39 protein-coding genes and 1 rRNA gene (1 of these 40 running past the window's edge) are annotated in these 57671 nt (G+C 71.8%); 22 read left to right on the top strand and 18 right to left on the bottom strand.

Annotated features, from left to right (window positions below; translation table 11 throughout):
• On the bottom strand, positions 1–657 hold the beginning of the coding sequence (locus tag ACFYXC_RS00200) for a serine/threonine-protein kinase (RefSeq protein ID WP_388922136.1). 1053 nt of this gene lie to the left of the window's left edge; only the first 657 of its 1710 coding nucleotides appear in the window; its start codon is at positions 655–657; the stop codon falls past the left edge of the window.
• A gap of 449 nt (positions 658–1106) precedes the next feature.
• Between ACFYXC_RS00200 and ACFYXC_RS00195 the strand changes: the two genes are divergently transcribed.
• The 9 genes from ACFYXC_RS00195 to ACFYXC_RS00155 all read left to right on the top strand — a co-directional run bounded on the left by ACFYXC_RS00195 (position 1107) and on the right by ACFYXC_RS00155 (position 18328).
• Complete coding sequence (locus ACFYXC_RS00195; protein ID WP_389545051.1) at positions 1107–4958, top strand: FHA domain-containing protein; 3852 nt, start codon at positions 1107–1109, stop codon at positions 4956–4958.
• A 467-nt stretch (positions 4959–5425) separates the two neighbouring features.
• Positions 5426–6736, top strand: a complete 1311-nt coding sequence (locus ACFYXC_RS00190; protein WP_389546682.1) for an ABC transporter substrate-binding protein — start codon at positions 5426–5428, stop codon at positions 6734–6736.
• A 9-nt stretch (positions 6737–6745) separates the two neighbouring features.
• Positions 6746–8098: a carbohydrate ABC transporter permease gene (locus tag ACFYXC_RS00185; RefSeq protein WP_389545047.1), complete on the top strand. Its 1353-nt coding sequence runs from the start codon at positions 6746–6748 to the stop codon at positions 8096–8098.
• 125 nt (positions 8099–8223) lie between these two features.
• Complete coding sequence (locus ACFYXC_RS00180) at positions 8224–9027, top strand: carbohydrate ABC transporter permease (RefSeq protein WP_388922264.1); 804 nt, start codon at positions 8224–8226, stop codon at positions 9025–9027.
• 149 nt (positions 9028–9176) lie between these two features.
• On the top strand, positions 9177–11441 hold the full coding sequence (locus ACFYXC_RS00175) for a CDP-glycerol glycerophosphotransferase family protein (RefSeq protein WP_389545044.1): 2265 nt from the start codon (positions 9177–9179) through the stop codon (positions 11439–11441).
• Between the two features lie 59 nt (positions 11442–11500).
• The gene (locus ACFYXC_RS00170) at positions 11501–12487 is read left to right on the top strand and encodes a class I SAM-dependent methyltransferase (RefSeq protein WP_389545041.1); all 987 of its coding nucleotides are present in this window, start codon (positions 11501–11503) and stop codon (positions 12485–12487) included.
• 143 nt (positions 12488–12630) lie between these two features.
• Positions 12631–14784: a CDP-glycerol glycerophosphotransferase family protein gene (locus ACFYXC_RS00165; protein WP_389545038.1), complete on the top strand. Its 2154-nt coding sequence runs from the start codon at positions 12631–12633 to the stop codon at positions 14782–14784.
• A gap of 50 nt (positions 14785–14834) precedes the next feature.
• Positions 14835–17057, top strand: a complete 2223-nt coding sequence (locus ACFYXC_RS00160; RefSeq protein WP_389545035.1) for a CDP-glycerol glycerophosphotransferase family protein — start codon at positions 14835–14837, stop codon at positions 17055–17057.
• Positions 17054–18328, top strand: a complete 1275-nt coding sequence (locus ACFYXC_RS00155; RefSeq protein WP_389545032.1) for a hypothetical protein — start codon at positions 17054–17056, stop codon at positions 18326–18328. The genes ACFYXC_RS00160 and ACFYXC_RS00155 overlap by 4 nt, the downstream gene beginning before the upstream one ends.
• A gap of 84 nt (positions 18329–18412) precedes the next feature.
• On the opposite strand, the gene ACFYXC_RS00150 is transcribed toward ACFYXC_RS00155, so the two are convergent.
• Positions 18413–18826, bottom strand: a complete 414-nt coding sequence (locus ACFYXC_RS00150; protein WP_388922165.1) for an organic hydroperoxide resistance protein — start codon at positions 18824–18826, stop codon at positions 18413–18415.
• 139 nt (positions 18827–18965) lie between these two features.
• Between ACFYXC_RS00150 and ACFYXC_RS00145 the strand changes: the two genes are divergently transcribed.
• The 3 genes from ACFYXC_RS00145 (at position 18966) to galE (ending at position 22422) form a co-directional block, all read left to right on the top strand.
• Positions 18966–19496, top strand: a complete 531-nt coding sequence (locus tag ACFYXC_RS00145) for a MarR family winged helix-turn-helix transcriptional regulator (RefSeq protein WP_389545028.1) — start codon at positions 18966–18968, stop codon at positions 19494–19496.
• Between the two features lie 152 nt (positions 19497–19648).
• Positions 19649–21406, top strand: coding sequence for a glycosyltransferase (locus ACFYXC_RS00140; protein ID WP_389546680.1), 1758 nt, complete (start codon positions 19649–19651; stop codon positions 21404–21406).
• Between the two features lie 35 nt (positions 21407–21441).
• The gene (galE, locus tag ACFYXC_RS00135; RefSeq protein WP_389545025.1) at positions 21442–22422 is read left to right on the top strand and encodes a UDP-glucose 4-epimerase GalE; all 981 of its coding nucleotides are present in this window, start codon (positions 21442–21444) and stop codon (positions 22420–22422) included.
• Positions 22423–22556: 134 nt separating this feature from the next.
• Here the strand turns inward: galE and ACFYXC_RS00130 are convergent, their stop codons facing one another.
• A complete protein-coding gene (locus ACFYXC_RS00130) occupies positions 22557–22778 on the bottom strand; it encodes a hypothetical protein (RefSeq protein WP_055517933.1) in 222 nt (73 codons plus the stop codon).
• A gap of 152 nt (positions 22779–22930) precedes the next feature.
• Positions 22931–23566, bottom strand: coding sequence for a TetR/AcrR family transcriptional regulator (locus ACFYXC_RS00125; RefSeq protein ID WP_389545021.1), 636 nt, complete (start codon positions 23564–23566; stop codon positions 22931–22933).
• A 160-nt stretch (positions 23567–23726) separates the two neighbouring features.
• Here ACFYXC_RS00125 and ACFYXC_RS00120 point away from each other — a divergent pair, with 160 nt between their 5' ends.
• Both ACFYXC_RS00120 and ACFYXC_RS00115 read left to right on the top strand, forming a co-directional pair.
• A complete protein-coding gene (locus ACFYXC_RS00120) occupies positions 23727–24614 on the top strand; it encodes an ABC transporter permease (RefSeq protein WP_389545018.1) in 888 nt (295 codons plus the stop codon).
• Positions 24607–25428, top strand: a complete 822-nt coding sequence (locus ACFYXC_RS00115) for an ABC transporter ATP-binding protein (protein WP_389545015.1) — start codon at positions 24607–24609, stop codon at positions 25426–25428. Before ACFYXC_RS00120 ends, ACFYXC_RS00115 begins: the two co-directional genes overlap by 8 nt.
• A 147-nt stretch (positions 25429–25575) precedes the next feature.
• Here the strand turns inward: ACFYXC_RS00115 and ACFYXC_RS00110 are convergent, their stop codons facing one another.
• The 5 genes from ACFYXC_RS00110 to ACFYXC_RS00090 all read right to left on the bottom strand — a co-directional run bounded on the left by ACFYXC_RS00110 (position 25576) and on the right by ACFYXC_RS00090 (position 36585).
• A complete protein-coding gene (locus ACFYXC_RS00110; RefSeq protein WP_389545012.1) occupies positions 25576–26733 on the bottom strand; it encodes a glycosyltransferase in 1158 nt (385 codons plus the stop codon).
• Entirely contained in the window at positions 26730–29606 is a 2877-nt protein-coding gene (locus ACFYXC_RS00105; RefSeq protein ID WP_389545009.1) for a CDP-glycerol glycerophosphotransferase family protein, read from the bottom strand. The genes ACFYXC_RS00110 and ACFYXC_RS00105 overlap by 4 nt, the downstream gene beginning before the upstream one ends.
• Positions 29607–29945: 339 nt before the next feature.
• Positions 29946–34877, bottom strand: coding sequence for an NAD-glutamate dehydrogenase (locus ACFYXC_RS00100; protein WP_389545006.1), 4932 nt, complete (start codon positions 34875–34877; stop codon positions 29946–29948).
• A 449-nt stretch (positions 34878–35326) separates the two neighbouring features.
• The gene (locus ACFYXC_RS00095) at positions 35327–35992 is read right to left on the bottom strand and encodes an HAD family hydrolase (RefSeq protein ID WP_388922194.1); all 666 of its coding nucleotides are present in this window, start codon (positions 35990–35992) and stop codon (positions 35327–35329) included.
• 77 nt (positions 35993–36069) lie between these two features.
• Positions 36070–36585 carry a DUF6912 family protein gene (locus ACFYXC_RS00090; protein WP_389546677.1) on the bottom strand — a complete coding sequence of 172 codons (516 nt, stop codon included), beginning with the start codon at positions 36583–36585 and terminating at the stop codon, positions 36070–36072.
• A gap of 319 nt (positions 36586–36904) precedes the next feature.
• Here ACFYXC_RS00090 and ACFYXC_RS00085 point away from each other — a divergent pair, with 319 nt between their 5' ends.
• Positions 36905–37348, top strand: a complete 444-nt coding sequence (locus ACFYXC_RS00085; RefSeq protein WP_389545001.1) for an Rv3235 family protein — start codon at positions 36905–36907, stop codon at positions 37346–37348.
• Between the two features lie 271 nt (positions 37349–37619).
• Here the strand turns inward: ACFYXC_RS00085 and secA are convergent, their stop codons facing one another.
• Complete coding sequence (gene secA, locus ACFYXC_RS00080; protein ID WP_388922200.1) at positions 37620–40481, bottom strand: preprotein translocase subunit SecA; 2862 nt, start codon at positions 40479–40481, stop codon at positions 37620–37622.
• Between the two features lie 245 nt (positions 40482–40726).
• Between secA and ACFYXC_RS00075 the strand changes: the two genes are divergently transcribed.
• Positions 40727–41305, top strand: a complete 579-nt coding sequence (locus tag ACFYXC_RS00075; protein ID WP_388922203.1) for a GNAT family N-acetyltransferase — start codon at positions 40727–40729, stop codon at positions 41303–41305.
• 76 nt (positions 41306–41381) lie between these two features.
• A complete protein-coding gene (locus tag ACFYXC_RS00070) occupies positions 41382–42581 on the top strand; it encodes a winged helix-turn-helix domain-containing protein (RefSeq protein WP_389544996.1) in 1200 nt (399 codons plus the stop codon).
• Positions 42582–42764: 183 nt separating this feature from the next.
• On the opposite strand, the gene ACFYXC_RS00065 is transcribed toward ACFYXC_RS00070, so the two are convergent.
• From ACFYXC_RS00065 to mtnA, 7 genes are all read right to left on the bottom strand, one after another.
• Positions 42765–43511 (bottom strand): response regulator, encoded by a 747-nt coding sequence (locus ACFYXC_RS00065; RefSeq protein ID WP_388922209.1) that lies wholly within the window; start codon positions 43509–43511, stop codon positions 42765–42767.
• A gap of 229 nt (positions 43512–43740) precedes the next feature.
• Positions 43741–44433: a ribosome hibernation-promoting factor, HPF/YfiA family gene (hpf, locus tag ACFYXC_RS00060; protein WP_388922269.1), complete on the bottom strand. Its 693-nt coding sequence runs from the start codon at positions 44431–44433 to the stop codon at positions 43741–43743.
• Positions 44434–44748: 315 nt separating this feature from the next.
• On the bottom strand, positions 44749–45660 hold the full coding sequence (locus ACFYXC_RS00055) for a ComF family protein (RefSeq protein WP_389544992.1): 912 nt from the start codon (positions 45658–45660) through the stop codon (positions 44749–44751).
• 126 nt (positions 45661–45786) lie between these two features.
• Positions 45787–47640: an LpqB family beta-propeller domain-containing protein gene (locus ACFYXC_RS00050; protein WP_389544989.1), complete on the bottom strand. Its 1854-nt coding sequence runs from the start codon at positions 47638–47640 to the stop codon at positions 45787–45789.
• Positions 47630–49690: an MtrAB system histidine kinase MtrB gene (mtrB, locus tag ACFYXC_RS00045; protein WP_389544985.1), complete on the bottom strand. Its 2061-nt coding sequence runs from the start codon at positions 49688–49690 to the stop codon at positions 47630–47632. The genes ACFYXC_RS00050 and mtrB overlap by 11 nt, the downstream gene beginning before the upstream one ends.
• Before the next feature lies 1 nt (position 49691).
• Positions 49692–50381 carry a two-component system response regulator MtrA gene (gene mtrA / locus ACFYXC_RS00040; protein ID WP_188114266.1) on the bottom strand — a complete coding sequence of 230 codons (690 nt, stop codon included), beginning with the start codon at positions 50379–50381 and terminating at the stop codon, positions 49692–49694.
• An 8-nt stretch (positions 50382–50389) separates the two neighbouring features.
• The gene (gene mtnA / locus ACFYXC_RS00035) at positions 50390–51535 is read right to left on the bottom strand and encodes an S-methyl-5-thioribose-1-phosphate isomerase (RefSeq protein WP_389544980.1); all 1146 of its coding nucleotides are present in this window, start codon (positions 51533–51535) and stop codon (positions 50390–50392) included.
• A 140-nt stretch (positions 51536–51675) separates the two neighbouring features.
• On the opposite strand from mtnA, the gene ACFYXC_RS00030 reads away from it, so the two are divergent.
• The 5 genes from ACFYXC_RS00030 to ACFYXC_RS00010 are packed head-to-tail and all read left to right on the top strand — an operon-like array spanning position 51676 to position 57295.
• Entirely contained in the window at positions 51676–53064 is a 1389-nt protein-coding gene (locus tag ACFYXC_RS00030) for a hypothetical protein (protein ID WP_389544977.1), read from the top strand.
• A gap of 4 nt (positions 53065–53068) precedes the next feature.
• Entirely contained in the window at positions 53069–53785 is a 717-nt protein-coding gene (locus ACFYXC_RS00025) for a DUF4129 domain-containing protein (protein WP_389544974.1), read from the top strand.
• Entirely contained in the window at positions 53782–54996 is a 1215-nt protein-coding gene (locus tag ACFYXC_RS00020; protein WP_389544971.1) for a DUF4350 domain-containing protein, read from the top strand. Before ACFYXC_RS00025 ends, ACFYXC_RS00020 begins: the two co-directional genes overlap by 4 nt.
• Positions 54993–55985, top strand: a complete 993-nt coding sequence (locus ACFYXC_RS00015) for an AAA family ATPase (protein WP_388922234.1) — start codon at positions 54993–54995, stop codon at positions 55983–55985. Before ACFYXC_RS00020 ends, ACFYXC_RS00015 begins: the two co-directional genes overlap by 4 nt.
• Positions 55985–57295, top strand: coding sequence for a DUF58 domain-containing protein (locus ACFYXC_RS00010; RefSeq protein WP_389544966.1), 1311 nt, complete (start codon positions 55985–55987; stop codon positions 57293–57295). Before ACFYXC_RS00015 ends, ACFYXC_RS00010 begins: the two co-directional genes overlap by 1 nt.
• Before the next feature lie 99 nt (positions 57296–57394).
• Here ACFYXC_RS00010 and rrf read toward each other — a convergent pair.
• A 5S ribosomal RNA gene (gene rrf, locus ACFYXC_RS00005) occupies positions 57395–57511 on the bottom strand.
• Between the last annotated feature and the right edge of the window lie 160 nt (positions 57512–57671).

Genomic DNA, 57671 nt, shown 5'->3' with positions numbered 1-57671 from the left:
CGGACGGCCCGTGACCAGTTCGTACAGCATGATCCCGGCGCCGTAGATGTCGACGGCGGAGGTCTGCGGGCGGCCCTCGGCGGACTCGGGCGCCACGTACGCGGGCGTGCCGACGAACTCGTGGGTGCGGGTCAGGCCCGGGGAGTCGGCGAGGCGGGCGATGCCGAAGTCCGTCAGCATCGGGTGCATCTGGCCGCCCTGCTGCTGGAGCAGGACGTTCGCCGGTTTCAGGTCGCGGTGCACGACGCCGTCGGCGTGGCTGGCGGCGAGCGCGTCGGCGACCTGGGCGGTGAGGAGGGCGGCGGCCACCGGCGAGAGCGGGCCGTTCTCGCGCAGGTAGCGGTGCAGGTCGGGCCCGTCGATCAGGTCCATGACGAGCGCCAGCAGATCGCCCTCGACCACGAGGTCCCGTACACGCACGATGTTCGGGTGGGTCAGGCGGAGCAGCACGGAGCGCTCCCGCAGGAACCGCATCACGATGTCCGGATCGTTTGCGAGCTCCTCCTTGAGGACCTTGATCGCCACGGTCTCGCCGGGCTGACCGGGCACGGCCGCCTCGGCACCCGCGGCCTCACGCTGGCTGGCCCGCCAGACGGTGCCCGTGGCGCCGCGCCCCAGCGGCTCTTCCAGGAGGTACTTGCTGCCCACCGGCCGCACGTCATGCGCTCCCTGCTGCTTGCTTGCCTGGTCCGTCCACCGTGGTACGGGTGGTTCCGACCCACTGTAGTGCCGCCGTGCACGGCACCGGGCTGTCGTCGCGCCGCGGTTTCGCCCTCCCCGGCCACCCGTGCGTCACGTGGGGTCTGCCCGTACCGGTTCCCTCGTCCGTTCCGTCGCTGTTCGGTGGAAAGACGCTCACTCCGGGTGCTTTGGTTGCCGGATCTTGACGGGACCGGTCCCAAGCAGGCCCCGGTCAGGCACTTTTGCGGGCAGAGCCGACCAATCAAGATCACTTGATGGCGGAAGACGGGCGTGTTGTCAGTCGCAGGTGCGAGGATGCTGTCCGTACTGGCCGACGTGCCCGTGCGCGGTGGGGGAATCTGCGGTGGGGGACCGCGGAACAGCCCCGTCGCGGGCGCCCGCGACAGAAGGGACCGCTGACGGCGATGCAGATCCGGCTGACCGTCGTAGACCCGCTGGGCACGCGCCCCGACGGACGCCCCGCGTCCTGCGACGTGCTGGTCACAGCACCCGCCGGGACCGCGCTCGCGGCGGTGGCCTCCGGCCTCGCCTCGGCGGTCGGGGGCGAGGGTCCCGGCGTGCTGTACGCGGAGGCGGAGCGGCTCGACGCGCAGCGCTGCACGCTGGGTGAGCCACCCCTGACGGACGGCGCCGTCCTGTCCCTGGGCGCCCCCGCACAGCCGGGTCCGGACCTGGATCCCGCCGCCGCGCAGCTCCGGGTGGTCGCCGGGCCCGACGCCGGGGGCGTGCATCTGCTGCACGGCGGCCGGATCGACGTCGGCCGCTCCGCCGACGCCGACGTACCTCTGGACGACCCCGACGTCTCCCGGCTGCACTGCGCCGTGACGGTCGCGGCGGACGGCCACGTCTCGGTCGCGGACCTCGGCTCCACGAACGGCACGGTGCTGGACGGCAGGCGCGTGGGCGAGCGCCCGGTGCGGTTCGCGCCGGGGGCGCTGCTGCGGGTGGGCGAGTCGGCCCTACGGCTCGCCCCGGCGGGCGAGCCGGCCGACGTCCGGGAGACCGCACCCGACGGTGAGGGGCATGTACGGCTGGTGGCGGGACCGGAGGCCCCCGGGCGGGGGCTGCGGCGCCCCGCTCCCGACCGTTCGGGACAGACACAGACACAGACACAGACGCAGACACGGGCACGGACACAGACGCAGGCAGAGGTACAGGGGCAAGGACTTCAGCACGGCCGGACATCGACGCAGGGACCGGCGCAGGGGCAGGAGCAGGGGCAGGGTGGGAAGCCTGCCGCGTCCGGTGGAGCGGAGGGCGCGGCCTCAGAAGCCTTCCGGGCCGCCACCGGAGCCGACGCCGGGGCGGACCCCGCCGGCGCGAGGGTGCCCCGCGCGCGTGACGGGAAGTCCCCCGAGGGCTCCCCGGGCGGCTCCCGGGTCGCGCCACCGACCGCCGAGACCCATCACGGTTACGGGACGGCCGGGTGGGGCGCCGCCGAGGGCGGGATCCCGGACGAGGCCCAGGGGCATCGGCCGGCCGGGCCGCACGTGGTGCCCGCGCAGGGCGGGGCGCCCCGGATGGAGCGCGCGGACCTCGGGGGTGCGGCCGAGGAGAGTCCGGACGACGTCCAGGGACCGGGTGAGGGCAAGCGGAAGGGCACTCCCCTGCGGGGGACGCCCGTGCCGCGCGGTGCGCGCAGGCGCGGCCTCTCCGCGTGGGCCCGCCGGCTGGCGGGCACCCGGAGCGAGGACCCGTACGACTACGAGGGCGACGAGGCCGGGGGCGACACGTACGAGTCGTTCGAGGCGGCGTTCGCCGAGCCCGTCGCCCTGGGCGTGCCCGAGCCGGAGCGGTGGCCCGATCCCGCCGCGCTGCTGCTGGCGGCGCTCGGACCGGGGCCGCGGCTGTGGGAGCGCGGGCCCGGGCACCGGGAGACACTCACGGTCCGGCTGGGCACGGCGGACCGCGGCGCACCCGACGGCTCCGGACTGCTGCCCGCGGTGCCGGTGACCACCGGGCTGCGGGAGGTCGGGGCGCTGGGCCTGGCGGGACCGCGCGAGCGGCTCTCGGGGCTCGCGCGCGCGGTGGTGGCGCAGCTCGCCGCGCTGCACTCCCCCGACTCGCTGGAGATCACGCTCCTCAGTACCGACCGCTCGCGCTCCCTGGAGGAGCGCACCGCCGAATGGTCGTGGCTCGGCTGGCTGCCCCACCTGCGTCCCACCCACGGCCAGGACTGCCGCCTCCTCCTCGCCTACGACCGCGAACAGGCGACCGCGCGTACGGACGAACTGCTCCGGCGGCTGGAGGACCACCTCACGGAGACGGGCCGCGCCGTCGAGAGAGGGCGAGGGGCCCGCCCCGGCGGCAGCTCGCCGGACGACAGCGGGGTCTTCGCGCCCCGCCCGAGGGACGCGGCGGGCGCCGGCCCGGGCTCCCCGGGGACGTCCGCCACCGGCCGCGGCGGCCGGGACAGCGCGGGCGCGTCCGACCGTGGCCGCCCCGCGCCCGCCCCCGGCAGCCACCCCCTCGCCCGCGACGGCAACGCCACACACCTGGGGCTCCCCCGCAGCGGTACGCAGACCGGTGAGGCACCCGGCCGGGCGCAGCGGCCCTCCTGGGTGCGGTCGGAGGACCCGGCGGAGACCGAGTGGCCCGGCCCGTACACCGTCCTCGTGGTGGACGGCGATCCCGGGTCGGCCGGGGTACGGGAAGCCGTGTCGAGGCTCGCGGCGGAAGGGCCCCGGGTCGGGATCCACGTCGTCGTCCTGGCCGAGACACCGTCCGCGTCGCCCTCCTCGCCGGTGGCCGACACGTACGAGGCGGCGTGCGCGGTGTCGCCCGCGTTCCGCGAGTGCGGGGCCGTCGCGCTGCTCAGCGGTGACGTGGCGACGGCCCTGCGGCTGCTGCGCGTGGCCTCCGGCGCGCAGACGCACGGCGCGTCGGGCACGCCCGGCGCGTCAGGCACGTCGGGCGGCCCCGTCGGCCACGGCACGGTGGCCGCGGTGGACGCCGTCTCCATGGCGTGGGCGGAGCGTTTCGCGCGGGCGCTCGCGCCGTTGCGGGCGGACGGCACGGCCGGCGAGCGGCACACACGCGTGTCGGCGCCGCTGCCGCAGGCCGCGCGGCTGCTGGACGAGCTGGGTCTGGCGAGGGCGACCCCCGCGTCCCTGATGGCGCGGTGGGCGGACGCGGCCGACGACCGGGAGGCGCTCGGCGGCCGGGCCACGGCCGTGCTCGGCGCCGGGCCGCGCGGCCCCGTCTGTGTGAACCTCGCGACCGCGGACGACGGTCCGCATCTGCTGATCGAGGGGTCGTCGGGCAGCGGGCGCACGGAGCTGCTGCGTTCCGTCGCGGCGTCCCTCGCCGCCGCCGAGCGGCCCGACCGGCTCGGCATCGTGCTGGTCGACGGCCGGGACGGCACGGGGGGCGGGGGCGGTGGTGGTGCGGCGGCGCGCGGGGACGGCCTCCAGGTCTGCACGGACCTGCCGCACGTCACGACGCACCTGGGTGCCCACGATCCCGTGCGGATGCGGGAGTTCGCGCAGTCCCTGTCCGCCGAGCTGAAGCGGCGGGCCGAGTTGCTCGGGCGCCTCGACTTCGCCGAGTGGCACGCCCGGCCGGACGGGGCGGGCCGGGTCGTCGCCCAGCGCTCGGCGGAGCCCTCTTCCGGCGGACGGGCCGGCGCGCAGGCCGGCGGCCCGGCGGGCTCCGCCTCCGGCGCGGCGGATCTCGACACGCAGTCGAGTTCGACCCTGCGGCTGCGGCCCGCCGCGGCCCGGGCCCGGCCGGACGCGGGGCCCGCGCTTCCCCGGCTCGTCGTGATCGTCGACGACCTGGATGCACTGCTCGCACCCGCGCTGGGCTCCCCCGGCCGGCCGGCCGCCGGTTCCGTCGTCCGGGCCCTGGAAGGGGTCGCCCGGGACGGTGAGCGGCTCGGGGTGCATCTCGTGGCGGCGACCGGTGGCGGTGCCCGCACGGACGAGACGGAGCTGGCCCGGCGGGCCGGGCTGCGGGTCGTCCTGGACGCCCCCGGGGCCGGCCCCGACGAGCCGTCGCCCGGCCGGGGGCGGCTCGGTGGGGCGGGCGGGTGGTCCGTGCCCTTCCAGGGCGGGCGGGTCACGGGGCGCATCCCCCGTACGGCGACGCTGCGGCCGACGGTCGTGCCGCTGGAGTGGGCGCGGATGGGGGATCCGCCGGCGCGGCGGCCCGTCCGCGAGCTGGGCAACGGCCCGACGGACCTGGCACTGCTGGCCAGTGCGCTGGAGCGAGCGGCCCGCTCCGTAGCAGCAACGGAGGTCCCCTCCCTCCTGTAAACCGACACCCCGCCCCGAAAGGGGCGCGGGAAACGGCGCAACCAACCACCAACAACCCGCACCCAACAACACACCCTCACCCCAGAAAGGGGCGCGGGGAACTGCGCGACCGGCCGCCGGCGACCCGCACCCGACAGCACCACCCGCCCGCCCCGGGGCGCAGCCCCGCCCTTCAGGGGCGCGGGGAACGGTGCGACCGGCCACCAACAACCCGCACCCGACGACACACCCCCGTCACCCCATGTCCCCACGTCACGACGCGGTTACGATCACGCCCTTGACAGCGCAGGCGCCCTTGCCGATGCCGAGCGGACGGGCGTAGACCAGAGCGCACGCAACAGCGCTCGGGCGTTCGACGGAGAACGGGGCAGACCATGCGCAGCAGCATTGTCGGTATCAGGTCGTACAGCGGATCGCACAGCAGGAGCCGCGCCGCACGCACCGCGGCGGTCCTCGTCGCCGGGGCGATGACGCTCACGCTCGCGGCGTGCGGCGGTGACGACGACAAGGGCGACGAGGGAGGAGGAGGCGGCGGCGAGAGCAAAGCCGCTCCCAGCGTCCAACTCCCCAAGCTGGACGGCCAGAAGCTCGAGGTGGCGGCCGTGTGGACCGGCCCCGAGCAGGAAAACTTCACCAAGGTCCTCGACGAGTTCGAGAAGCGGACGGGCGCGGAGGTCAGCTACGTACCGACCGGCAACAACACCTCCACGTTCCTGGGCACAAAGATCCAGGGCGGCAAGCCGCCGAGCGTGGCGTTCCTCCCGCAGGTCGGTGTGCTGCACCAGTTCGCCCAGAAGGGCTGGGTGAAGCCGCTGGGCACCGAGGCGCAGGCGCAGCTCGACAAGAACTTCTCCACCGGCTGGAAGGACCTGGGCGCGTACGAGGGCAAGCAGTACGGCGTCTACGCGAAGGCCGCCAACAAGTCGCTGGTCTGGTACAACACGGCGGCGTTCGAGGCGGCGGGGATCACGGCCGAACCGAAGACCTGGGACGAGTTCGTCCAGACCGCCCAGACCCTGTCGGACGCGGGGACGCCGGCGGTGTCCATCGGCGGGCAGGACGGCTGGACGCTCACCGACTGGTTCGAGAACATCTACCTCTCGCAGGCGGGCCCGGAGAAGTACGACCAGCTGGCGAAGCACGAGATCAAGTGGACGGACCCCTCCGTGAAGGAGGCCCTGACCACGCTGGCCCAGCTGTGGGGCAAGGACGACCTGATCGCGGGCGGCAAGGCGGGCGCGCTGCGCACCGAGTTCCCGAAGTCGGTGACGAACACCTTCTCGGGCGACACCCCGGCGGCGATGGTCTTCGAGGGCGACTTCGTCGCGGCGAACATCAACGCCGACACGAAGGCCAAGATCGGCACGGACGCCAAGGTCTTCCCGTTCCCGGCGGTCGGCGACGAGTCGCCGGTGGTCAGCGGCGGCGACGTGGCGGTGGCGCTGAAGGACGACAAGGGCTCGCAGGCCCTGCTGACGTTCCTGGCGTCGACCGACGCGGCCGAGATCTGGGCCGAGCAGGGCGGCTTCATCTCCCCCAACAAGGAGATGGACCAGAAGAAGTACCGGGACGACGTGACGCGGGACATCGCCAAGGCGCTGCTCGCGGCGGGCGACGACTTCCGCTTCGACATGTCCGACCAGTCCCCGGCCGCCTTCGGCGGTACCCAGGGCACGGGCGAGTGGAAGGCGCTGCAGGACTTCCTGAAGACCCCCTCGGACGTCGAGGGCACGCAGCAACAGCTCGAGACGTCCGCCGCCAAGGCGTACAAGGGCTGACGGCCGCCCATGGCCTCGCAGACGGCGACGGCGGGGGGCGCGGCGAACCCGGTGCCCCCCGCCGGACAACGCAAGAGCGTGATCGGCACCCGGTGGTGGGTGGCAGGGCTGTTCCTGCTGCCCGCGATCGTGCTGCTCGGCGCGCTCGTGGTCTACCCCATCGGGTACTCGGTCTGGCGCAGTCTGTACGACGCCGACGGTTCGGGCTTCGTCGGTCTCGGCAACTACGGCGACCTGTTCAGCGACGACGCCACGTTCACCGCGGTCAAGAACACGGCCATCTGGGTGGCGGTGGCCCCGGCGCTGGTCACCGGCCTCGGCCTGATCTTCGCCGTACTCACCGAACGGGTGCGCTGGTCGACGGCATTCAAGCTGGTCATCTTCATGCCGATGGCGATCTCCATGCTCGCCGCGGGCATCATCTTCCGGCTCGTGTACGAGGCCGACCCCGACCAGGGCGTGGCCAACGCCGTGGTGGTGGGCGTGCACGACACGTTCGCCGAGTCGTCGGTCTATCCCAAGGCGCGCCCGTCCACCGAGAGCGACCTGAAGGCGTCCGGCGGGGGTTCCTTCACCTCCACGGGTCCGGTGAGCGCGGGCTCGCCCGCCCTGATCCCGCTGGTCGGCATCGCGCCGAACAAGGTGCCCGGCGACCCGGGGGACGCCACGTCCGCCGAGCCGTCGGGCGACGGGGTCTCCGGCACGGTCTGGCTCGACTTCAAGCTGGGCGGCGGCGGCGAGAAGGGCGCCGTCGACGCGGGCGAGAAGGCACTGCCCGGCATCGAGGTCGAGGCGGTGAAGGACGGCAAGGTCGTGGCCTCCGCGAAGGCGGGCGACGACGGTACGTTCACGCTGCCGGCCTCGGCCGACGGGGCGCAGCTGCGGCTGCCCGCGTCGAACTTCGCGGCGGCCTACAACGGCGTCGACTGGCTCGGCCCGAGCCTGGTCACCCCGGCCATCATCGGGGCGTACGCCTGGATGTGGGCGGGCTTCGCGATGGTGCTCATCGCGGCGGGACTGGCCGGCGTGGACCGCAACCTCCTGGAGGCGGCCCGGGTCGACGGGGCCAACGAGTGGCAGGTGTTCCGCCGGGTCACCGTCCCCCTGCTCGCGCCGGTCCTCGTCGTCGTCCTGATCACCCTGATGATCAACGTGATGAAGATCTTCGACCTGGTCTTCATCATCGCTCCGCAGCCCAGCCAGGACGAGGCCAACGTGCTGGCCCTGCAACTGGTCAACGCGTCCTTCGGCGGCGGCAACAACCAGGGCCTCGGCAGCGCGATCGGCATCGTCCTGCTGCTCCTGGTGATGCCGGTGATGATCGTCAACATCCGCCGACTGCGAAGGGAGCGCCGACGGTGACCGCACCCTCCGTACCTCTGAAGGAACCCGGGGAGGCCGGCCGGCCCCCCGAGACCGTGGACGAGACCGGTCCGCCCCGGCGCTCGCTGGGCTCCCGGCTCGCGAGCGGCGCGGCGGGCGGCGTGATGCGGGTCTTCCTGATCCTGGTGGCGCTGCTCTGGGTGACGCCGACGATCGGGCTGCTCGCCTCGTCGTTCCGTGATCCCACCGACATCGCCGACTCCGGCTGGTGGGACGTCTTCGGCAAGCCGTCCCAGCTCACCACCGAGAGCTATTCGACGCTGCTGGGCAAGGAGGAGATCACCGACGCCCTGCTCAACACGGTGCTGATCACGGTGCCCGCCACCGTCCTGGTCGTCGTCATCGGCGCGATGGCCGGGTACGCGTTCGCCTGGATGGACTTCAAGGGCCGCGACTGGTGGTTCGTGGCCGTGGTGGCCCTGCTGGTGGTGCCCATCCAGATCGCGCTGATCCCGCTGGCCGACCTCTTCGGCGATCTGGGGATCTTCGGCAGCGTCCTCGGCGTGGTCCTCTTCCACGTGGGCTTCGGCCTGCCGTTCGCCATCTTCCTGCTGCGCAACTTCTTCGCGGAGATCCCCCGGGAACTCCTGGAGGCGGCGCGGCTCGACGGCGCGGGCGAGACCCGGCTGTTCACGACCGTGATCCTGCCGCTCGGCGGCCCCGCGATCGCCTCGCTCGGCATCTTCCAGTTCCTGTGGGTGTGGAACGACATGCTGGTGGCGCTGATCTTCTCGGACTCCGACTCGCGGCCGCTGACGGTCGCGCTGACCGAGCAGACCCGGCAGTTCTCCGGCAACATCGAGACGCTCGCGCCCGGCGCGTTCATCTCGATGGTGATCCCGCTGGCCGTGTTCTTCGCGTTCCAGCGGCAGTTCGTTTCCGGCGTGATGGCGGGGGCGGTGAAGTAGCCTCCGGCGTGCGCTTTTGGAGGGGCGGACCGGCCGCGGTCCGCCCCTTCGCGCGCCCCCGGGGTCCCCCACATGCCGCATCCGGCGTAACCACGTAACCCCTTCGGCCGTTTCCGGGCAATATGGCCGCGCCGACCCATGGATGCCTCTTGCCCCGGTTCAGTGTCATCGTCCCCGCTTACCAGGTGCAGGCGTATCTGCACGAGTGCATGGCATCGGTCCTGGAACAGTCCTTCACCGACTTCGAGCTGATCGCCGTCGACGACTGCTCGCCGGACGCCTGCGGTGCGATCATCGACGAGTTCGCGGCCCGCGACACCCGGGTCCGGGCCGTCCACCTCAAGGAGAACGTGGGTCTGGGCCGGGCCCGCAACGCGGGTATGCGGTGCGCGACCGGTGACTACCTTGTCTTCCTGGACGGCGACGACACCCTCACCGAGCACGCGCTGCGGGAGATCGCCGACCGCATCAAGGAGACCGGCGATCCGGACGTCCTGGTCTACGACTACGCGCGCACCTTCTGGACGGGCGAGACGGTCCGCAACGTCCAGGCGGGACAGCTCGACGAGGGGGGTCCGGCGCCGTTCCGCCTCGACGACCGCCCGGGGCTGCTGAACGTCCTCATGGTCGTGTGGAACAAGGCGTACCGCCGGGAGTTCGTCGAACGGGAGGAGTTCGCGTTCCCGCCCGGCTACTACGAGGACACCCCCTGGACGTACCCGGTCCTGATGGCCGCCGGGACGATCGCGACGCTCGACCGGGTCTGTGTCCACTACCGGCAGCGGCGCCGCGGGAACATCCTCGGTACGACCAGCAGCCGGCACTTCGACATCTTCGACCAGTACGACCGGGTCTTCGCCCACCTCGACGCGCATCCCGAACTGGCGCGCTGGCGCCCGGTCCTGTTCCAGCGCATGGTCGACCACGTGTCGGCCGTGTTCCTCAGGCGCGACCGGCTGCCGCGCGGTTCCCGCGCCGCGTTCCTCCGCAAGGCCCGCGCGCACTACGTGCGGTACCGCGTACGCGACACGGACGTGCCGCCCCGCAACCGGCTGCGGCACGCCCTCGTCCGCCTCGGCAGCCATCGCGCCTACCGCGGCGTGTGGGCGGCGACGCGGCTGAAGAGGCGTCTGGGGCGGCTCGCCGGGGCGCTGGCCCGCGGTGTCCGGGCCGCCGCCCTGCGGCTGCACTACGGCGTCCAGCGCCGACTGCCCGTGCGGGCCGGCCACGCGGTGTTCGGGGGTCACGGGGGCCGCGGGTACGGCGGCAACCCGGGCGCGCTGGAGGCCGCGTTCCGCACGCACGCGCCGGGCATGCGCACCGCGTGGATCGCGGACCCCGAGTTCCACCACACGGTCCCGACGGGGACGCGCACGCTGACGCCCGGGACCGCCGCGTACTGGACGGCCCTCGCCCGCTCCAGGTATCTCGTCGGCGACGCCGGCTTCGACCCCAGGCTGGTGAAGCGGCGCGGCCAGGTCGTGGTCCAGACACAGCACGGCACACCGCTCAAGCACATGGGCCTGGACCTCCAGGAGCGTCCGGCGGCGGCCCGGGGCACCGACTTCGCCGAGCTGCTGCGCGACGCCGACCGGTGGGACTACTGCCTGTCCGGCAACCGGCACTCCACGCTCGTCTGGGAGCGCGTCTTCCCGGCCGGCTACACGATGCTGGAGTACGGCCAGCCGCGCACCGACGTCTTCCAGCAGGCGACGGCGGCGGACGTGGCCCGGCTGCGCGAGACCCTCGGCATCCCCGAGGGCGCGGTCGCCGTCCTGTACGCGCCGACGCACCGCGACTACCGCCGCGCCCAGCGCACCGCGCTCGACCTGGAGCGGGTGCTGCGCCGGCTCGGCCCGCGGTTCGTCCTGCTGACCCGCGCGCACCCCGCGTACCGGGCCCCGCTGGCGTGCGGCGGCGGCCGGCTGATCGACGTGTCGGACCATCCGAGCGTCGAGTCGCTGTGTCTCGCCTCGGACGCGCTGGTCACCGACTACTCGTCGCTGATGTTCGACTACGCGGGCCTGGACCGGCCGATCGTGCTGCTCACGGACGACCGGGAGGCGTACGAGGCGGCCCGCGGGACCTACTTCGACGTGCGGGCCTTCCCGCCCGGCGCGGTCGCGCGCACCGAGGACGAGCTGATCGACATCTTCGCGACCGGCCACTGGCGCGGTTCGCGCTCCGCGCAGCTGCGGGCGGCCTTCCGGGAGCGTTTCTGCCCCTATGACGACGGGCGGGCCGCCGAGCGGGTCGTCCGCCGTGTCGTGCTCGGTGAGACGGCCGGACTGCCCGCGGTGGTGCCGCCCGAGGAGCGCCGTCCGGTGCCGTCGGCGGCGGACCGGAACGTGTCCTCACCCCTCGCCACCGTCCCGACACCCGGCGTTTCCGTTCCCGTCGTTGACAGACCCTGAAGCACTCCGATCCCATCCCCAAGCACAGGAAATCCTCAGACGCCGTTTACGGAGTACTCATGACTTCCAGCACCACCGGTACCGCCGAACTGCCCCGCCCCAAGGCTCTGTCGGAGGTCAAGGGCTGGTTCCGTGCCGTCGACCAGCAGCTGTTCGACTGGTTCCTCTCCGGTCAGCTGGACCGTGCGCAGCGGGGCGACCTGCTCGAACTGGGCGCCTACATGGGCAAGAGCGCGATCTTCATGGCCTCGTACCGGCGTGACGAGGACGCCTTCACCGTGTGCGACCTCTTCGACTCGACCGCGCCGGACGCCGCCAACCTCAAGGAGATGAACAAGTCGTACTCGACGCTCACCCGGCGCGCCTTCGAGGCCAACTTCGCCGCGTTCCACGAGCGGCTGCCGGAGGTCATCCAGGCCCCGACGTCGGTGGTCGCCGACCGTGTCGCGGACGACAGCTGCCGTTTCGCGCACATAGACGCCTCGCACCTGTACGAGCACGTGTACGGGGACATCGAGGCCGTGCGGGACATCCTCCTGCCCGACGGTGTGGTGGTGCTCGACGACTACCGCGCCGAGCACTGCCCGGGCGTCGCCTGCGCCACCTGGGGTGCGGTCGCCACGCTCGGCCTGCACCCCATATGCGTGACCGGCACGAAGTTCTACGGCACCTGGGGCGATCCCGAGCCGCTGCGCGACGCGCTGCTGGAGTGGCTGGCGGGCCGTGACGACATGTGGCACGAGGTGCAGCAGGTCGCGGGGCACGGAATGATCCGCATAGACGGCAGGAAGGCCACCGAGCCGAAGCATCCGGTCTCGCGGTACGCGGGCGAGGAGGAACCGTCCGCGCCCGCCGAGACGCAGACCGCGCCGGCTGCCGCGCCGCCGGCGGTACCGGTCCAGCGCACGGCGTCGTCCCGGCCCGGGCCCGCCCGCCCCGCCACGGCCGCTCCGGCCGCCCGCTCCAGCCGTGCCCGCAGACTCGCCAAGGACCTGCTGCCGCCGATCGTCACGAGGGCGCTGGTCAAGCGCCGCCGCGGACGCTGACGCACCGGCGGCGGGAGCGCCCCGACGGGAGCGCGGGGCCGGCAGGCCCCACCCGGCCGCACGTGCTGCCGTACCGGCCGGGCCCTTCACCCGTCCCGGTACGGCAGCACCACACAGCACAGACAGAAAGAGCACCGCACCACATGCCCCGCTTCAGCATCATCGTCACCGTCCACGACGTCGCGGGGCGGCTCCCCACGGCTCTCGACTCGGTCCTCGCCCAGTCCTTCACCGACGTCGAGCTGATCCCGGTCTGCGGGGCCCCGGACTCCCCGGCGGGCCTGCTCGCCGCCGAGTACGCCGAGCGGGACTCCAGGGTCGTTCCGGTCACCGGCGACCGGAACGCCGGACTGCGGACGGCCACGGGAACGTACGTGCTGTTCCTGGACCCAGGTGACGTGCTGACGCCTCAGGCGCTCACCGCGATCGACGCGCGGTTGCGGGACGCCGGCGGGGACGAGGGCGCCGACGCCGTGGACTGTCTGCGCCTCGGCCATGAGCGCGTGCCGTGGTGGGAGGGCGAACCGACGACGGACCTGCTGGAGGACGCGGACCCCGGCGACGTACGGCTGCCGGTCTGGGCCACCGCCTACCGCCGCGCCTTCCTCCGCGACCACGGGCTCGCCTTCCCCGCGGGCCGGGGCGCGGACCTCGGGTGGGCCGGACTGGTGGCCCTCGCTGCCGGCAGGACCGAGGTGCTGCACACGGTCTGCGTACGGCGTCACGAGCGCCGGCAGGGCACCGGCGGCACGACGGCCGGCGCGCCCGCGGAGCTCCTCGACCAGGTCGAGCCGGTGCTGGAGAGGGCCGCCGCGCAGGGGCTTCCCGAGGACCGGCTGCGAGCCCTCTTCGGGCAGCTCTTCGCCGAGGTCCTCGACGAGCTGGCCGCCGCCCCCCGCGGCAGGGCCTCCTTCCGCCGCGCGGGCAGGCTCCACCGGCGGCACCGCCCGGCGGGCCACCGCGCCACGGGACCGCGGGAGCGGCTGCTGCGGGCGGGCGCGTACACGGCGTTCCGCGCGCTGCTGCCGCTCGGCCGGCGGACCGCCCGGGTACGGGCGTACGCCGCCCGTACCGTGCTGCGGCGCCGCCGCGTGCTCCTGTACGGGTGGTACCTGCGCAGGCCGCTGGACGAGAACCTCGCCGTCTTCGCCGCCTACTGGGGCCGCGGCTACGCCTGCAACCCGGCGGCGATCCACCGCAAGGCACGCGAACTCGCCCCGCACATCCGGCCGGTGTTCCTGGTGAAGGAGAAGGAACTGCCGCACATGCCCGGGGACGTGGAGAGCGTGGTGATCGGGAGCAGGCGGTACTGGGAGGTGATGGCGCGGGCGAAGTACACCTTCAACAACGTCAACTTCGAGCACGCCGTGCGCAAGCGCCCCGGCTCGGTGCACGTCCAGACGCACCACGGGACCCCGCTGAAGCGGATGGGCGTCGACCAGATCGAGTACCGGGCCGTCGCGGCGGCCACCGGGAGCTTCGGCCGGCTGATGCAGCGCGTGGACCGCTGGGACTTCTCCCTCTCCTCCAACGCCCACTCCACGGAGGTCTGGTCGGGCGCCTACCCCAGCGCCTTCGAGCACCTGGAGTACGGCTATCCGCGCAACGACCGCTTCTACACGGCGGCCCCCGCCGAGGTCGCCGCGATCCGGGCCCGGCTCGGCATCCCCGCGGACCGGGTGGCGCTGCTGTACGCGCCGACCTACCGGGACTATCCGCGTGACGTGTCGGCGCAGTTCGACCTGGCGCGGTTCTGCGACGCGCTCGGACCGGAGTTCGTGGTGCTGCTGCGGGCGCACTACTTCCTCGACGGCGACGCCGGTCTGCGGCGGGCGGTCGCGGACGGCCGGCTGATCGACGTGACCTCGCTGCGGGACACCGAGGACGTCTGTCTCGCCTCGGACGCGCTCATCACGGACTACTCGTCGATCATGTTCGACTACGCCAACCTCGACCGGCCCATCGTCACGTACGCCGACGACTGGGACGTCTACCGGGACACCCGGGGCGTCTACTTCGACCTGCTCGCCGAGCCGCCGGGCCATGTCGCCCGTACGCAGACCGAGCTGGCCCGGGTCCTCACGTCGGGCGAGTGGTGCGACGAGCGGTCCGCGGAGCTGCGGTCCCGCTTCCGGGCGCGGTTCTGCGCGTTCGACGACGGACAGGCCGCCGAACGGGTCGTACGGCGGGTGCTGCTGGGGCAGCCCGAGGAGGAGCTGCCGCCGCTGATCCCGCTGCGGGAGCGCCTGCCGGTGCCGGCCGCGGCCGTGTCGCGCCCCCGCACGCCGGCGCACTGATGCCGTCGCGCCCTCCCACAGCCCAGCAAGTTCCCGGACCTGGAAGTGCCATGCCCCGCTTCAGCATCGTCGTGCCCGTCCACAACGTGCAGGGCTACCTGCGCACCTGCCTGGAGTCGGTCCTCGACCAGTCGTACGGCGACTTCGAGCTGATCGTCGTCGACGACCGCTCCCCGGACGGCAGCCCGGCGATCATCAACGAGTTCGCGGCCCGCGACGAGCGGGTCGTGCCGGTGCACCTGCCCGTCAACGGCGGCATCGGCCCGGCCCGCAACCACGGGGCGCGGCTGGCCCGGGGCGAGTACCTGCTCTTCCTGGACAGCGACGACAGCTACACGCCCGGCACGCTGCGGGCGATCGCCGAGCGCGTCGACGCCACCGGCCGGCCGGACATCGTCCTGTTCGACTACGCGCGCACCCACTGGCACGGCGCGGTGCGGCGCAACCGGGACGCGGAGGTGTTCGGCGCGCCGGGCCCCGAGGTGTTCACGGTCGCCGAACGCCCGGAACTGCTGGACCTGTTCACCGTCGTGTGGAACAAGGCGTACCGCCTCGACTTCTTCCGCGAGGGCGGTTTCACCTTCCCCACCGGCTTCTACGAGGACGCGGTGATCGTCTACCAGACGCTGTGGACGGCCCGCACGATCACCCTCGTCGACCGGGTCTGCGTGTACTACCGGCAGCGCCGCCAGGGCAGCGCGATGCGCACCCCGAGCCGGGAGCACTTCGAGGTGTTCGCGCAGTACGAGCGGCTGTTCCGGTTCATCGGCGAGCGGCCCGCACTGGAGCGGTGGCGCGGTTTCCTCTACGACCACATGGCGGACCACTACCTGTTCATCCTGCGCCAGAAGGACCGCGTGCCGCCGTCGTCGCGGGCCGAGTTCCACCGGCGGGCGGCACGGGACCTGCGCGCCTACCGGCCGGGCGGCCACCGGCTCGCCGCGAACGTCCCACGGACGTCCTTCACGCTGCTCGCCCGGGCCCCCTACGCCCTCTACGGACTGCACCGCGTCGCCGCCGTGCGGCGCGCCGGTCTGCGCAGGCGCCTGCGGGTGTGGCGGCGACGGCTGCGCCGGGTGCTGCTCGCGCTGCACCGGCGCCTGGTCCTGTGCCGCCCGGTCGATCCCGGTCTGGCGGTGTACTCGGCCTTCTCGCACCGTGGCGTCCTCGGCGACCCGGCCGCGATCCACCGCAAGGCCCAGGAGATCGCCCCGCACATCCGGAGCGTGTGGGTGGTCGCCAGGGAGCACGTGGACGCGCTGCCGCCGGGCGTCGAGCACGTCCTGCCCGGCAGCCGCGCCTACCGCAGGGTGACGGCCCGCGCCGGTTACCTCATCAACAACGTCAACTGGGCGAACGACCTGGTGAAGCGGGAGGGTGCCGTCCACATCCACACCCACCAGGGCACCCCGGTGAAGTCGATGGGCGCCGATCTGCTCAAGTACCCGGGCGCGCGGCGCGGTTTCAGTGTTCCGAAGATGCTGCGGCGGGCCGACCGCTGGGACTACAGCCTGGTCGCCGACCCGTACTCCGAGCTGGTCTGGGACCGCGCCTACCCCTGCGGCTTCACCTCCCTGCGCTCGGGCAGCCCCCGCAACGACTGCCTGGTCCGGCCGGAACCGGGCCGCCGCGAGTCCGTACGGCAGCGCCTCGGCGTCCCGGACGGCAGCACCCTGATCCTGTACGCGCCGACCCACCGCGATCACCGGCAGGGCGGTTACGCGCCCACCTGCGACCTGGAACGCGTGGTCGCCGGGCTGCCCGGCGACCACGTCCTGGCGGTCCGGCTGCACCCCTCGCTGGCCCAGCACCACGAACGCGGGCTCGCCCTGCGGGACCTGGCCGGGCGCGGGCTCGTCCTGGACGTCACCGACGAGCCGGCGGTCGAGGACCTGCTGCTCGCCTCCGACGCGCTCATCACCGACTACTCGTCACTGATGTTCGACTACGCGCACCTGGACCGGCCGATCGTCCTGCACGCCTACGACCTGGACACCTATCGTGCGGCGCGCGGTACGTACTTCGACGTCACGGAACGGCCGCCGGGCCATGTCACGCGCGACGAGGACGAGTTGGCCAGGCTGTTCGCGTCGGGCGCCTGGCGCGACGAGGAGTCGGCGCGGCTGCGGACCGCCTTCCGGTCCCGCTTCGGCGGGTACGACGACGGGCGGGCCGCGGAACGGGTCGTACGGACGCTGATGCTGGGCGAGGACATGAGCGCGCCCATGGTCCCCGCGCCCGGCGCCCCGAGCGACGCCCTGACCCGCTCATGAGCGCTCGACCCGCCGCGTGGGTGCTGTTCCTGGCCGCCCTGTTCGGCTGCCTCCAGCTCGCCAATGTCACCGGCCGGGACACCCCCGACAGCCGCAACTACCTGTCGTACGCGCTGAGTCTGGGCGGCGCGGACAAGAGGGAGGCGACGGGACGGACCATCGAGTACCTGTGCGCGAGCCGGGGCGAGAAGGCATCCCGCCGCCACAGCGTGGACGTGCGGCGCTTCCGGACCCCCGACCCGGGGCCGGGCGTACGGGCGGAGTGCCGCCGCCACTACCAGCGGAGCCTCGGGCAGCGGCTCGACGCGGGGCAGACGTCCGGCTGGACCGCGCCGTTCATGAGCGAGCGGTTCATGCGGATCTTCGAGGTGCGGCCCGGATATCCGCTGCTCCTCATGCCGTTCGTGGCCCTGTTCGGGGCGACCTGGGGGCTGTGGGCGGCGGGGGTGTGCGTCGCGGCGGCCGGAGGCGTGCTGGTGTTCCTCCTCCTGCGGACGGTGGGCGTACCGGTGGTGCCGGCGCTGACCGGACAGGCGCTGTACTACGTGCTGCCGACGGGCGCGACCGCGATGCGGCCCATGACCGAGGGCACCATGACGGCGCTCACCCTGGCGGCGCTGCTGGGATGCGCGCTGGTACTGCGCGGGCAGCGGGCCGGCGGTCTGGTGGCGGTGTCGCTGGCGCTGCTGTTCGCCGTGAAGCACTCGCAGGCGCTGTTCCTCGCGGTGGGTCTCGCCGGGGCGTGCTGCCTGATCGGCGTCCGCCGCAGGAGGACGGGGCGGCCGGTCGGGGACGCCGTGAAGACGCTGCTGAAGGTGACGCTGGCGGCGGCCGTGGGGACGGTCCTGCTCTCCCGGCTGCTCGGCTATCCGTCGGAGTCGGACAGCCTCCAGGACCTGCTCACCGATCACTACCGGCTCCCCGACCGGGAACGGCCCTGGGGGGAGTTCCTCCAGCTGGAGGTCAACTTCTGGCTGGAGTGGCTGCGGCGGCAACTGCTCGAACCGCTGTTGCTGGTGGGGGTGGGGGCGGGCGCGTTCGGGGCGCTGCGGCGGTTCCCCGCGTTCGGTGTGCTGCTGCTCGGCGCCGCCGGGACCGGTCTGCTGAGCGCCGCCGCGCACCCCGACATCGTCATCGGACGGCTGACGGTGATGCTGTGGCTGGTACCGGTCGTGGGCCTGCCGCTGCTCTACGCCTCGGCCGTCCCGACCTCGACCCCCGGCCCCCGATCACCGGACGGGCTGCCAGTAGGTAACCCGTCCGGCGTCTGAGGACGAGCGCGCAGCGCGACAGCGGGGGTCTGGGGGCGCAGCCCCCAGGGTCGGGACGGGAAGGGGCGGCGGGGGCGAAGGAAACTACTCGATGACGAGCTCGACCGGGATGTTGCCCCGGGTCGCGTTGGAGTAGGGGCACACCTGGTGCGCCTGCTCCACCAGCTTGCGCCCGGTCTCCTCGTCGACACCCTCCGGCAGCTCCACCCGCAGGGTGACAGCGAGCGCGAACCCTTCGCCCTGCTTGCCGATCCCCACCTCCGCGGTCACGGCGGCGTCGCTGACGTCGACCTTCGCCGCCCGCCCCACGACCGCGAGCGCGCTGGCGAAACAGGCCGAGTAACCCGCGGCGAACAGCTGCTCCGGGTTCGTGCCCTGTCCGTTGCCGCCCATCTCCGCCGGAATGCCGAGCTGCAGGTCGAGCTGCCCGTCGGAGCTGTAGGCACGGCCGTCGCGGCCGTGTGTGGCGGTGGCTACGGCGGTGTAGAGCGCGTCCATGGAAAACCATCCCTCTCGGAAGTCGAAGTCGTGCCTGCGGGCCCCGGCCCGTTCGTGCTCCGGTCCGCCGCACGACCCAAGTAGAGCACACAATTAAATTGTGCACAACTAAATGACGCGCCCGAGGTAACCTGGAGGCATGACCGCGACGCCCGCACCCGACACCGATCCCGTTGCCCCCACCACTGCCACCACCGGCGGCACCGCACGCGACGAGGACTTCCTCCGCCTCGACCAGCAGATCTGCTTCTCCCTGAACGCCGCCTCCCGCGCGTTCGGCGGCCTCTACCGCGTCGTCCTGAAGGACTTGGGGCTCACCTACCCCCAGTACCTGGTCATGCTGGTGCTGTGGGAGCACGGCGAGCTGCCCGTGAAGAAGGTCGGCGAACACCTGCGCCTCGACTCCGGGACGCTGTCCCCCTTGCTGAAGCGCCTGGAGACGGCCGGTCTCGTACGGCGGGAGCGCAGCGCCATGGACGAGCGGTCCGTGGCGGTCGGGCCGACGGACGAGGGCACGGCCCTGCGGGAGCGGGCACTCCGCGTACCGCGCCGGATCGCCGCCGCCACAGGCTTCGAACTCGCCGAGATCCACGACCTGCAGACCCGTCTCGACAAGCTCACCGGGGCGCTGGACGCTGCGGCCCTGGAGGAGACCCCGGCCTGCGAGTGACCACACCGCGGCCGTCGAGCCCCTCGCCCCACCCGCCTCCTCGTCGCCATAAGTAACCCCACAACACCTAATTGCCCACATTGGCTACCATTTGCCTCGTGAAAGCCGTCGAGCCCGTGGAAGCCGTGGAAGCCGTCGAACCCGTACGCGCCGTGCGGGCCGGAGCCACCCGCCCCTCACAGGTCTCCGTCGTCGTCATCGGGTACGACGACGCCGCCCATGTGACGGACGCGGTGCGCTCCGCCCTCGCGCAGGGGCCCGCCGTCCACGAGGTGATCGCCGTGGACGACTGCTCGGCGGACGACAGCGCCCGCCTCCTGGACCGCCTCGCGCTCGACGAGCCGCGCCTGCGGGTCGTCCGCCGCGAGGCCAACAGCGGCGGCTGCGGCAGCCCGCGCAACGACGGCATCGCCGCCACCGCCGCCCCGTACGTCATGTTCCTCGACAGCGACGACGTGCTGCCGTCCGGCGCCGTGGACGCGCTGCTGGCCGCGGCCACCCGGCGCGGCACCGAGGTCACGGCCGGCCTGTGCGTCCGCCGTGAACTGCCGTCCGGCCGCGAGGTGCCCTGGCAGCCCGAGCTGTACGCCAGGACCGCCCTCGTGACCGACCCGTCGCGGCGCCCCCGGCTGGTCCACGACACGCTGTGCGTCAACAAGCTGTACCGCACCGACTTCCTTCGCGAGCACGGCATCCGCTTCCCCGAGGGGCACTTCCCCTACGAGGACTTCGTCTTCAGCGCGCGCGTGCTGGCCGCCCGGCCGCGGCTCGCGCTGATCCCGGACACGGTCTACGTCTGGCACGTGCGCCGCGGCGCCGGGCGGCTGTCGATCTCACTGGACCGGTCGGGCGTCGACAACTGGCGGGCCAGGATCACCGCGCACGCCCAGGCGTACGACGTCCTGCTCGCCGCCGGTGAGAAGCGGCTGGCCCGGGCCTCACGCGCACGGTTCCTCGACCACGCGCTGCGGATGTACGCGCGCGAGCTGGATCTGCGCGGCGCCGCGTACCGGCGGGAGTGGTGGGCCCTCACGCGCGCGTACCTGGCGACGTTCGACGCGGGCGACTTCGCGCTCGCCCCGGCGCCGGGCCGGGTGATCGCACAGGTGGTGCTGGCCTCCGACAAGCCGTGCGACCTCACCCGCGTCAAGGAGGTCGCGGCCCGCCCGGCCCGGCTGCGGCCCCCGTACGCGCGCGCCGCGGACGGCACCCCGGTCTGGTCCGCCGGCCTGCCCCGCGTCACCCTGGAACACCTCCTGGTCCGGCCCGTCCGCCTCCTTCCGGTGGCCGTGGACGCGGAACTGCGGCCACGCGCGCGTGGCACCCGGCTGCGGCTGCGCCTGCACGAGCTGTACGGGCGGATGACGGAGGCGGGGCCGGCGTCGGTGGACGCCGAGTTCGTGAACCGGCAGGACGGGACGACCGGGCTCACGCTCACGGCGCCCTTCCTGCCGGCCGACCCGGATCCCGCACCTCTCGCGCATCCCGCGGATGTCACGCATCCGGCGGCTCTCGCCACCCCAGCGGCTCCCGCGGCTCTCACCACCCCAGCGGCTCCCGCAGTTCCCGCGGCTCCCGCGGACGCCACCGAGCCCGTCCACCACGGACCCGGCGCCGATGCCCGCACCTGGACCGCCGAGGCGCCGGTCGACCTCGCGGCGCTCGGCTCCGGCACCTGGGACCTGCGGCTGCGGCTGCGCTTCCACGACGGCACGAGCCGCGAGACGACCGCGCACGCGAGCACCGGCCCGGGCCTGCTGCGCCGGTCGGTCGTGCCGAGCGCCCGGCACGGCGTGCTCCTCGTCCACCCGTACGCGACCCACGCCGGCTCGCTCGCGCTGCGGACCGCGGCCGGTCCGCGCGGGACGGCGGCCGTGCTGAGCCGCAGGATGAGGCGTTTGCTTCACTGATACGCGACCACTGACACACGAGGGGACGGCCGTACATGACCTGGCTGATCACCGGCGGCGCCGGCTACATCGGGGCGCACGTCGTCCGCGCGATGACCGAGGCGGGCGAACGGGCGGTGGTGTACGACGACCTGTCCACCGGGATCGCCGAACGCGTCCCGGACGGGGTGCCGCTCGTCGTCGGCTCGACCCTGGACGGGGAACGGGTCGCCCGGGCGCTGAAGGACCACGCCGTCACCGGTGTCGTGCACCTGGCGGCGAAGAAGCAGGTGGGCGAGTCGGTGGACCTGCCGCTCCACTACTACCGCGAGAACGTCGAAGGGCTGCGGGTGCTGCTGCAGGCGGTCACGGCCGCGGCGGTGCCGTCCTTCGTGTTCTCGTCCTCGGCGGCGGTGTACGGCATGCCCGACGTCGACCTCGTCACCGAGGAGACGCCGTGCGCGCCGATCAACCCGTACGGCGAGACCAAGCTCGCCGGTGAGTGGCTGGTGCGTGCCACGAACCGTGCGCACGGCCTGGCGACGGCGTCCCTGCGCTACTTCAACGTGGCGGGGACGGCGACACCCGAACTGGCCGACGCCGGCGTCTTCAACATCGTCCCGATGGTCTTCGAGAAGCTCACGGAGGGCGCGCCTCCGCGGATCTTCGGCGCCGACTACGCGACGCCGGACGGCACGTGCGTCCGCGACTACATCCACGTCGTCGACCTGGCGGAGGCCCATGTGGTGGCCGCGAGGCGGCTCGCGGCGGCCCCCGGCACCGACCTGACCCTCAACATCGGCCGCGGGGAGGGGGTCTCGGTCCGCCGGATGATCGACCGGATCAACGAGCTCACCGGCCACGCGCTCGCCCCGGAGGTCTCGCCCCGCCGGGCCGGCGACCCGGCCCGGGTCGTCGCCTCCGCCGACCGCATCGGCGCGGAGCTGGCCTGGAAGGCGAAGTACGGCCTGGACGACATGATCACGTCGGCCTGGGAGGGCTGGCTGCGGCTGCATCCGCAAGCACGTCGAAGCTAGGCAGGCCGAAGCTGGGCAGGCCGCGTACTCGCGCACACACGTGTCCACGTACTCACGTGCTCACCTGCGCAAACGCACTCGCCGCGGGCCGGACGTGGTCCTGGGCCGCGGCGAGAGTGCTGTGACGGGGTCCGTCAGAGCTTGTCCATACGGGTGTAGGGGCTGACGATACGGGCCTGGCGGGAGCCGAAGTCGACGAGCATCGCGATGCCCTCCTCGACGCCGACAATCCTGCCCAGGCCGAACTGGTCGTGCGTAACACGGTCACCGAGGGCGAAGTGCTTGGCGACCGGGACAACCGGAGCTTTGAAGGGACTGGTGGACAGGTGGCGCCGGGGCGCGGATGGCTTCGTCATCGTGGTTCCAGTATGCGCCCCCGGAGGCCCTGAGAGTGAGGCGTGGAAGACAACGATCCGGCCGCTACGGGGGTCGGACGCCCTCCGGAAGGGGCCCTGAGCCGGGCCGCGGACACGGCGGAACCGCAGGTGGAACGGCAGTCCCCGGCCGTCTACAACGCCTTGAGGGCCGCCGCCGTGGCCCGGGTCAGACTCGCCAGATATCCCTCCGGCGGCTTCGGTCCACGGATCACCACCGCACGCCAGTAGAGCGGTCCCGAGATGACGTCCAGGGCGAGTTCGCCGTCGATCTCCGTACTGATCTCACCGCGCGCCCGGGCCGCCGCCACGATGCCGTTCGCGACGCCCGCCTGCCCCTCACGCAGGGCCTTCTGCAGGGCTTGCGCGATCTCGGGGTTGCGGGCCGCCTCGGCCTGGAGATCGGGGATGACCTGTGAGGCGACGGGGTGACGCAGAGCGCGTGAGGTGACCTCGTACAGCAGGCGCAGGTCGCCCTCCAGGGTGCCCGTGTCGGGCGCGGGCAGTCCCTGCACGGCGATCGCGGAGACCAGGTCGAGCACCAGGTGCAGCTTGGAGCGCCACCGCCGGTAGACCGCGGTCTTGCCGACGCCCGCGCGGCGCGCGATGCCCTCGATGGACATGCGCGCGTACCCGACGGCCGCGAGTTCCTCGAAGACGGCCGTCCTGATCGCCTCCGTCACGTCCTCCCGCAGGACCGCCGCGCCTGCGGGCGCCCTCCGACGCGGCTGCGGCTGCGCTCCGGCTGTTCCGTCGGCGTTCGTCGTCATGCGGACCAGCATAGGGGCGTAACGACGAAACGGTTGCGTTCCGACGTCGGTCCGTCCTACTCTCACGTCACGACGATACGGTCCCGTCCCGACGTGGCACGTCGGGGCGGACCGCAGGTAACGGCACTCCCCCCGTCCCTCCCGAGTGAAAGCAGCGGATGTGAGTCAGGCCCTCGACACACCGCCCTCGGCGCTCGCCGCGCGTCACGGCCTCACGGTCAGTGGCGCACGGCCCTCCCTGCCCGCGTACGTCCGCCAGTTGTGGGCGCGCCGGCACTTCATCACCGCGTTCGCGACGGCCAAGCTCACCGCCCAGTACAGCCAGGCGAGGCTCGGCCAGATCTGGCAGGTGGCCACACCGCTGCTCAACGCGGCGGTCTACTACTTCGTCTTCGGCGTCCTCATGGGCACCAGCCACGGTGTGCCGGACTACGTTCCGTTCCTGGTCACGGGCGTTTTCGTGTGGACGTTCACGCAGAGTTCGATCATGGCGGGCACCCGGGCGATCTCCGGCAGCCTCGGCCTCGTGCGCGCCCTGCACTTCCCGCGCGCCGCGCTCCCGGTGTCGTACGCGCTGCAACAGCTCCAGCAGTTGCTGTTCTCGATGGCGGCGCTGGTCGTGATCCTGCTCTTCTTCGGCGTGCCCGTCGGCCCGTCCTGGCTGCTGGCCGCGCCGGCGCTGGCACTTCAGTTCGTGTTCAACGCGGGCGTGGCGATGGTCGTGGCCCGACTGGGGGCGAGGACGCCCGACATCGCCCAGCTGATGCCGTTCGTGCTGCGGACCTGGATGTACGTCTCCGGTGTCATGTGGAGCATCGACCGGGTGCTCAGCGACCACCAGGACATGCCGCGCGCGGTGCTGCTCGCGCTGGAGTGCAATCCGGCCGCCGTCTACATCGACCTGATGCGGTTCGCGCTGATCGACACGTTCCGGGCGGGACAGTTGCCCGCTCACGTCTGGGCGCTCGCGGTCGGCTGGGCGCTGCTGGCCGGTGCGGGCGGGTTCATCTACTTCTGGAAGGCTGAGGAGACGTACGGCCGTGGCTGAGCAGAACGTGATCGCCGAGAGCAGCGGGACCGGGGCCAACCGGGTCCCCACCGTCGTCGCCGACCGTGTCGACATCGTCTACCGCGTGAACGGCACGGGAGTGGGGCGGGGCAGCGCCACCGCCGCGCTCAACCGCATCCTGCGCGGGAGGAAGGCCGAACAGGCGGCGGGGGTGCGCAGGGTGCACGCGGTGAAGTCCGTGTCCTTCACCGCGTACCGGGGCGAGGCGATCGGCCTGATCGGCACGAACGGCTCGGGCAAGTCCACCCTGCTCAAGGCCGTCGCCGGTCTGCTGCCGGTGGAGCGCGGCCGGATCTACACGGACGGCCAGCCCTCCCTGCTCGGCGTCAACGCGGCGCTGATGAACGACCTGACCGGAGAGCGCAACGTGTACCTCGGCGGGCTGGCCATGGGGATGTCCCGTGAGCAGGTGCGGGAGCGGTACCAGGAGATCGTCGACTTCTCCGGCATCAACGAGAAGGGCGACTTCATCACGCTGCCGATGCGGACGTATTCGTCCGGGATGGCCGCGCGGCTGCGGTTCTCCATCGCCGCGGCCAAGGACCATGACGTGCTGATGATCGACGAGGCCCTCGCCACGGGGGACCGCTCCTTCCAGAAGCGGTCCGAAGCCCGGATCCGGGAACTGCGGAAGAGCGCGGGCACGGTCTTCCTGGTCAGCCACAACAACAAGTCGATCCGGGACACGTGCGACCGGGTGCTGTGGCTGGAACGAGGGGAACTACGGATGGACGGCCCCACGACAGAGGTACTGAAGGAGTACGAGAAGTTCACCGGCGGCACCGCGAAGTAACCGCCTCGGGCCCCGCAGGGGGCGCGGGGAACTGCGCGACAAGCCCCCACCAGCCCGCACCCAGTGACGGGCCCAGGCCCCACAAGGGGCGCGGGGAACTGCGCGACAAGCCCCCACCGACCCGCAGCCAACGACGGTCCGGCAGCGTCATCGTTCGAGGAACCCGAACAACCCCTCCCACCGGTTCACGATCTCGGTCGCCGCATAACGCCGGATGTTGACGCGAGCCGCGTCCCCCATCCGGTCCCGCACCTCCTTGTCGGACATCAGAGTGTCCAGGCGGCGAGCCAGCTCTCCCGTGTTGCCCAGGGCGGCGAGAAGCCCGTCCTCGCCGTCGCGGACGATCTCACGGACCCCGGGCGCGCAGTCGAAGGCGGCACAGGGCACGGCGGTCGCCATGGCCTCCATGAGGGCGAGCGGAAAACCCTCGCCCCTGGACGACTGCGCGAAGACGGAGCCGCCGCGCAGCGCGGCCGGGACATCGCCCGTGCGGCCCATCCAGTCCACGCAGCCGTCGAGCCCGAGAGCCGTGCACTGCTTCTTCAGGATCTCCTCGTCCTCCCCGGAGCCGTAGATCCGCAGACGCCAGTCGGGGTGGCGCGGCGCGATCTCCGCCCAGGTGTCGAGGAGCATGTCGATGCCCTTCTGGTCGTGCAGCCGGCCGATGCTGACGACCACGTTCTCGGTGCGGGCCGACGGCACCTCCGGCATGAACGGCAACGGGTTCGGCATGAACGACGCGTTGTTCATGCCCTGCCCGATCCACAGGTCGGCGTCCTCGCGGGTCAGCGCCAGCATGCGGTCGACGTCCCGGTACCACCTGCGCACGCGGTGGAAGCGCGAGGACGCCCTGGAGTACGCGAACGACTCGTGGCTCATCCCGATCACCGTCAGACCGCGGGTGTCGGCCCGGGCGACCCACTCCATGGCCCACACCTGCGTGACGATCACGACCGCGCCGGGCCGTGCCGCCCCGAACAGCGCGGTCAGCCTCGCGGCCTTCTCGCGGATGCTCGCCTCGCGTGCCCGGCCGGGGCTCGGCGGCTGTCCGGCGTACAGGGTCGTCGTCGGGTACGGGACGGTGCCGAGGTCCTGAGCCACCGCGGGCGGGGTGATGCCGACGACGTGGACGCGGTGGCCGCGCCCGGTGAAGAGGCGGGCCATCTGGTGCGACCAGCTGGTCACACCACCCAGCTCGTCGACGCTGTTGGAGACGAAGAAGACGTCCCGCCGCGGCTCCGCGTGCGCGTTCACGTCCCTGTCCGCGACCGCGTCCGCGTCATCGGGGGTGCCGGCCGGCCTCATGCGCGCCTCCGGTGGGCGAAGAACTGGTCGACGATGCTCTGGGCGGCCGTCCCCGTGTCGTACTCCCCGAACTCCGCGACGAAGCCCGCCCGCGCCTCCGCGTACTTCACCGCCTGCTCGTCCAGCGAGGCGAGGGCGGCGTACAGCTCCTCCTCGGTGCGCACGACCGGGCCCGGCGCCCGTTCGAGCAGGTCGAAGTAGGTGCCGCGGCCCTCGTGCACGTACTCCTCGTAGTCGTACGCGAAGAAGAACATCGGCCGGCCGAGGAGCGCGTAGTCGAACATCACGGACGAGTAGTCGGTGATCAGCCCGTCGGCGAGCGCGAGCAGCGGGGTCACGTCGTGGTGGGCCGACACGTCGAGGACGCGCCCGCGCACGGACGGCGGGAGCACGACGTGGTTGAGGTAGTGCGAGCGCACGAGGAGGACGTACCGGTCGCCGAACTCGTCGGCGAACCGCTCCACGTCGAACGGCAGCTCGAACCGCCGCTGCTTCCCGCCCTGGTGCCGGAAGGTGGGCGCGTACAGCAGCACGGTCCGGTCGTCGGGGATCCCCAGCTCGGCGGCGAGCGGTCCGCGCTCCCGCAGGCCGGTCTCCTCCTCCCGCTTCCTGGCCCGTACGAGTGCGTCGTTGCGGGGGTAGCCGACGCGCAGCAGCGTCCGCTCCTTCAGGCGGAACGCCCGGGCGAGGGTGCGTACGTCGTGCTCGGAGCGGATCAGGAACCGGTCGAAGCGGTCGAGGACCCGCTGCTGCTCCGCCTGCGCGGGCCGGGGCCTGAGCTTCCACTCCGGTTCGTCGAAGCCCATCCGCTTGAGCGCCGAGCCGTGCCAGGTCTGGAGGTACGTGGTCTCCGGACGCTTGGTGAGCTTCAGCGGATAACTCTGGTTGTCGACCCAGAACTCGGCCCGGGCCAGCGCCTTCAGATAGGGCAGCGACCAGCGGCGTACGAGCGTGGCGTCGGGCGGGAAACCGGCCGGTCCGCTCCCCGTGTACGACCACACGGCCTCGAAGTCGAGATCCTGGCGCCGCATCTCCTCGTAGAGCGCCTTCGGGCTGTCGCTGTACTGGCGGCCCAGATGGCTCTCGAAGACGACCAGGCCCTTCCGCACGGGCAGCCGGCTGAACACCTCGTGGTAGATCCGGATCTTGGTCTCGCCGGAGGTGAGCTTCCGGCGTACCGTCCTGCCCTTGCGGTACGTGGACTTGGCGAGCCGCCCCGGCGCGCCCCGCACGCCGCGCCCGACGAGCGCGTCCACCTTCTCGCGGGTGAGGACCCGGAAGGAGAGGTGGCCGCGCGCGGAGATCTCGGGCGCGATGCGGTCGGCGACCAGGCGGGTGAGCCGGGGCCTGACGGGCGTGCGTCCGACGGCCAGACCGGGTTCGCAGGCGGTGATCCGGGTGGTGGTGCGCACACCGTCGACGTACAGCCGCAGCCGTACGTCCCACACGGCGTCCACGATGCCCAGGGGCCGCAGCCCGCGCGTGAGGCCGGCCGACGCCTCCCAGGCGATGGACTCCCCCTCGTGCCGCAGGGTGCGGACGGGGAAGCGGAAGGTCTGGAACCGCACGCCCTTGCGGCGGGCGGCGAACTCCAGCTCGCCGGTGAGCCGCGCGCCGGGCGGGACGACGCCGAGCGGATTGACGATGCGCCCGGCCAGTCGGACCGTGCCGGCGTCCTCCTCGTACCGGGTCAGGACGTTGCGCAGGAACATCCTGTCGACGGTCTTGAGGTGGTGGCCGAGTGCGGTGACGTCGAGGACCTGCCGGCCGAGGGCGCCGTCGAGGTGCTGGGCACACCAGTAGACGCGGCCGTCGCGCTCGACGAGGGGTGCGGAGATCTTGTCGCGGTTGGTGAGCGTGTCCACGGCCGGCAGGAGGTTGTCCCAGTCGCTCTCGCGCAGCAGGTAGGCGCAGATGGCGTGGATGGGTTCCACCTCGTCGAAGGCGGCCCAATCGATGGACTCCAGGTACGCGCGGGCGATCCCGGCGAACTCCTCCCGGTAGGAGGCGTCCCGGAACGGCAGGTCGCGCAGGTGCAGCACCAGGTCGTGCTTGAGGAACTTGACGTCCTTGCAGAACTTGAGCTCCGCAAGCCCCCGGTCGACGAGCAGCCGGTCGACCCGTCGGTGGATCTCCATACGGTGCGCGAAGTTGGCGATCTCGGCGCGCCGGTTGCTGATCGACTTCGTCGCGGCCCTGTCCACGACGTTCCAGTCGTAGACGCGGTTCGGGATCAGGGTGATGCGGCGGGCCGCCGCATACGCCTGCGCGGAGAAGAGCAGGTCCTCGTAGTGGATCCCGACGGGGAACTCGAGCCCCTGCTCGATCAGGAACTCTCGGCGATAGCACTTGTTGGTCGACAGGGTGTCGAAGACCAGCAGGTCAGGGAGCTCGGAGACCGAATCCAGGGTGCGCGTGCGGGTGTAGAGCCAGGGGTACCACTTGACCTCCTTGCGGGCACGCGAGTCGACGTGGACCCGTACGCACAGTCCGGAGACGAGGTCGGCGCCGGTGGTCTCGGCCGCCTCCAGCATGTTCCGGCAGGCGTTGCGTTCCAGTACGTCGTCGCTGTCGAGGAAGAGGACGTAGGTGCCGCGGGCCTGCCTGATGCCGTGATTGCGGGGCGCTCCGCACCCGCCGCTGTTCTCGTCCAGGCGGTGGGCGCTGACGCGGCCGGGGTGGCGGGCGGCCAGTCCCTGCGCCACGTCGTACGAGCCGTCGGTGCTGCGGTCGTCGACGATGACGACCTCCACGCTGCGGAGGGTCTGGCCCAGCACGGACTCCACGGCTGTGGCCAGCCGCGCCTCGTCGTTGTAGACGATCACGACGACGGACACCGCCGGCACCACACCCTGGGACAGATCCTCGCTCATCCCATTTACCCTAAGTACCCTTTTAGGGTCATGGCACGGGGGGATGGGCCGCCCGGGTTCTCGCCCCCGCCGCCCCTTCCCGTCCCGACCCTGGGGGCTGCCGCCCCCAGACCCCCGCAATCGCGCTGCGCGCTCGTCCTCGAACGCCGGACGGGCTGAAAGCATTTCAGCCCGTCCGGCGGTTGAGGACCGGGGGTTGGGGGGGTGGCCCCCGAGCCCTGTCGATTGGGGTGCCCCCGCTCGAGCGAAGCCGAGAGTGGGGGAGGGTCGGGGCGGCGGGGGCGAAAACCGAGAGGGGCACCCCCGACCACCGGGGGTGCCCCTCACCACGGCGGGACGCTAGGAATGCGTCCGCAACATCGTCCGCATCGTCCGCATCGCCACCGAGAGATTCGCCAGGTCGAAGGACTCCGACCCCTGAATCTCCTCCAGCGTCGTCCGCGCCCGAGCAAGAATCGCCACGTTCTTCTCCTCCCACGCCTTGAACCGCTGCTCAGGCGTGGAGGACCCGTTCCCCACGGCGAGCACGTCCGCGGTCAGAGCCGCGTGCGCCGCGTACAGGTCCTCTCGGATGGACGCCCGCGCCATGGACTGCCACCGGTCCGCCCGCGGCAGCTCGATGATCCGGTCCATGAGCTGGGTGATCCGCAGGCGGTCGGCGAGGTCGTAGTAGACCTCCGCGACCCCCATCGGATCCTTGTCCATGCGGTCGCCCACCGCGACGATGTCGAGCGTGGGGAAGGCGGACGAGAACCCGGCCACCCGCTGCGCGAGCTCGTCCGGCACCCCGGCTCCGGTCAGCTCGTCGTAGATCTGCTGGTACCACTCCAGATCGGCACCCCGCAGCAGGTTGGGCAGCTCGGCCCAGACCCGGGTGACCCGGTCACGGAAGAAGTCGATCGTCTCGGCGAGCTGGATCGGCTGCGGCCGGTTGTTGAGCAGCCACCGCGTACCGCGCTCGACGAGCCGGCGCGAGTGCAGCCGGATCCGGGTCTGGACACCCGCGTCGACCGTGTTGTCGAGGGCCTCGACGGCGTCCCACACGGCACTGGAGTTGAAGATCGCGCGGGCGGCGGTCTGCGCCCTGACGATCTCCTCCAGCGACGCCCCGGTCTCTTCCCGCAGCCGGTGCAGGAAGCTCGTGCCACCGGTGTTGACCGTGTCGTTGACCAGCACGGTCGTGACGATCTCGCGGCGCAGCGGGTGGTTGTCGATCTGCGCGGCGAACTGCCGGCCCAGCGCGGTCGGGAAGTACGAGTGGAGCAGGCTCCGCAGGTACTCGTCGTCGGGCAGCGAGGTGCGCAGCAGTTCGTCGGAGACGGTGATCTTCGTGTACGCGAGGAGGACGGCCGTCTCCGGCTGGGTCAGCCCGTGCCCGGCGCTGAGCCGCTCCTTGATCTGCCGCTCGGTGGGCATGAACTCCAGCGCCCGGTCGAGGTGGCCGGCCCGCACCAGGTGCCGCAGATAGCGGTGCTGGGCGTGCAGCATGCTCGGCGACTGGGCGAGCGCGTTGGCGAGCGCGGTGTTCTGCGCGTAGTTGTTGCGCAGGACCAGGGTGCCGACCTCGTCCGTCATCTCGGCGAGCAGCTTGTTGCGCTGCTTGACGGTCATGTCGCCGTCCCGGACGACCGTGTTGAGCAGGATCTTGATGTTCACCTCGTGGTCGGAGGTGTCCACGCCCGCGCTGTTGTCGATGGCGTCGGTGTTGACCTTGCCGCCGGTCTGCGCGAACTCGATCCGCCCGAGCTGGGTGAGGCCGAGGTTGCCGCCCTCGCCGACGACCTTGACCCGCAGGTCGGCGCCGTCCACGCGGATGGCGTCGTTGGCCTTGTCGCCGACGTCGGCATGCGTCTCGGTGGACGCCTTCACGTACGTACCGATGCCGCCGTTCCACAGCAGGTCCACCGGGGCCGTCAGGATCGCGCGCATCAGGTCGGCGGGGGTCATCTTGCCGATGGTGCCCTCGATGCCGAGCGCCTCACGGATGTGGCTGTTGAGCTGGATGGCCTTGGCCGTACGGGGGAAGATGCCGCCGCCCTGGGACAGCAGTTCCTTGTCGTAGTCGGCCCAGGACGAGCGCGGCAGCTCGAAGAGCCGGCGGCGCTCGGCGTACGACCTCGCCGCGTCCGGGCGCGGGTCGATGAAGATGTGCCGGTGGTCGAAGGCGGCGACCAGGCGGATGTGCTCGGAGAGCAGCATTCCGTTGCCGAACACGTCACCGCTCATGTCGCCCACGCCGACGACCGTGAAGTCCTCGCTCTGGGTGTCGACGCCCAGCTCCTGGAAGTGGCGTTTCACCGACTCCCAGGCGCCGCGGGCGGTGATGCCCATCTTCTTGTGGTCGTAGCCGGCCGAACCGCCGGACGCGAAGGCGTCCCCGAGCCAGAAGTTGTACGACTCGGCCACTCCGTTGGCGATGTCCGAGAACGTCGCCGTGCCCTTGTCGGCGGCGACCACGAGGTACGTGTCGTCCTCGTCGTGCCGTACGACGTCGGCGGGCGGTACGACCTCGCCGGCCACCATGTTGTCGGTGATGTCGAGCAGCGCCGAGATGAAGGTCTTGTAGCTGCGGACACCCTCGGCCATCCAGGCGTCGCGGTCCACGGCCGGGTCGGGGAGCTGCTTGGCGACGAACCCGCCCTTGGCGCCGACGGGCACGATGACGGTGTTCTTGACCATCTGCGCCTTGACCAGCCCGAGGATCTCCGTGCGGAAGTCCTCCCGCCGGTCGGACCAGCGCAGACCGCCGCGCGCGACCTTGCCGAACCGCAGGTGCACGCCCTCGACCCGCGGCGAGTACACCCAGATCTCGTACGCCGGCCGCGGGGCCGGCAGGTCGGGGATGGCCTGCGGGTCGAACTTCATGGAGACGTAGTCGTGCGGTACGCCGCCGCCCGCCTCCTGGAAGAAGTTCGTGCGCAGGGTCGCCTTGATGACGGTGAGGAAGGAGCGCAGGATCCGGTCCTCGTCGAGGCTGGCCACCTGGTCGAGGGCGGCGTCCAGCTCCTCGAGGAGGGCGTCGGTCAGCTCCGTGCCCGCCCGCTGGCGGTCCGGCGACATGCGTGCCTCGAAGAGCGAGACGAGCAGCCGGGTGGTGTGGACGTTGCTGCGGAGGGTGTCCTCCATGTAGTCCTGGCTGAACTTCGAGCCGGCCTGCCGCAGGTACTTGGCGTACGCGCGCAGCACGACCGCCTGCCGCCAGTTCAGCCCGGCGCTCAGGACGAGGGAGTTGAAGCCGTCGTTCTCGGCGCGCCCGGTCCAGGTCGCCGCGAAGGCTTCCTGGAACCGCTCGCGGCCGTCGTCGCCGAGGTGGTCGCCGTTGCCGCCCGCCGACTTGGGCAGCCGCAGGCCGAAGTCGTAGATCCACGCGGACGCGCGGTCCGGGCAGCGCAGTTCGTAGGGCCGCTCGTCGGTGACCTCGACGCCGAGCCGGGTGAGGACCGGCAGGACGGCGGAGAGGGAGACCGACTCGCCGATGCGGTAGATCTTGAAGCGGCGCTCGCCGGGAGCGGCGCCGACCGGCTCGTACAGGCTGAGATCGAAGTCCTTGCCGTCGCCGAGCTCCTCCAGGCGGACCAGGTCCGCGACCGCCGTGCGCGGGTTGTGGTCGGCCTTGTAGCCCTCGGGGATGACGTTCCCGTAGCGGCGCAGCAGTTCGGCGGCGCGCTCCTCGCCGCACTCCGCGTTCAGTGCCTCGGCGAAGCCGTCGGCCCAGGAGCGGGCGGCCTCGACCAGGCGCGCCTCGATGCGCTCCTTGTCGGCGTCGCTGAGCTGCGGCAGTTCGGTGCCCTGCGGGACCCGGACCACGAAGTGCAGCCGGGAGAGGATCGACTCGGTGTTCCAGGCGGTGAAGTCGACGCTGGTGCCGCCCAGTTCCTCCTTCAGGATATCGATGATCCGCAGGCGCACGCCGGTGGTGTAGCGGTCGCGCGGGAGGTAGACGAGCGCCGAGTAGTAGCGCCCGTACTCGTCCTGACGCAGGTAGAGGCGCAGCCGCCGCCGCTCCTGGAGGTAGAGGACGGACGTGACGATGGCCCGCAGTTCGTCGGGCGGCGTCTGGAAGAGCTCGTCGCGCGGGTACGTCTCGAGAATCTGGAGGAGGTCGCGGCCGTCGTGGCTGTTGGGCGAGAACCCGGCGCCCCGCAGGACCTCCGCGACCTTGCGGCGGATGACGGGCACACGGCGGACGGACTCGGTGTACGCCGCGGAGGAGAACAGCCCCAGGAAGCGCCGCTCCCCGACGACGTTGCCCTCGGCGTCGAACTTCTTCACGCCGACGTAGTCGAGGTAGGACGGCCGGTGCACGGTGGCGCGGCTGTTCGCCTTGGTCAGGACGAGGATCTTGTGCTCGCGGGCCTTCGCGCGGGCGTCGGCGGGCAGCCGCTCGAAGGACGGGCTGACCGGGTGGTCCTCGTTGTCCCCCTGCTGCGGGTCGGACCGCAGGATGCCGAGCCCGGTCCCGGGCACGGCGGCCAGCGAGTCGTCGTCGTGCAGCTCGTACTCCCGGTACCCCAGGAAGGTGAAGTGGTCGTCCGCGAGCCAGCGCAGCAGTTCGCGGGCCTCCTCCACGTCCTGGTCGCGCAGGTCGTCGGCGGTGGGCTCGCTGGGCAGTTCCTCGGCGATGCGCAGCGCCGAGTCGCGCATCTTCTCCCAGTCCTCGACGGCCTCACGGGCGTCGGACAGGACACGCAGCAGATCGGCGGTGATCTGCTTCAGATCGGCGCGGTCGGTCTCGCGGTCGATCTCGACGTGGATCCAGGACTCGATGGAGGCGTCGTGCGGGAGTTCCCCGGTGGGCCGGGTCTCCAGGACCTCGAGGAGCTTGCCGGTGAGGTCGCGCCGCACGACGAACTGCGGGTGGATGACCACATGGATGCCGCGGCCCTGCCGGGACAGCTCGTTGGTCACGGAGTCGACGAGGAAGGGCATGTCGTCGGTCACGACCTCGACGACACTGTGGCTGCAGGTCCAGCCGTTCTCCTCGACGGTCGGGGTGTGGACTCTGACGTTGGCCGTGCCCTGTGGGCGGTTCTCGGCCAGCCGGTGGTGCGAGACGGCGGCCCCGAAGACATCGACCGGGTCACGGTCGGTGAGGTCCTCCGGGGCGGTGTGCAGGTAGTAGCGCTGGAGGAACGTGAGCAGTGTGTCCCGGTCAGGGGTGCTCTCGTCCGTCGTCCCGGTCGGTAGGTGCCCCCCGACCGGGCTGTTCTCAGCTACCCGGGCGGCCCGTTCGAGCAGCTCGGCCTTGGCTTCGTCCAGCTTGGTCTGCATTGTCCTCTGGCTCCTGTCGCGCGCCGTTGCGTGACGTCGTTGAACATGAAGTGACGTAGCGCCGCGACGCGGGGTGTCCGGTCTGATCCGACGCTATGCCGCGATGAGAGATTGGCGGGGCGTTATCGGCCATTCTTGGCGGCTCCGGAGGCTGTGATGCTGCTCTCGGTGCCTGTTCCGCGGCTGCCCGCCCGTGGGGACCAGCGACCGCCCGGTCACGGATGTGGTCCGTGTCTTCCGGGCGCAGGGCAGGGGCGGCGATGCCCCCGCGACGTATCGCGCTGATCACGTGCCCAACCTATCGCCCCTGCGGGGGGCCGCGTCACGAGCCGTTTGTGTACAAAAGAGGGGTCACCTTTTTGACACTCTGCACAGTTCGCGCTCGCGGGCTCCCCAAGAGGCGCACGGATCGCAGGCAGCACGCGGATCGCAGGGGCGCGCGGCGGCGCTCAGGCCGCCAGCCACTCGGCCACCGTCACGGCCTCCGCCAGGGTGTCCACCACCGGCACCCCGACGCCTTCGAGACTGGCCCGGCTGTGCGAGCCCCCCGTGTAGAGCACGGCCTTCGCGCCGACGTGCCGCGCCGCTATGGCGTCGTCCGTCGCGTCCCCGATCACCACCGTGCGGGCGGGGTCCACGCCCGCCAGGGCCTGCAGATGGCGCACCATGTGCTCCGCCTTGCTCCCGCCGGACGGTCCCGTCCGGCCGTCGACCCGCAGGAAGTGCGGCTCGATACCGAACCCGCGCACCAGCGGCACGAGTTCCTCGTGCCCGTACATGCTCAGGATCGACTGGCTCCGCCCGGCCGACACCCACTCGGCGAGCAGTCCGGGCACCCCGTCGGTGAGCCCGCAGCCCACCCGGTGCTCCGCGTAGTAGCGCTGGAAGATCACGTCCATGACCTCCCACTCCTCGTCCGTCGGCAGCCGCCCGATCAGGCGCTCGTAGAATTTCGGTACGGGTACGCAGTACAGCTCGCGGTACCGCTCCAGCGTGATCGGCGGTATGCCCAGCTCGGTGAAGGCCGCGTTCGTCGCACCGATGATGGCCGCGTTGTCATGGAACAGCGTCCCGTTCCAGTCCCAGACGATATGTGTCGCTCCGTGCATCCCCATATCCAAAAAGTACCCAACCCCACTGACAACGCCTCATACGAACTTCGCGCGCGCTGACTCGGCGCCCGCCCCGCGCGTCAGTCGCCGAGACCCACCAGGTTCGGGATCTCCTGCGTGGCGAACCAGAGCAGCTCGTGGTCCTCGGCCCCGTCCACGACGAACTGCGCGTCGTCGTCGCCCCGGTCCGCCGCGCCCAGCGCGTCCGCCGCCGCCGTCACGTCCGCGCCGGCCTCGTCCGCGTCGACGTGCACGGCGGCGGCCCTGGCCAGCGCCACGGCCGAGCCGACCCGCACCTCCCCGAGGGACGCCGGGTCGAGCCCCTGGCCGGGGTCGGCGACCGCGGCACCGTCCGGCACGTCGACGGCGACGACGACCCGGCGACGCGGGGCGGCGGGGTCGAGCGCGACCAGCCGCAGGGAGGCGAGCGCGGCCCGGTTCAGTGCCGCGTACTCCAGTTCCTCGATGTCGTCGGAGAGGTACCACTCGCGCAGCGCGGGCGTGACGGCGTACGCGACGAGGGGTCCCGGGCCGAGCTCACCCGTCTTGTACGCCTCGGCGAGACCGGAGAGGGTCAGGGGGACGTAGACGCGCATGGCCGGGCCGCTTTCGTAGAGGCGTTCCGAGGGCGGGTTCCGCACCTCCTGGAGGCTCTCAGGATACGTGCGGGCGTCCCCTTTCGAGTCCGCGCCCACCCCTCTGGGGACGTCCACCCCCGTCCCACCCGTCACCCGGTACGTCCCGTTCGCGCCAAGCCTCCTGCCCTCCCCCCTCACCCTGATAGGTGAACATTCCGGCGGCCCGAGTGCCCGCCCGTCCCGCTTGCGGCCGCCCGCTCCGGCCTCGTACAAGATCCCCAACAGAAAGTTACCGACCGGTAGAGGCATGGCCGGTCCGACCGAACGGGGCTTAGTCGTGAACAAGGTGATGACCAGGACGAGGCGCACCCCGGGCAGCCGCCCGCCCGTCCGCCACGACTCGCGCCGCCCGGGCGGGAGCGCGCCCGCCACGCCCCGCGGGCCGCGCCCCACCGACCTGTTCGCGGAGCGGCTCGTCGAGGTCCTGAGCGGCCGGCGCCCTGTGCACTCCATGCTGCGGCACACCGCGGGCCGCGCGTACGACGAGCTGGCCTGGCTCGCCGAACGCGGCCCCCTGCGCACCCGCGGCACCCGCCCGGTGGTCCGGGACATCGGCTACTACATCCCGCGCTCGGGCGCCGTCGAGGCATTCGCCCGCATCGGCGCCGGCGACCAGCTCCGCGCGATGGCATTCCGCCTGGAACAGGGCCAGGACCTCCGCTGGCGCTGCACAGCAGTAGAACTGGGCGGCACCCGCATGCCCCCCACCCCCGACCTCTGACCCACCAGGGCGCCCCGCCAGCGCGCCCGCCAGGGCGCCCCGTCAGGGGCGCGGGGAACTGCGCACCCGCCGGCACACTCCGGCCCCGTCAGGGGCGCGGGGAACTGCGCGACAAGCCCCCACGGCCCCGCACCCGAAATCACACCCGCCGACGGCTGAAGGCAACCGGCAGGCGACACGCACAAAGGGCCGGGCGCCCAAGCGCCCGGCCCTCCCACAACAACCACTCAACCGCTCAACCGCTCAACCGCTCAACCCGCGGAGCGAACCGTCACTTCTTGCGACGCCGCCCGCCCTTCTGCTGCTTACGCCGCTCGGCCCGAGTGAGCCCATCCGACTCGGACCGCACCGGCTCGTCGTCCGTGGCGAAGTCACCCTCGACGACACCACCCTCACCATCGACGGTGGGCGCCGAGAAGTGCAGCCGGTCCGGCCGCTGCGGAGCATCGAGCCCCTTGGCCCGGATCTCCGGCCGCGCGCCACCGCCACTCCCGGAACCCGCACCCGCCGGGACGGCGTCCCGCTTGTCGAGCGAGGGCTTCGCGTCCTCGACCGGCACCTCCTCGACCTGCTGCTCGACCTGGACCTCCAGGTTGAACAGGTAGCCGACGGACTCTTCCTTGATGCCGTCCATCATGGCGGTGAACATGTCGAAGCCCTCACGCTGGTACTCGACCAACGGGTCCTTCTGGGCCATCGCCCGCAGGCCGATGCCCTCCTGGAGGTAGTCCATCTCGTAGAGGTGCTCGCGCCACTTGCGGTCCAGGACCGACAGCACGACCCGGCGCTCCAGCTCACGCATGATCTCGGAGCCGAGCTGCTCCTCACGGGCCGCGTACTGCTCGTTGATGTCGTCCTTGATGGACTCGGAGATGAACTCGGCGGTCAGACCGGCACGGTCACCGGCCGCCTCCTCCAGCTCCTCGACGGTGACCTTCACCGGGTAGAGCTGCTTGAAGGCGCCCCACAGCCGGTCGAGGTCCCACTCCTCGGCGAAGCCCTCCGCGGTCTCCGCGTCGATGTACGCGTCGATCGTGTCGTTCATGAAGTGCTGGATCTGCTCCTGCAGGTCCTCGCCCTCCAGGACGCGGCGACGCTCTCCGTAGATGACCTCGCGCTGCCGGTTGAGGACCTCGTCGTACTTGAGGACGTTCTTCCGGGTCTCGAAGTTCTGCGTCTCGACCTGCGACTGCGCGGACGCGATGGCGCGGGTGACCATCTTGTTCTCGATCGGCACGTCGTCCGGGACGTTCGCCATCGACATGACGCGCTCGACCATCTGCGCCTTGAAGAGCCGCATCAGATCGTCACCGAGGGAGAGGTAGAAACGGGACTCGCCCGGGTCGCCCTGACGGCCGGAACGACCGCGCAGCTGGTTGTCGATACGGCGCGACTCGTGCCGCTCGGTACCCAGGACGTACAGCCCGCCGAGGTCCTTGACCTCTTCGAACTCCGCCTGCACGGCCTTCTCGGCCCGCTCCAGGGCGGCCGGCAGCGCCGCGGCCCACTCCTCGATGTGCTCCTCGGGGTCGAGGCCACGCTGGCGCAGCTCCGCCTCGGCGAGGTCGTCGGGGTTACCGCCGAGCTTGATGTCCGTACCACGGCCGGCCATGTTCGTGGCGACGGTGACGGCGCCCTTGCGGCCGGCCTGGGCGATGATCGGGGCCTCGCGGTCGTGCTGCTTCGCGTTCAGCACCTCGTGCTGGATGCCGCGCTTGCTGAGCTGCTGCGAGAGGTACTCGGACTTCTCGACCGAGGTGGTGCCGACGAGGATCGGCTGGCCCTTCTCGTGCTTCTCGGCGATGTCGTCGACGACCGCCTCGAACTTCGCGACCTCGGTGCGGTAGATCAGGTCGGACTGGTCCTTGCGGACCATCGGCCGGTTGGTCGGGATGGGGACGACGCCGAGCTTGTAGATCTGGTGGAACTCGGCCGCCTCGGTCATCGCCGTACCGGTCATGCCGGAGAGGCCGGGAAGCTCCTTGCCGTCCTGGTCGTGACGCTTGTAGAGGCGGAAGAAGTTCTGGAGGGTGATCGTGGCGAGCGTCTGGTTCTCGTCCTTGATGTCCACCCCTTCCTTCGCCTCGATCGCCTGGTGCATGCCCTCGTTGTAACGGCGGCCGGCGAGGATACGGCCGGTGTGCTCGTCGACGATCATGACCTCGCCGTCGATGACGACGTAGTCCTTGTCCTTCTTGAAGAGCTCCTTCGCCTTGATGGCGTTGTTCAGGTAGCCCACCAGAGGCGTGTTCACCGACTCGTAGAGGTTGTCGATGCCGAGCCAGTCCTCGACCTTGGCGACACCGGACTCGTGGATGGCGACGGTGCGCTTCTTCTCGTCGACCTCGTAGTCGCCGGTCTCCTCGATGCCCTTGAGGGTGTTGCCCGCCTCGCCCTTCTTCAGGCGTGTGACCAGCTTGGCGAAGTCGCCGTACCACTTGGTGGCCTGGTCGGCGGGGCCGGAGATGATCAGCGGCGTACGGGCCTCGTCGACGAGGATCGAGTCGACCTCGTCGACGATCGCGTAGTTGTGGCCGCGCTGCACCAGTTCTTCCTGGGACCACGCCATGTTGTCGCGCAGGTAGTCGAAGCCGAACTCGTTGTTCGTGCCGTACGTGATGTCGCAGGCGTACTGCTCGCGGCGCTGGGCCGGCGTCATGTTGGCCAGGATGCAGCCGACGGACAGGCCCAGGAATTTGTGGACGCGGCCCATCATCTCGGAGTCGCGCTCGGCCAGGTAGTCGTTGACCGTGATGAGGTGGACGCCGCTGCCGGACAGGGCGTTCAGATACGCGGGCAGCGTGCCGACCAGGGTCTTGCCCTCACCGGTCTTCATCTCGGCGACGTAGCCGAGGTGGAGGGCGGCGCCGCCCATCATCTGCACGTCGTAGTGGCGCTGGCCGAGGACGCGCTTGGCGGCCTCGCGGACGGTCGCGAACGCCTCGGGCAGCAGGTCGTCGAGGCTCTCGCCGTCGGCGTACCGCTGCTTGTACTCATCGGTCAGGGCTCGCAGCTCGGCGTCGGAGAGGTCAACGAAGTCCTCTTCGATGGAGTTGACCTGGTCCGCGATGCGGTGCAGCTTGCGCAGGATCTTTCCTTCGCCTGCACGCATGATCTTCGAGAGGACGGACACGGGGGTTTGTCTCCTTGCCGGTCGGGCCTGGGACGGTCGGTTTCAATGGCAGATTCAAATCACAGCTTGAGCAACGGCCATCGTAAGCGAGGACCCCGCCGCGTCGGGAGGTCTGCATGGGACAGCCACTGAGACAACGGGCGGGGGATGCCGAAGGTGCCGCGCGGGCGCCACGAAAGGTGACGGCGCCCTCACAGCGCGCGAAAGTGATGGCTTCCGTACCGAAGCCCGAGCAGAATCGGCCGATGGACCCCGTCACACTGACCTCCGGACGACTCCTGCTGCGCTCGGTGGGAGCGCACGACACCGACGCCGTGTTCGACGCCGTCCAGGATCCCGACATCCAGCGCTGGACCACGATCCCGTCGCCCTATCTGCGCGAGCACGCCACGGCCTTCACCGAGCAGATGGTGCCCGACGGGTGGGCGGACTGCTCGATGTTCACCTTCGGTGTCTTCCTGCCCGTCGGCGGCGAACTCGCCGGCATGCTCGCCCTCACGATGCGCGCCCTGGGAGTCGGCGAGATCGGTTTCTGGGCGACGAAGGAACACCGGGGCCACGGCTACATCACCGAAGCGGCCCTCACCGCCTCCCGCTGGGCGTTCACCCAGCGCTCCCTGGACCGCGTGGAGTGGCGCGCCGAGGTGGGCAACACGGGCTCCCGCGCGGTCGCCGAACGCGCCGGGTTCACCGTCGAGGGGGTCCTGCGCTCCGGCATCAACAACAAGGGCGTGCGCCGCGACTGCTGGATCGGCTCCCTGCTGCCGTCGGACCTCGGGCTGCCGTCGACGGCGCCGTACCTTCCGGCGCCGGACCAGACCTGACCCGGCCCTCCGCCCCTCCTCACCGAACCGCCCAGGTGGGGGCCGATTGTCAGTGGCAGCGCCTATCGTGCGGACCATGACGAGTCTGCCGCGCCCGACCGCCGAACTCTCCGCCGACGAGGCCCGTCGGATCGCCCTGCGCGCGCAGGGGTTCCTCGGAGCCCCCGACCGCAGAGGCGGCGTCCGGGGCGTTCTCCGGCACCTCGGCGCGGTCCAGCTCGACACCATCTCCGTCCTGGCCCGCTCCCACGAGCTCGTCCCGTACGCCAGGCTCGGCGCCGTCGGCCGCAGGACGGTCGACGAGGCGTACTGGACGCCGGCCCCCGTCGGCACGGCTCCGCCCCGGCCCCACGCCTTCGAGTACTGGTCGCACGCGGCCTGCATCCTGCCCGTGGAGGAGTGGCCGCACTTCGCCTTCCGCCGCCGCGCCTACCGCGCCCGCCCGCACTGGAACCACGCACTGCCGGACGGCACGTACGACCAGGTCATCAAGCAGTTGAGAGCCGAAGGCCCGCTCACCGCCACCGACTTGGGCGGCGCGAAGAAGACCAGTGAGTGGTGGGACTGGTCGGGCACCAAGGTCGCCGTGGAGCGTGCGCTGATGTACGGCGAGGTGGTGTGCACGGAGCGGCGCGGCTGGAAGCGGGTGTACGACCTGGCCGAGCGGGCGATCCCGGAGGCGTTGCTGCACGACGACCTGGACGACACCGAGTGCCTGCGCCGCCTGGTACGGCTCGCGGGCCGCTCCCTGGGCGTCGGCACCCGCGCGGACATCGCCGACTACCACCGCCTCAGGAACGACCAGGTCGACGCGGTGATCGCGGACTCCGGTCTGGTCCCGGTCACGGTGCAGGGCTGGGGGAAGCCGGCCTGGGCGGACCCCGAGGCGCTGGAGACGACCCCGCGCGGCCGCCACCGCACCACGCTCCTGTCGCCGTTCGACTCGCTGGTCTGGGACCGGGCGCGCACGGAGCGGATCTTCGGCTTCACCCACCGCCTGGAGGCATACGTGCCCAAACCGAAGCGGGTGTACGGCTACTTCGCCATGCCGGTGCTGGCGGGCGGCCGGCTGGTCGGCCGCGTGGACCCGTCCCGCGAGGGCACCACCCTGGTCGCCAAGCAGGTCACCCTGGACAGCCCCAAGTCCGTCCCCGCGGTAGCCCAGGCCCTCCTGGAGGCAGCCACCTGGGTAAACTGCACAACCATCCGAGTGGACCGAGCCAACACCCCACTCCTACGCGACACCCTGACAACAACCCTGAACAAGTCCCTCTAGCCCCCTTGAGGGGCGCGGGGAACGGCGCAGAAGCCCGCAGCACTCCCCAGGGGCGCGGGGAGAACGGCGCAGAAGCCCGCAGGGCTTCTCAGGGGCGCGGGGAACTGCGCGATCAGCCACGACGCACCGGCACCGTGACACTCACCCGACGCCCCCCAGCCCCTCCGCGCGGCGAAACCAACCTCAGCGAATCTCGAGAATCTTCTCCCGCATCGCATACACCACGGCCTCCATCCTGGAGTGCAACTGCAACTTCTCCAGGATGTTCCGCACATGGTTCTTCACGGTGTTCTCCGAGATGAACAACTCCTTGGCGATGTCCCGGTTGTTCATTCCGGTCGCCACCAGCTTCAGAACCTCCAGCTCACGATCGGTGAGCCGGGGCGCGGGCACCAGCCGCCGCTCGTCCGTGCGCTGGATCATCGACTTGAACTCGGTGAGCAGCTTCGAAGCCATCGAAGGGCTGATCTGCGACTGCCCATCGGCCACCGCGCGAATCGCCGTGGCCACTTCGTCCGTAGAGATCTCCTTCAGGAGATACCCCGTGGCCCCCGCCTTGATCGCGTCGTAGAGGTCGGCTTCCTCGTCGCTGATCGTCAGCATGATGATCTTGGCGCTGGGGGCGACCTCCTTGATGGAGGTGCACGCCTCGATCCCGCCGCGCTTGGGCATCCGGACGTCCATCAGCACGATGTCGGGCAGCAGGTCGGCAGCCTTGTCGACCGCTTCGGCACCGTCCCCCGCCTCCCCGATGACCTGGATGTCCTCCTCGGCGGCGAGCACGATCTCCAGGCCGCGACGGAAGAGGGCGTGGTCGTCCACGACCAGGACCCGGATGGGCTCCTTGCGCGGGGGGCCGCCGTCCGGGCCCATGCCGACGACGCCGTCGTCGGCATCCCCGTCACGCATCGGTCCGAAGCTGTCCGCCATGGTTCCTCCCCCTGAAGGCCGTGGCCTGTGTTCCTGTGCCGCCGCCAACCCAGCGCGACGGCCCACCGGTTGAGGCCGGTGCGGCCATGATTTCATGCCCGGACGACAACGGGATGACAGAGCGGGGCACCAATGGGTCGCACACCGGTGCCCCTGGGGGCGCACGAGCACTCCAGGGGCACCGTCCGGGGGTCCCCCGGCCGCCGGCCGGGGGAGCTCACCCGGTGAGTCAGCCGCCCAGCGCCCCACCGGGCGGGGCGTGCTCCGCCTCGGCGACCATCGGGTCCGTGCTGAGGTGGATGACGCCGTAGTCGTACGCGTGCCGCCGGTAGACGACACTCGGTTCCTTGGTCTCGGAGTCGACGAACAGGTAGAAGTCGTGCCCGACCAGTTCCATCTCGTAGAGCGCCTGGTCGAGGGTCATCGGGGACGCGACGTGGGTCTTCTCGCGGACGACCAGCGGCCCGTCGCCCTTGACCTCGAGCGGGCCGATCTTCTTGACCGGTACCGCGTCGGTCTCCTCTTCGTGCACGACGTCGCCGTTGCCGTCCAGGGTCGCCGCGTCCGGGACGTGGTCGGCGACCTCCGCGGCCGAGATCCTGCGGGCGCCGCGGCGGGTGTAGCGCTTGTCGTGCTGCTTGCGCAGTCGCGCCTCCAGCTTGTCCGCCGCCAGGTCCAGCGCCGCGTACGCGTCGCTCGCCGCCGCCTCCGCCCGGATCACCGGACCGCGCGAGTGGAGTGTGATCTCCACCCGGTCTGAGCGGTCGGCCTGGCGGGGGTTCGGCTCCTTGGACACCTCGACGTCGAGACTGATCACTTTGCCATCGAGCTTCTGGATCTTCTCCAGCTTCAGCTTCTCGGCCACGTGCTTGCGGAACCGCTCGGGCACCTCGGTCTTGCGGCCCTTGACGACGATGTCCACGCAGAACTCCGTTCCCGGGTCGCTCCGCATCGACGGCGGAGCATCTCCCTCTTGCACCTGGCTCCAGCGCGTCCCGGAGCCTCGGACTCGGTGACTTCCACCTCCTCCTCCCCCGCGGGCAAGATCTCCACCCCACCGGCGCGGGTGAATGGAGAAATCCCACGGCGCGGCATTCCGATATGCAGGGATCGGCGTCCGCCATTCCCTCACAACCGAACATATCTCGCCTGGGCGGATGTCGTCACCCTCTACTGCGGTGTACCTCCATTCCAGCGAATGGAACCTCTCACTACCTGCAACGACGCAACTTCTCTGTCAGTTCCGGTTTATTTCGAAAGAAGCTGGAGACGCCGCGACCACCGCCGCGCCGACCCAGCCTTCCGCGCTGTTCGCGCCTCTCTTTTCCCTGACCGCTTCTCGTCGGCCTACACCTGCCGTCGTCGCCCGTCTCGCCCCTTCCTGCGTCGTTCTCCGTGTTACCCGCCCGTAGAATCCGTCCTTTTCCGGGAGAACGGCCCTCAGGGCCCGCGCCGCCTCGGCCAGGGAGGCGCCCGTCGTCATCAGGTCGTCGACGAGCACGATCCGCCCGCCGTCCAACTCACCGCCCGTACCGCCGCCCATCCCGTCGCCCACGCCGCGGCCCGGACGGCCCCCGGCCAGCAGCCGCGCACCTCCCGGCGCCACCTCCAGGGCACCGGCGAGATTGTCCAGCCGCTGCCGCGAGTCCAGCCCCGACTGGTCGGCCACGGCACGCCGCTGCCGCAGCACGGCGAGCACCCGGGCCCGCCTCCCGGTGCGCCGCAGCTCAGCAGCCGCCGCGAGCGCGATCCGCCGCGCCGGGTCATGCCCCCGCGCCCGCACCGCCCGCCGCGCCGACGGCACCGGAACCAGCAGCACCGGAGCCTGAAAACTTGCCGCGTCCGCGTCGGCTCCCGGTCCGAGCCCCGCCCGCACAGCCCCCGCCAGCGCCGCTCCCAGCGGCCCGGCGAGCGTCAACGCCCCCCGTTCCTTGTGGGCCAGGAGCGCCGCCCGCACCTGGTCCTCGTACGGAGCCGCCGCGTGCACCACCGGCAGCCCCGGCGGCTCCGGCTCCGGTCGCACACGGCTCGGTACGGCCCCCGTCAGGGCGGCACGGCACTCCGGGCAGAGCACCGTGCGAGGCCGTCCACAGCCTCCGCACTCGGCCGGAAGCACCAGGTCGGTGAGGTCCTGCCACCACCCCCGCATGCCCACCACTGTGCCAATGCCGCAGCGCCCGGGCCACCCCTGTGGACAACTACCTGTGGACAACTCCCGGCACGTCCTCCCGCGTTGTCACCCACACGAGGGAGGCGGGGCGCGCCGTACGGAAACTCAGCCCGGATAGACCGGCGACATCCCCTTCTTGACCACGGTCTGCCACTGCGAACCGCTGGACAGCCGCACGATCCCGTCCTCGGAGTGCGCCACCAGCGGCAGCCGCTCGTCCTCGGAGGCGGCGATCTCCTTCACACCGGTCAGCGCCGACGGAGCCGGCCCGACCGGCGTGGACCCGTCCACCTGGACGTACTGGATCTGCTGCACGCCTCGCGCCTCGCGCCCGACCACCACCAGGCGGCTGTCACCGGCCCAGGACATGGCCGTGACCTCCTCCAACTGCGGTGCCACGGACCGCAGTTCACGGATCGCCACACCACTGCTGGCGCCCGCGCCCTTCGCGTCCGCCCGTTCGATCCGCCCCATGAGCAGCGACGTCCGCTCGTCGTCACGCACCATCAGAGCGATCCGCACGCCGTCCGCCGCCACGCGCACCGCCTCGATCCGCCCCTCCAGGCCGGGTGTCGCCACCTCCAGGGGGTCACCCCCGCCCTCCTTCAGCAGGAGGAGCCGGGAGTCCTTCGGACCGCGGTCGGCCACCCACAGGTCGCCGCTCGCGTCCCAGCTGGGAGTCGTCAGCCCGTCGTCCTGGGACGTGGCCGAACTGCGCAGCACGGCCTCGCCGAGCGAACCGCCCGACGCCAGCGAACCGACGTACAGCGAGCGTCCGTCGAGCGACACCCCGGCCGCGGTGTCCTCGTCCCGCGAGACGGCGGCCGCCCGCAGTTCCTTGCCACCGTCGCCGAGCGCCCCCGGCACCGGCTCCGGCTGCTGCTCGCTGCCGGCCCCCGGTATCCGCACCAGCCGCTTCTCGCCGTCGATGAAGTACTCGTACTCGGCACGCCTGGCCGGGCCGTGCGCCACGTAGATCTCGGCACGGTCGCCCCTGAGCACGCACGACTGTGTGCCGTCCGAACGCTGCAGCTCCACCTCGTCGATGCCCGTGGGCGTCAGGTTCTGGAGCGTGAACAGGATCTGGGCGGCCATCTCCCTGCACACGGACTGCCCGACCCGGTCGGCCCTGCCGTTCAACGGCACCTTCAGCCGGTTCTGGTCGTCCGGCGTCAGCGACCTGACGCCCTTCTTGAGCGCCGTACCGGTGGGGAAGCTCGATCTGACCACCGGCTCCAGCCAGCGCGTGGGCCCCTTGAGGACCGAGCGGACCATCTGCGTCACCGGGTCGACCTGCTCCCGTACGTAGACGGGGTCGGCGACCGCTGCCAGCTGGTCCTCGCCCCCGCCGTCGGCGTTCAGAGCGAAGTAGTACTTGTTGACGGACTCGTAGTTGCGCTGGAAGTCGGACATCCCCATCACCAGGCCGGGCGGCAGGGCGTCGATGCGCCACTCCTTGGAACCGTCCGCCTCCTTGTGCTCGGTGAGGTGCACGGTCTTGTCGTACGCCCCCTCGGCGGGCTCGTAGGCGAACTGCGAGTCCACGGTGGCGACCTTCGTGCCGATCAGCGAGTAGGCGTAGTCACCGGTCGCCTCCCTGCTGCCGCTGTGCTGCGCCACGGTGTTGGGTCCGTCCGCGAGCACCGTCGTCGACTCGTTCGGACGCCACTCCTTCGACGCCTTGTCGGTCAGGTACTTGCGGGCCGTCTCGAACTCCGGGTCGTCACTGGTCAGCGCTTCCAGGAAGCCCTGGACGATCTCCTCGGGCTGCGCGTTCTCCCGCGGCGGCATCGCGAAGACCCGCACCTGCGCGTCCGGCCGCTGGGACGCCTCCACATCGCGCAGGTCCCCGCCGTCCGGCATCGACGCGCATCCGGCCAGCAGGACGGTTCCGCAGGCGGCGTACACCATCATGTGCGCCGGACGCCGACGGCCGCCCCGATCGCGGTCAGCGCCCACGAGACCCCTCCCCCTGCTTCAGCTGGTCCGGCTGCCCGCCGGTTCCCGGACCGTCCTCGGACGGCGTCTCCTCGGCTTCCGCGGCCGGTCCACGGGCGTCCGCGGCGGGCCGGGGCACCACGCGCGCGCCGTTGCCGGGCAGCGCCGCCGGATCCACCGCGCCCGCCACCTTGGGGGCACGCGCCGGCATCGGCGGCACGACTCGCTCGGTGGGCTGCGCCGGCACGGTGGCCAGCTTCTGGGTGCCGCCCAGGGGCAGCCCCGCGTCGTTCAGTCCGCGGTTGCGCCGCGAGTCCTTGGGCTCCAGCGGTATCGGCGAGCCCCGCAGCGGCTCGTCCGCCGTGCGCGGCAGCGTCAGCCGGAACTGCGAGCCGCCGCCCGGCTCGCCCCACGCCTGCAGCCAGCCGCCGTGCAACCGCGCGTCCTCCAGGGCGATGGACAGGCCGAGGCCCGTACCGCCGGTGGTACGCGCGCGTGCCGGGTCGGCCCGCCAGAAGCGGCTGAACACCCGGGTGGCCTCGCCGGGCTTGAGCCCCACTCCGTAGTCGCGCACCGCGACCGCCACCGCGCCGCCCGCGGACGCGAGCTTGACCACGACGTCCCTGCCCTCGCCGTGCTCCACGGCGTTGACCACGAGATTGCGCAGCACCCGCTCCACCCGCCGGGCGTCCGCCTCGGCGACCACCGGCTGCTGGTCCCCGACGACCCGCATGCGGGTGCCCTTGCGCTCGGCGAGCGGCTCGGCCCCGCTGATCACCCTGCGGACGACTTCCCGCAGGTCTATCGGCTCGGCCTCCAGGGCCGCCGCACCCGCGTCGAACCGGCTGATCTCCAGCAGATCCGCCAGCAGCGTCTCGAACCGGTCCAGCTGGTCGGCGAGCAGCTCGGCCGACCTGGCGGTCATCGGATCGAAGTCCACGCGCGCGTCATGGATGACGTCGGCGGCCATCCGGACGGTCGTCAGCGGCGTACGCAGCTCGTGCGACACGTCGGACACGAACCGCCGCTGCATCCGCGACAGGTCCTCCAACTGCTGGATCTTCAGCTGCAGGTTCTGCGCCATCTTGTTGAAAGCCTCACCGAGCCGGGCGATGTCGTCCTCACCGGTGACCTTCATCCGCTCCTGGAGGCGTCCGGCGGACAGCCGCTCGGCGATCCCGGCGGCCATCCGCACGGGCGTGACGACCTGGCGCACCACGAGCCAGGCGATCGCCCCGAGCAGCACCACGACGAACAGCCCCGCCGTCGCGAGCGTCCCCTTCACCAGGCTGAGCGACTTCTCCTCCTGCGTGAGCGGGAACAGGTAGTACAGCTGGTAGGGGTCGCCCTTGGGGTCGTTGATCCGGGTGCCGATGATCAGCGCGGGCTGGGACTCCTGGCGGTTGGTGTAGACGATCCGCGTATAGCTCTGGGCCGCGCCCGTGCCGCCGTCCACCCGCTCCCGCAGGTCCTCCGGCACGCTGAGGCTCGGGTCGACGTATCCCGAGGCACGCGGTCCGAGACCCCTGCTGTCGCTGTCGGCCGAGGTGGTGCCGAGGGTGACCACGCTGAACGCGCCCTGGCCACCGCTGGAGAGCGACTCGACGAGGGAACTCATCCACCCGCTGACGTTCTGGACAGGGTTGTCGCCCGGGCCCGAGCGGTCGTCCCCGCCCGCGCCCATCGCGTTGTCGGCCTCCTGTTTGGCGACCGTGAACCCGCCCGTGGCCTGGCTCTGGGAAGCCTTCACCTTGGCGTCCAGCAGGCCGTTGCGCACCTGCCCGATCACGACGAAACCCAGCAGCAGGACGACGCCCAGCGACATCAGCAGGGTCGTCACGACGACCTTCAGCTGGATGTTGCGCCGCCACAGCCGCATGACGGGCAGCAGCGGCCGGCGCACCCAGCGCATGAACAGCCGCAGGACCGGGCTGCTGCCCTGGACTCCGCCCTGCAGCAGTCCGCCCTCGACGAACCGTCCCCAGCGGGAGCCCGTCATCTTCCGCCCGACAGGCCGCCCCGGCCGGACCCCCGGCTCGCCGGGCGCCGAAGCGGCACTGTCCCGGGACATGTCAGCTCGGTCCGGCCTTGTAACCGACGCCACGGACGGTCACCACGATCTCCGGCCGCTCCGGGTCCTTCTCGACCTTGGAACGCAGCCGCTGCACATGCACGTTCACCAGACGGGTGTCCGCCGCGTGCCGGTAGCCCCACACCTGCTCCAGGAGCACCTCACGCGTGAACACCTGCCACGGCTTGCGGGCCAGCGCCACCAGCAGGTCGAACTCCAGCGGCGTGAGCGCGATCGAGGCGCCGTCCCGCTTCACGGAGTGACCGGCCACGTCGATGACCAGATCGCCGATCGCGAGCTGCTCGGGCGCCGGCTCCTCGGACCTGCGCAGCCTGGCCCGGATCCGCGCCACCAGCTCCTTCGGCTTGAACGGCTTCACGATGTAGTCGTCCGCGCCCGACTCCAGGCCGACCACGACATCGACGGTGTCGCTCTTCGCGGTCAGCATCACGATCGGTACCCCGGACTCCGCCCTGATCAGGCGGCACACCTCGATGCCGTCCCGGCCGGGAAGCATCAGGTCCAGGAGCACCAGGTCGGGCTTGCTCTCACGGAAAGCGGCCAGCGCCTTGTCGCCGTCGGCTACGAAAGACGGCTCAAAACCTTCACCACGCAACACAATGCCGAGCATCTCGGCCAGTGCGGTGTCGTCATCGACGACAAGGACTCGTCCCTTCATAAACGACATCATCCCATTAACTAAATCGTTACCTGGCGTGACCTGTCACACAGCTCCGCGAGCGCCTCTGCCGTCACGGGCGACACGGCGCCCTCCTCGGTGACGATCGCCGTCACCAACTCGGGCGGCGTCACGTCGAACGCCGGGTTGTACGCCTGGGTCCCCAGGGGTGCCACCGGAATCCCACCGCCCGCCTCGACTCCCGCCACGGGCACCAGCGGAGCTGTGATCTCCGTCACTTCATGACCGGCACGCTGCTCGACCTCGATCGATGCTCCGTTCGGAGTGTCCGGGTCCACCGTCGTCAACGGCGCCACCACGATGAACGGCACATGGTGGTACTTGGCCAGCACCGCGAGCGGATAGCTCCCCACCTTGTTCGCCACCGAACCGTCGGCGGCGATGCGGTCCGCACCGATGAGCACCGCATCCACCTCTCCCGCCGAGAACAGTGACCCGGCAGCGTTGTCCGTGAGCAAGGTGTACGCCATTCCGGCCCGCGCCGCCTCATAGGAGGTCAGGCGAGCACCCTGCAGCAACGGACGCGTCTCGTCCACCCACAGCCTGCGCAGCCGCCCCGCCCGGTGCGCCGCGAGCGCCACCGCGAACGCCGTGCCCTCTCCGCCGGACACCAGCGCCCCGGTGTTGCAGTGCGTGAGAATGCGGTGGTTCCCGCCCGGCAGCAGCTCGTCCAGCAGCGTCAGCCCGTGCACGGCCATACGCCTGCTGGCCTCGGCATCCTCCCTGTGCAGCGCCCGCGCGGCAGCCAGCGCGGCCGCGGCGGCCTGCTGCTCGTCGCCCCCGGCCCGCAGCACGGCGAGGTGCGCCTCCTGGGCCCGGCGGACCCCGTACCCGAGATTCACCGCGGTGGGCCTCGCACTCGACAGCGAGGCCGCGGCGTCGCGGACGTCGAAACCCCGGGCCGCGGCGAGCGCGACCCCGTACGCCCCCGCGATACCGAGCAGCGGTGCCCCGCGCACGGCCAGCGAACGGATCGCCTCCACCAGCGCGGGCGCGTCCGTGCACACCAGCTCGACCTCTTCGGCGGGCAGCCTCGTCTGGTCGAGGAGGACCACCACGGGCCCCTCCGGCGGCTCGTCCCAGCGAATCGCAGGGAACTCGATGGGCCGGTTGTCCTCGCGGAATTGCGCGTACTGATCAGCCATTCACTCAGTCTGCCCCGTACAGGGCAGACAATTGAAGGTGTGCAGCTGATAGTGCGGCCGGTCACTTCCCGGCAACACCGTGGCACGATGGCTGCCAACCTGCCGCCGCGACCGCGGACGGGCACCGTGAAGGAGCGACGATGAACGACACTCCGGGCTGGGCATCGCCCGGATCTGCCCCCTCCGACGGGCAGAACGGACAGGACCCGGCGACCCCCGGCCCTGCCCGGCCCGAGGATCAGCCCCGTCCTCCGGAGCCCGCGAGCGAGCCGGCGCAGCCCGGCCCGGCCCCGTCCGGCGGCCCGGGCTCGAAGTGGTCCAAGGAGCAGCCCCCGCCCGCCCAGTGGCCCTCGCCCGGCGGCGGCCCACAGGGCGCCCCGCCGCAGGCCCCGCCACCACCCCCGCCCGGCCCCGGCTGGGGCCCGCCGCCCACCGGCCCCGGCTGGGGCGGCCCGCCTGCCGGCGGCCCGGGCCACGGCGGCTACGGCCCGGGCGGCCATCCCGGCTGGGGAGGCGGCTGGGGAGGTCCCCCGCCCGCGGCCAAGCCCGGCGTGATCCCGCTGCGCCCGCTCGGCGTCGGCGAGATCCTCGACGGCGCGGTGTCGACCATGCGGACGCACTGGCGCACGGTCCTCGGCATCTCGCTGACCGTCGCGGTCCTCACGCAGATCGGCGTGATCCTCCTCCAGGGCTTCGTCCTGGACGACAGCGCCACCGCCGAAACCCTCGACGACCCCAGCGCCACCGCCGGGGAACTGACCCGCGCCCTGGGCGAGACCCTCCTGAACTCCGGCGTCGTCGTCCTCATCACCCTGCTCGGCACGATCGTCGCCACGGCCCTGCTCACGACCGTGACCAGCCGCGCCGTCCTCGGCAAGTCGGTGACCACCGCCGAGGCATGGCACGACGCCCGGCCCCAGCTGCTCAAGCTCGTCGGTCTGACCTTCCTGCTCCCGCTCATCGCGGTCGCCATCGCCGGCGTGGGCGTACTGCCCGGCCTCCTCGTCGGCCTCGCCGGCGGCGGCGACGGCGCCATCGCCCTCGCCGTCCTCGGCGGCCTGGCCGCGGCCGTCGTCGCGCTCTGGCTGATGATTCGCTTCTCGCTGGCCTCGCCGGCCCTGATGCTGGAGAAGCAGGGCGTCCTCAAATCCCTGAGCCGCTCCGCGAAGCTGGTCCGCGGCTCCTGGTGGCGCGTCTTCGGCATCCAGCTCCTCGCCACGATCATCGCGAACATCATCGCGTCGATCATCGTGATCCCGTTCACCTTCCTCGCCTCCGCGCTCAGCGGCGACGGCGTCAGCAGCTTCCTCGAGAGCAGCACCAGCGACCTCGGCTGGACGTTCCTCATCGTGAGCGGCATCGGCTCGGTGATCGGCTCCATGCTCACCTTCCCGATCACCGCCGGGGTCACCGTGCTCCTCTACATCGACCAGCGCATCCGCCGCGAAGCCCTCGACCTCGACCTGGCCCGCGCGGCCGGCGTCCAGGACTACGGCTCCGGCACCCCCGGACCGACCCCGGGGAGCTGACGGAGTGAGTCCGGCGGGGGGAGTGCTCACAGCGGTACTGGCGCTGCCACGCGCCGACGGCGAACCACCGGTGACCGTCCCGCGCGATCCCGCGCGGGAGGCCGCCCGGCGCGAGCTGTCCAAGCGGATGTACCACGAGAACGACCCGAACCTGCTCCAGCGAGCCCTGAACGCCTTCTGGGAATGGATCGACAAACTGCTCGGCGCCGCCTCCACGGCGACCCCGGGAGGCGGACTCGGCCTCCTGGTCATCGTCCTGACGGCCGCCGCACTCGTCGGCGCCCTCTGGTGGCGCCTGGGCTCCCCCCGCCGAACCCCCACGTCGGCCGTCCCCCTCTTCGACGACCGGCCGCGCAGCGCCGCCGAACACCGCGCGGCCGCCGAGGCGCACGCGGCCCGGAACCACTGGAACAGGGCCGTCCAGGAACGCATGCGCGCGGTCGTCCGCTCCCTGGAGGAACGCGCCCTGCTCGACCCCCGCCCCGGACGCACCGCCGACGAGGCCGCCGCCGAAGCGGGCCGCACACTCCCCGCCCACACGGACCGGCTGCGCGCCGCGGCACGCGACTTCGACGACGTCACGTACGGCGGACGAACGGCCGGACCGGAGACGTACCACCGCCTCGCACAACTCGACCAGGACCTGGAACGCACCAAGCCGGTCCTCGCGAACAGCAGCCCCCGCACGGCCCACAGTGCCCACCAAGGGGCCGCCGAATGACCTCCGAGACCACCACCGCCCCACCTACGGCCCCCCAGCCGTCCACCTCGGCCTCGCCCACCGCGCGCCAGGTGTGGACCCGCTCGCGCGGAATCCTGCTCGCACTCGTGATCCTCCTGCTGGCCGCCGTCGCCATCGCCGTCGTACGCTCCGGCACCCAGCACGGCAGCCTCGACCCGCGCTCCGCCGACCCCTACGGCAGCCGCGCCGTCGCCGAACTGCTCGCCGACCGGGGCGTGACCACGCGCGTGGTCACCGACCTGGCCGAGGCCGGCACCGCGGCAGGCCCCGACACGACGCTCCTGGTCGCCCGCCCCGACCTGCTGACCGACCGCCAGCAGGACCGCCTGCACACCGCGTTCGGGAACTCCGGCGCCCGCGCCGTCCTCGTCGCCCCCGGCGCCCCCTCCGTCGGCACCCTCGCGCCCGGCGTCGACGCCGCCCCCGTGCCCAGTGACGACTCCGCGCTCGCACCCGCCTGCGCCCTGCCCGCCGCCCGGCGCGCCGGCACCGCGGACACCGGCGGCCTGCGCTACACGACGGACGCGCCCGCCGCCGACTCCTGCTACCCCAGCGAGGGCCTGCCCACCCTGCTGCGCATACCGGCGGCCGAAGGCAACGGCGACACCGTCGTCCTCGGCGCCCCCGACATCCTCCAGAACAACCGGCTCGACGAGCAGGGCAACGCCTCCCTCGCCCTCCAACTGCTCGGCTCCCGCCCCCATGTGGTCTGGTACCTCCCCTCGCTCTCCGACGACTCGGCCGCCGACGCCGGCGAGCGCGGCTTCCTCGACCTGGTCCCCTCCGGCTGGCTCTGGGGCACGCTGCAGCTCTTCATCGCCGCACTCCTGGCCGCCCTCTGGCGCGCCCGCCGCCTCGGCCCCCTCGTCCCCGAACGGCTCCCCGTCGCGATCCGCGCCTCCGAGACCGTCGAAGGCCGCGCCCGCCTCTACCGCAAGGCCGACGCCCGCGACCGCGCCGCGGGAGCGCTGCGCTCCACCACCCGCACCCGCCTGGCCCCCCTCCTCGGTGTGTCCCCCGCCCAGGCGCACGCGCCCGAAGCCCTGCTCCCCGCCCTGTCCGCCCGGCTCCGCCGGGAAGGACAGCCCCTGCACGCTCTCCTCTTCGGGCCGCCGCCCCGCGACGACGCGGCCCTCATCGCCCTCACCGACCAACTCGACGCCCTCGAAAGAGAGGTACGCCGTCCATGATGGCCCCGACCACTGACAACGCCGGGAACACCGGGGACGCGGACACCGCCCGCGCCTCCCTGGAAGCCCTGCGCGCCGAGATCGCCAAAGCCGTGGTCGGCCAGGACCCCGCCGTGACCGGTCTCGTCGTCGCCCTCCTCTGCCGTGGACACGTCCTCCTCGAAGGAGTCCCCGGCGTGGCCAAGACCCTGCTCGTACGCGCCCTCGCGTCCGCGCTGGAACTCGACACCAAGCGCGTCCAGTTCACCCCCGACCTGATGCCGAGCGACATCACGGGATCCCTCGTCTACGACGCCCGCACCGCGGAGTTCTCCTTCCAGCCAGGACCGGTCTTCACCAACCTCCTCCTCGCCGACGAGATCAACCGCACCCCGCCGAAGACCCAGTCGTCCCTCCTGGAAGCCATGGAGGAACGCCAGGTCACGGTCGACGGCACCCCCCGCCCGCTCCCCGAGCCGTTCCTGGTCGCCGCGACACAGAACCCGGTCGAGTACGAGGGCACGTACCCCCTGCCCGAAGCCCAGCTGGACCGTTTCCTCCTCAAGCTGACGATCCCTCTCCCGTCCCGCCAGGACGAGATCGGCGTCCTGACCCGCCACGCCGAGGGCTTCAACCCGCGCGACCTGCGCGCCGCCGGCGTACGCCCCGTGGCGGGCCCGGCCGACCTCGAAGCCGCCCGCGCGGCCGTCGCCAAGACCGCCGTCTCCCCCGAGATCACCGGCTACGTGGTGGACATCTGTCGCGCCACCCGCGAATCGCCGTCCCTCACCCTCGGTGTCTCCCCCCGCGGCGCGACGGCGCTCCTGTCCACCGCCCGCGCCTGGGCCTGGCTGACCGGCCGCGACTACGTCATCCCCGACGACGTGAAGGCCCTCGCGCTGCCGACCCTCCGCCACCGCGTCCAGCTCCGGCCCGAAGCCGAGATGGAGGGCGTGACGGCCGACTCGGTCATCAACGCGATCCTCTCCCACGTCCCCGTCCCCCGCTGATGGCCCTCACCGGCCGCGCGGCCCTCCTGGCGGCCCTCGGCACCCTCCCTGTGGGCATCCTGGAGCCCAGCTGGGCGGGCATCCTCGCCGTCAACGCCCCCTTGGCCCTCGCCTGCGCCTGCGACTTCGCCCTGGCAGCACCGGTACGCCGCCTCGGCCTGACCCGCTCCGGCGCCACCTCCGTACGCCTCGGCGAGACCGCCGACGTCACGCTCACCGTCACCAACCCGTCGGGGCGCCCCCTGCGCGCCCGCGTCCGCGACGCCTGGCCCCCGAGCAGCTGGCAACCCGGCACGGAGGTCACCCAGTCACGCCACCAGGTGACGGTTCCGGCCGGAGAACGCCGACGCGTCACGACCCGCCTGCGCCCCACCCGCCGCGGCGACCGCCGCGCGGACCGCGTCACCGTCCGCTCGTACGGCCCCCTCGGCCTGCTCGCCCGCCAGGGCAACCACGCGGTCCCGTGGACGGTACGCGTCCTGCCCCCCTTCACCAGCCGCAAGCACCTGCCCTCGAAACTGGCCCGCCTGCGCGAACTCGACGGCCGCACCAGCGTCCTGACCCGAGGTGAGGGAACCGAGTTCGACAGCCTCCGCGACTACGTCCCCGGTGACGACACCCGCTCGATCGACTGGCGTGCCACGGCCCGTCAGTCGAGGGTCGCGGTACGCACCTGGCGTCCCGAGCGCGACCGGCACATCCTCCTGATCCTCGACACGGGCCGCACGGCGGCGGGCCGCGTCGGAGACGCCCCCCGCCTGGACGCCTCCATGGACGCGGCTCTCCTCCTGGCAGCTCTCGCCTCCCGCGCCGGCGACCGGGTCGACCTGCTCGCCTACGACCGCCGGGTACGCGCCCTGGTACAGGGACGAGCCGCGGGCGACGTCCTTCCCTCACTGGTCGACGTCATGGCACATCTCGAACCGGAGCTGGTCGAGACGGACGCCCGCGGCCTCACCTCCACCGCGCTCCGCACGGCACCGCGTCGCTCATTGATCGTGCTCTTCACGACCCTGGACGCCGCCCCCATCGAGGAGGGCCTGCTCCCGGTACTCTCCCGCCTCACCCAGCGCCACACGGTCCTGGTCGCCTCGGTCTCCGACCCGCACATAGCGCGCATGGCCAAGGCCCGGGGCAACACCGACGCGGTGTACGAGGCGGCCGCCGCGGCGCAGGCCCAGGCGGAACGCCACCGCACGGCCGAACAGCTGACACGCCATGGCGTCACTGTCGTCGACGCGACACCGGACGACCTGCCGCCGGCTCTGGCGGACGCATATCTGGCTTTGAAGGCAGCAGGCCGGCTCTGAACGGGCGGCCGGCTGTCAACAGCCCACCTCCCAATGAGGAGCCACCCACAACACAAAAAAGCCCCCGCACCGAAGTGCGGGGGCTTTCTCATACAAATTGTTCGGCGGCGTCCTACTCTCCCACAGGGTCCCCCCTGCAGTACCATCGGCGCTGTAAGGCTTAGCTTCCGGGTTCGGAATGTAACCGGGCGTTTCCCTCACGCTATGACCACCGAAACACTATGAAACTCTGATTCAAACAGCCGCACCACACCCCCCGTGGCCAAACGACAGGGGTGCGGGGTTGTTCGTGGTTTCAGAACCAACACAGTGGACGCGAGCAACTGAGGACAAGCCCTCGGCCTATTAGTACCGGTCAGCTCCACCCCTTACAGGG

It is taken from the genome of Streptomyces sp. NPDC002701, from assembly GCF_042889045.1.
In the GTDB taxonomy this organism is placed as follows: Bacteria; Actinomycetota; Actinomycetes; order Streptomycetales; family Streptomycetaceae; genus Streptomyces.
Note: the sequence above shows the minus strand (reverse complement) of the source record. Positions and strands in the feature narration are given on the sequence as shown.

Excerpts from the sequence above, each read along its gene's own strand:
- ACFYXC_RS00150 (WP_388922165.1), bottom strand. The coding sequence starts at position 18,826 with ATGGACGCGCTCTACACCGCCGTAGCCACCGCCACACACGGCCGCGAC.
- ACFYXC_RS00075 (WP_388922203.1), top strand. The coding sequence starts at position 40,727 with ATGGACCCCGTCACACTGACCTCCGGACGACTCCTGCTGCGCTCGGTG.
- ACFYXC_RS00180 (WP_388922264.1), top strand. The coding sequence starts at position 8,224 with ATGCGGGTCTTCCTGATCCTGGTGGCGCTGCTCTGGGTGACGCCGACG.
- ACFYXC_RS00130 (WP_055517933.1), bottom strand. The coding sequence starts at position 22,778 with ATGACGAAGCCATCCGCGCCCCGGCGCCACCTGTCCACCAGTCCCTTC.
- ACFYXC_RS00195 (WP_389545051.1), top strand. The coding sequence starts at position 1,107 with ATGCAGATCCGGCTGACCGTCGTAGACCCGCTGGGCACGCGCCCCGAC.
- ACFYXC_RS00155 (WP_389545032.1), top strand. The coding sequence starts at position 17,054 with ATGAGCGCTCGACCCGCCGCGTGGGTGCTGTTCCTGGCCGCCCTGTTC.
- galE (WP_389545025.1), top strand. The coding sequence starts at position 21,442 with ATGACCTGGCTGATCACCGGCGGCGCCGGCTACATCGGGGCGCACGTC.
- mtrB (WP_389544985.1), bottom strand. The coding sequence starts at position 49,690 with ATGTCCCGGGACAGTGCCGCTTCGGCGCCCGGCGAGCCGGGGGTCCGG.
- ACFYXC_RS00125 (WP_389545021.1), bottom strand. The coding sequence starts at position 23,566 with ATGACGACGAACGCCGACGGAACAGCCGGAGCGCAGCCGCAGCCGCGT.
- ACFYXC_RS00105 (WP_389545009.1), bottom strand. The coding sequence starts at position 29,606 with ATGAGCGAGGATCTGTCCCAGGGTGTGGTGCCGGCGGTGTCCGTCGTC.
- ACFYXC_RS00160 (WP_389545035.1), top strand. The coding sequence starts at position 14,835 with ATGCCCCGCTTCAGCATCGTCGTGCCCGTCCACAACGTGCAGGGCTAC.
- ACFYXC_RS00010 (WP_389544966.1), top strand. The coding sequence starts at position 55,985 with ATGGCCCTCACCGGCCGCGCGGCCCTCCTGGCGGCCCTCGGCACCCTC.
- ACFYXC_RS00145 (WP_389545028.1), top strand. The coding sequence starts at position 18,966 with ATGACCGCGACGCCCGCACCCGACACCGATCCCGTTGCCCCCACCACT.
- ACFYXC_RS00055 (WP_389544992.1), bottom strand. The coding sequence starts at position 45,660 with ATGCGGGGGTGGTGGCAGGACCTCACCGACCTGGTGCTTCCGGCCGAG.
- ACFYXC_RS00110 (WP_389545012.1), bottom strand. The coding sequence starts at position 26,733 with ATGAGGCCGGCCGGCACCCCCGATGACGCGGACGCGGTCGCGGACAGG.
- ACFYXC_RS00170 (WP_389545041.1), top strand. The coding sequence starts at position 11,501 with ATGACTTCCAGCACCACCGGTACCGCCGAACTGCCCCGCCCCAAGGCT.
- ACFYXC_RS00090 (WP_389546677.1), bottom strand. The coding sequence starts at position 36,585 with ATGCGCGTCTACGTCCCCCTGACCCTCTCCGGTCTCGCCGAGGCGTAC.
- mtnA (WP_389544980.1), bottom strand. The coding sequence starts at position 51,535 with ATGGCTGATCAGTACGCGCAATTCCGCGAGGACAACCGGCCCATCGAG.
- ACFYXC_RS00190 (WP_389546682.1), top strand. The coding sequence starts at position 5,426 with ATGACGCTCACGCTCGCGGCGTGCGGCGGTGACGACGACAAGGGCGAC.
- ACFYXC_RS00030 (WP_389544977.1), top strand. The coding sequence starts at position 51,676 with ATGAACGACACTCCGGGCTGGGCATCGCCCGGATCTGCCCCCTCCGAC.
- ACFYXC_RS00070 (WP_389544996.1), top strand. The coding sequence starts at position 41,382 with ATGACGAGTCTGCCGCGCCCGACCGCCGAACTCTCCGCCGACGAGGCC.
- mtrA (WP_188114266.1), bottom strand. The coding sequence starts at position 50,381 with ATGATGTCGTTTATGAAGGGACGAGTCCTTGTCGTCGATGACGACACC.
- ACFYXC_RS00185 (WP_389545047.1), top strand. The coding sequence starts at position 6,746 with ATGGCCTCGCAGACGGCGACGGCGGGGGGCGCGGCGAACCCGGTGCCC.
- ACFYXC_RS00065 (WP_388922209.1), bottom strand. The coding sequence starts at position 43,511 with ATGGCGGACAGCTTCGGACCGATGCGTGACGGGGATGCCGACGACGGC.
- ACFYXC_RS00015 (WP_388922234.1), top strand. The coding sequence starts at position 54,993 with ATGATGGCCCCGACCACTGACAACGCCGGGAACACCGGGGACGCGGAC.
- ACFYXC_RS00095 (WP_388922194.1), bottom strand. The coding sequence starts at position 35,992 with ATGGGGATGCACGGAGCGACACATATCGTCTGGGACTGGAACGGGACG.
- ACFYXC_RS00100 (WP_389545006.1), bottom strand. The coding sequence starts at position 34,877 with ATGCAGACCAAGCTGGACGAAGCCAAGGCCGAGCTGCTCGAACGGGCC.
- ACFYXC_RS00020 (WP_389544971.1), top strand. The coding sequence starts at position 53,782 with ATGACCTCCGAGACCACCACCGCCCCACCTACGGCCCCCCAGCCGTCC.
- ACFYXC_RS00165 (WP_389545038.1), top strand. The coding sequence starts at position 12,631 with ATGCCCCGCTTCAGCATCATCGTCACCGTCCACGACGTCGCGGGGCGG.